Origin of the sequence: Roseivirga spongicola (genome assembly GCF_034376045.1) — a bacterium.
Taxonomy (GTDB): Bacteria; Bacteroidota; Bacteroidia; order Cytophagales; family Cyclobacteriaceae; genus Roseivirga; species Roseivirga spongicola.
The window spans coordinates 692,057-749,727 of sequence record NZ_CP139724.1 but is presented as its reverse complement, the minus strand read 5'-3'; the positions used below and the strand labels follow the sequence as shown (position 1 = coordinate 749,727).

General features: G+C 40.9%; 54 protein-coding genes (2 of these 54 running past the window's edge). 28 read left to right on the top strand and 26 right to left on the bottom strand.

What is annotated here, in order from left to right; translation table 11 throughout:
• Nucleotides 1–310: the 3' end of a phosphoglycerol geranylgeranyltransferase gene (locus T7867_RS03370; RefSeq protein WP_068215764.1), read on the top strand. 455 nt of this gene lie to the left of the window's left edge; the window shows 310 of its 765 coding nt (coding positions 456–765); the start codon falls outside the window, past its left edge; its stop codon occupies nt 308–310.
• Here the strand turns inward: T7867_RS03370 and T7867_RS03365 are convergent.
• The 7 genes from T7867_RS03365 to panC form a co-directional block, all read right to left on the bottom strand.
• Nucleotides 296–1,219, bottom strand: coding sequence for a helix-turn-helix domain-containing protein (locus T7867_RS03365; protein WP_068215761.1), 924 nt, complete (start codon nt 1,217–1,219; stop codon nt 296–298). The two genes, T7867_RS03370 and T7867_RS03365, sit on opposite strands and share 15 nt — an antisense overlap.
• 130 nt (nt 1,220–1,349) lie before the next feature.
• Nucleotides 1,350–2,489 (bottom strand): acyl-CoA dehydrogenase, encoded by a 1,140-nt coding sequence (locus tag T7867_RS03360; protein ID WP_068215760.1) that lies wholly within the window; start codon nt 2,487–2,489, stop codon nt 1,350–1,352.
• Nucleotides 2,490–2,549: 60 nt separating this feature from the next.
• Nucleotides 2,550–3,236: a zinc metallopeptidase gene (locus T7867_RS03355; protein WP_068215758.1), complete on the bottom strand. Its 687-nt coding sequence runs from the start codon at nt 3,234–3,236 to the stop codon at nt 2,550–2,552.
• A gap of 1 nt (nt 3,237) precedes the next feature.
• A complete protein-coding gene (rfaE2, locus tag T7867_RS03350; protein ID WP_068215756.1) occupies nt 3,238–3,717 on the bottom strand; it encodes a D-glycero-beta-D-manno-heptose 1-phosphate adenylyltransferase in 480 nt (159 codons plus the stop codon).
• Nucleotides 3,683–4,705 carry a lysylphosphatidylglycerol synthase transmembrane domain-containing protein gene (locus T7867_RS03345; RefSeq protein WP_068215754.1) on the bottom strand — a complete coding sequence of 341 codons (1,023 nt, stop codon included), beginning with the start codon at nt 4,703–4,705 and terminating at the stop codon, nt 3,683–3,685. Before T7867_RS03345 ends, rfaE2 begins: the two co-directional genes overlap by 35 nt.
• 5 nt (nt 4,706–4,710) lie before the next feature.
• Nucleotides 4,711–5,058 carry an aspartate 1-decarboxylase gene (gene panD, locus T7867_RS03340; protein ID WP_068215749.1) on the bottom strand — a complete coding sequence of 116 codons (348 nt, stop codon included), beginning with the start codon at nt 5,056–5,058 and terminating at the stop codon, nt 4,711–4,713.
• Nucleotides 5,059–5,085: 27 nt separating this feature from the next.
• On the bottom strand, nt 5,086–5,931 hold the full coding sequence (panC, locus tag T7867_RS03335) for a pantoate--beta-alanine ligase (RefSeq protein WP_068215748.1): 846 nt from the start codon (nt 5,929–5,931) through the stop codon (nt 5,086–5,088).
• A gap of 136 nt (nt 5,932–6,067) precedes the next feature.
• On the opposite strand from panC, the gene T7867_RS03330 reads away from it, so the two are divergent.
• The 3 genes from T7867_RS03330 to glmS are packed head-to-tail and all read left to right on the top strand — an operon-like array spanning nt 6,068 to nt 10,046.
• Complete coding sequence (locus T7867_RS03330) at nt 6,068–6,883, top strand: glycogen/starch synthase (RefSeq protein ID WP_068215747.1); 816 nt, start codon at nt 6,068–6,070, stop codon at nt 6,881–6,883.
• Nucleotides 6,876–8,171 (top strand): DUF4270 family protein, encoded by a 1,296-nt coding sequence (locus T7867_RS03325; RefSeq protein WP_157717474.1) that lies wholly within the window; start codon nt 6,876–6,878, stop codon nt 8,169–8,171. The genes T7867_RS03330 and T7867_RS03325 overlap by 8 nt, the downstream gene beginning before the upstream one ends.
• A gap of 39 nt (nt 8,172–8,210) precedes the next feature.
• Complete coding sequence (glmS, locus tag T7867_RS03320) at nt 8,211–10,046, top strand: glutamine--fructose-6-phosphate transaminase (isomerizing) (RefSeq protein ID WP_068215745.1); 1,836 nt, start codon at nt 8,211–8,213, stop codon at nt 10,044–10,046.
• Here the strand turns inward: glmS and T7867_RS03315 are convergent, their stop codons facing one another.
• Nucleotides 10,047–10,703, bottom strand: coding sequence for a 3-hydroxyacyl-CoA dehydrogenase family protein (locus T7867_RS03315; RefSeq protein WP_068215744.1), 657 nt, complete (start codon nt 10,701–10,703; stop codon nt 10,047–10,049). It lies immediately after the preceding gene.
• A 49-nt stretch (nt 10,704–10,752) separates the two neighbouring features.
• On the opposite strand from T7867_RS03315, the gene T7867_RS03310 reads away from it, so the two are divergent.
• Genes T7867_RS03310 through T7867_RS03300 form a run of 3 tightly spaced genes read left to right on the top strand, consistent with a single transcriptional unit; the run spans nt 10,753 to nt 12,911 of the window.
• Nucleotides 10,753–11,136 (top strand): RidA family protein, encoded by a 384-nt coding sequence (locus T7867_RS03310; protein WP_068215743.1) that lies wholly within the window; start codon nt 10,753–10,755, stop codon nt 11,134–11,136.
• A 59-nt stretch (nt 11,137–11,195) separates the two neighbouring features.
• Nucleotides 11,196–12,704 carry a glutamate--tRNA ligase gene (gene gltX / locus T7867_RS03305; RefSeq protein WP_068215742.1) on the top strand — a complete coding sequence of 503 codons (1,509 nt, stop codon included), beginning with the start codon at nt 11,196–11,198 and terminating at the stop codon, nt 12,702–12,704.
• Between the two features lie 3 nt (nt 12,705–12,707).
• Nucleotides 12,708–12,911 (top strand): hypothetical protein, encoded by a 204-nt coding sequence (locus tag T7867_RS03300; protein ID WP_068215741.1) that lies wholly within the window; start codon nt 12,708–12,710, stop codon nt 12,909–12,911.
• Nucleotides 12,912–12,914: 3 nt separating this feature from the next.
• Here the strand turns inward: T7867_RS03300 and T7867_RS03295 are convergent, their stop codons facing one another.
• Together T7867_RS03295 and T7867_RS03290 are read right to left on the bottom strand one after the other, a co-directional pair.
• Nucleotides 12,915–13,100 (bottom strand): hypothetical protein, encoded by a 186-nt coding sequence (locus tag T7867_RS03295; protein WP_068215739.1) that lies wholly within the window; start codon nt 13,098–13,100, stop codon nt 12,915–12,917.
• Nucleotides 13,097–13,678 carry a methyltransferase family protein gene (locus tag T7867_RS03290; protein ID WP_068215737.1) on the bottom strand — a complete coding sequence of 194 codons (582 nt, stop codon included), beginning with the start codon at nt 13,676–13,678 and terminating at the stop codon, nt 13,097–13,099. Before T7867_RS03290 ends, T7867_RS03295 begins: the two co-directional genes overlap by 4 nt.
• Before the next feature lie 374 nt (nt 13,679–14,052).
• Between T7867_RS03290 and T7867_RS03285 the strand changes: the two genes are divergently transcribed.
• From T7867_RS03285 to T7867_RS03245, 9 genes are all read left to right on the top strand, one after another.
• Entirely contained in the window at nt 14,053–14,997 is a 945-nt protein-coding gene (locus T7867_RS03285; protein WP_068215735.1) for a helix-turn-helix transcriptional regulator, read from the top strand.
• 188 nt (nt 14,998–15,185) lie between these two features.
• Nucleotides 15,186–15,797 (top strand): GyrI-like domain-containing protein, encoded by a 612-nt coding sequence (locus T7867_RS03280; RefSeq protein WP_068215733.1) that lies wholly within the window; start codon nt 15,186–15,188, stop codon nt 15,795–15,797.
• Entirely contained in the window at nt 15,794–16,330 is a 537-nt protein-coding gene (locus tag T7867_RS03275; protein ID WP_068215730.1) for a dihydrofolate reductase family protein, read from the top strand. Before T7867_RS03280 ends, T7867_RS03275 begins: the two co-directional genes overlap by 4 nt.
• 241 nt (nt 16,331–16,571) lie before the next feature.
• Entirely contained in the window at nt 16,572–17,915 is a 1,344-nt protein-coding gene (locus T7867_RS03270; protein WP_068215729.1) for an MGH1-like glycoside hydrolase domain-containing protein, read from the top strand.
• A complete protein-coding gene (locus T7867_RS03265) occupies nt 17,915–19,474 on the top strand; it encodes a sodium:solute symporter (RefSeq protein ID WP_068215728.1) in 1,560 nt (519 codons plus the stop codon). Before T7867_RS03270 ends, T7867_RS03265 begins: the two co-directional genes overlap by 1 nt.
• Nucleotides 19,474–20,583: a glycerate kinase gene (locus tag T7867_RS03260; RefSeq protein ID WP_068215726.1), complete on the top strand. Its 1,110-nt coding sequence runs from the start codon at nt 19,474–19,476 to the stop codon at nt 20,581–20,583. Before T7867_RS03265 ends, T7867_RS03260 begins: the two co-directional genes overlap by 1 nt.
• Before the next feature lie 34 nt (nt 20,584–20,617).
• The gene (locus T7867_RS03255) at nt 20,618–21,832 is read left to right on the top strand and encodes an NAD(P)-dependent oxidoreductase (protein WP_068215724.1); all 1,215 of its coding nucleotides are present in this window, start codon (nt 20,618–20,620) and stop codon (nt 21,830–21,832) included.
• The gene (gene deoC / locus T7867_RS03250) at nt 21,822–22,481 is read left to right on the top strand and encodes a deoxyribose-phosphate aldolase (RefSeq protein WP_068215723.1); all 660 of its coding nucleotides are present in this window, start codon (nt 21,822–21,824) and stop codon (nt 22,479–22,481) included. The genes T7867_RS03255 and deoC overlap by 11 nt, the downstream gene beginning before the upstream one ends.
• Entirely contained in the window at nt 22,465–22,740 is a 276-nt protein-coding gene (locus T7867_RS03245) for an acylphosphatase (RefSeq protein ID WP_068215720.1), read from the top strand. The genes deoC and T7867_RS03245 overlap by 17 nt, the downstream gene beginning before the upstream one ends.
• Here T7867_RS03245 and T7867_RS03240 read toward each other — a convergent pair.
• Nucleotides 22,737–23,246 carry a hypothetical protein gene (locus tag T7867_RS03240; RefSeq protein WP_157717473.1) on the bottom strand — a complete coding sequence of 170 codons (510 nt, stop codon included), beginning with the start codon at nt 23,244–23,246 and terminating at the stop codon, nt 22,737–22,739. The genes T7867_RS03245 and T7867_RS03240 overlap by 4 nt on opposite strands.
• A gap of 58 nt (nt 23,247–23,304) precedes the next feature.
• Nucleotides 23,305–25,866 (bottom strand): M14 family metallopeptidase, encoded by a 2,562-nt coding sequence (locus tag T7867_RS03235; RefSeq protein ID WP_068215716.1) that lies wholly within the window; start codon nt 25,864–25,866, stop codon nt 23,305–23,307.
• Between the two features lie 384 nt (nt 25,867–26,250).
• Here T7867_RS03235 and T7867_RS03230 point away from each other — a divergent pair, with 384 nt between their 5' ends.
• From T7867_RS03230 to T7867_RS03200, 7 genes are all read left to right on the top strand, one after another.
• On the top strand, nt 26,251–28,797 hold the full coding sequence (locus T7867_RS03230; RefSeq protein WP_068215714.1) for a TonB-dependent receptor: 2,547 nt from the start codon (nt 26,251–26,253) through the stop codon (nt 28,795–28,797).
• A 20-nt stretch (nt 28,798–28,817) separates the two neighbouring features.
• Nucleotides 28,818–29,981: a hypothetical protein gene (locus T7867_RS03225; RefSeq protein WP_157717472.1), complete on the top strand. Its 1,164-nt coding sequence runs from the start codon at nt 28,818–28,820 to the stop codon at nt 29,979–29,981.
• Nucleotides 29,982–30,112: 131 nt separating this feature from the next.
• Complete coding sequence (locus T7867_RS03220) at nt 30,113–30,895, top strand: alpha/beta fold hydrolase (protein WP_068215711.1); 783 nt, start codon at nt 30,113–30,115, stop codon at nt 30,893–30,895.
• 16 nt (nt 30,896–30,911) lie between these two features.
• Nucleotides 30,912–31,994, top strand: coding sequence for an efflux RND transporter periplasmic adaptor subunit (locus tag T7867_RS03215; protein WP_068215708.1), 1,083 nt, complete (start codon nt 30,912–30,914; stop codon nt 31,992–31,994).
• Nucleotide 31,995: 1 nt separating this feature from the next.
• Nucleotides 31,996–35,067, top strand: a complete 3,072-nt coding sequence (locus T7867_RS03210; protein ID WP_068215701.1) for an efflux RND transporter permease subunit — start codon at nt 31,996–31,998, stop codon at nt 35,065–35,067.
• Nucleotides 35,068–35,069: 2 nt separating this feature from the next.
• Nucleotides 35,070–36,374 carry a TolC family protein gene (locus tag T7867_RS03205; protein WP_068215699.1) on the top strand — a complete coding sequence of 435 codons (1,305 nt, stop codon included), beginning with the start codon at nt 35,070–35,072 and terminating at the stop codon, nt 36,372–36,374.
• A gap of 90 nt (nt 36,375–36,464) precedes the next feature.
• Nucleotides 36,465–37,976 carry an MltF family protein gene (locus T7867_RS03200; RefSeq protein WP_084375529.1) on the top strand — a complete coding sequence of 504 codons (1,512 nt, stop codon included), beginning with the start codon at nt 36,465–36,467 and terminating at the stop codon, nt 37,974–37,976.
• Here the strand turns inward: T7867_RS03200 and crtD are convergent.
• The 5 genes from crtD to T7867_RS03175 form a co-directional block, all read right to left on the bottom strand.
• Entirely contained in the window at nt 37,965–39,428 is a 1,464-nt protein-coding gene (gene crtD, locus T7867_RS03195) for a 1-hydroxycarotenoid 3,4-desaturase CrtD (protein WP_322299832.1), read from the bottom strand. The two genes, T7867_RS03200 and crtD, sit on opposite strands and share 12 nt — an antisense overlap.
• Nucleotides 39,429–39,704: 276 nt before the next feature.
• The gene (locus tag T7867_RS03190; RefSeq protein WP_273514930.1) at nt 39,705–40,958 is read right to left on the bottom strand and encodes an NAD(P)/FAD-dependent oxidoreductase; all 1,254 of its coding nucleotides are present in this window, start codon (nt 40,956–40,958) and stop codon (nt 39,705–39,707) included.
• Entirely contained in the window at nt 40,959–41,960 is a 1,002-nt protein-coding gene (locus T7867_RS03185) for a 4-hydroxyproline epimerase (protein WP_273514932.1), read from the bottom strand. It abuts the gene before it with no gap.
• A 41-nt stretch (nt 41,961–42,001) separates the two neighbouring features.
• Nucleotides 42,002–43,570 carry an aldehyde dehydrogenase (NADP(+)) gene (locus T7867_RS03180; protein WP_068215691.1) on the bottom strand — a complete coding sequence of 523 codons (1,569 nt, stop codon included), beginning with the start codon at nt 43,568–43,570 and terminating at the stop codon, nt 42,002–42,004.
• Between the two features lies 1 nt (nt 43,571).
• The gene (locus tag T7867_RS03175; protein WP_322299831.1) at nt 43,572–44,486 is read right to left on the bottom strand and encodes a dihydrodipicolinate synthase family protein; all 915 of its coding nucleotides are present in this window, start codon (nt 44,484–44,486) and stop codon (nt 43,572–43,574) included.
• A gap of 124 nt (nt 44,487–44,610) precedes the next feature.
• On the opposite strand from T7867_RS03175, the gene T7867_RS03170 reads away from it, so the two are divergent.
• Entirely contained in the window at nt 44,611–45,471 is an 861-nt protein-coding gene (locus tag T7867_RS03170; RefSeq protein WP_068215687.1) for an AraC family transcriptional regulator, read from the top strand.
• Here the strand turns inward: T7867_RS03170 and T7867_RS03165 are convergent.
• The 6 genes from T7867_RS03165 to T7867_RS03140 all read right to left on the bottom strand — a co-directional run bounded on the left by T7867_RS03165 (nt 45,458) and on the right by T7867_RS03140 (nt 50,708).
• A complete protein-coding gene (locus tag T7867_RS03165) occupies nt 45,458–46,780 on the bottom strand; it encodes an FAD-dependent oxidoreductase (protein ID WP_068215685.1) in 1,323 nt (440 codons plus the stop codon). The genes T7867_RS03170 and T7867_RS03165 overlap by 14 nt on opposite strands.
• Nucleotides 46,781–46,910: 130 nt before the next feature.
• Nucleotides 46,911–48,197, bottom strand: coding sequence for a kynureninase (kynU, locus tag T7867_RS03160; RefSeq protein WP_068215683.1), 1,287 nt, complete (start codon nt 48,195–48,197; stop codon nt 46,911–46,913).
• Nucleotides 48,194–48,691, bottom strand: coding sequence for a methylated-DNA--[protein]-cysteine S-methyltransferase (locus T7867_RS03155; RefSeq protein WP_068215682.1), 498 nt, complete (start codon nt 48,689–48,691; stop codon nt 48,194–48,196). Before T7867_RS03155 ends, kynU begins: the two co-directional genes overlap by 4 nt.
• On the bottom strand, nt 48,688–49,707 hold the full coding sequence (locus T7867_RS03150) for an amidohydrolase family protein (protein WP_068215680.1): 1,020 nt from the start codon (nt 49,705–49,707) through the stop codon (nt 48,688–48,690). The genes T7867_RS03155 and T7867_RS03150 overlap by 4 nt, the downstream gene beginning before the upstream one ends.
• Before the next feature lie 25 nt (nt 49,708–49,732).
• Nucleotides 49,733–50,098: a four helix bundle protein gene (locus tag T7867_RS03145; protein ID WP_068215678.1), complete on the bottom strand. Its 366-nt coding sequence runs from the start codon at nt 50,096–50,098 to the stop codon at nt 49,733–49,735.
• 79 nt (nt 50,099–50,177) lie between these two features.
• Nucleotides 50,178–50,708: a 3-hydroxyanthranilate 3,4-dioxygenase gene (locus T7867_RS03140; protein WP_068215676.1), complete on the bottom strand. Its 531-nt coding sequence runs from the start codon at nt 50,706–50,708 to the stop codon at nt 50,178–50,180.
• A gap of 91 nt (nt 50,709–50,799) precedes the next feature.
• On the opposite strand from T7867_RS03140, the gene T7867_RS03135 reads away from it, so the two are divergent.
• Both T7867_RS03135 and T7867_RS03130 read left to right on the top strand, forming a co-directional pair.
• Entirely contained in the window at nt 50,800–51,588 is a 789-nt protein-coding gene (locus T7867_RS03135; RefSeq protein WP_068215674.1) for an SDR family oxidoreductase, read from the top strand.
• A gap of 1 nt (nt 51,589) precedes the next feature.
• A complete protein-coding gene (locus T7867_RS03130; RefSeq protein WP_068215672.1) occupies nt 51,590–53,032 on the top strand; it encodes an aldehyde dehydrogenase in 1,443 nt (480 codons plus the stop codon).
• A 306-nt stretch (nt 53,033–53,338) separates the two neighbouring features.
• Here T7867_RS03130 and T7867_RS03125 read toward each other — a convergent pair whose 3' ends face one another.
• On the bottom strand, nt 53,339–54,115 hold the full coding sequence (locus T7867_RS03125; protein WP_068215670.1) for a sterol desaturase family protein: 777 nt from the start codon (nt 54,113–54,115) through the stop codon (nt 53,339–53,341).
• A gap of 74 nt (nt 54,116–54,189) precedes the next feature.
• On the opposite strand from T7867_RS03125, the gene trxA reads away from it, so the two are divergent.
• Entirely contained in the window at nt 54,190–54,486 is a 297-nt protein-coding gene (gene trxA / locus T7867_RS03120) for a thioredoxin (protein WP_068215668.1), read from the top strand.
• On the opposite strand, the gene T7867_RS03115 is transcribed toward trxA, so the two are convergent.
• A complete protein-coding gene (locus T7867_RS03115) occupies nt 54,487–55,263 on the bottom strand; it encodes an alpha/beta fold hydrolase (protein ID WP_068215665.1) in 777 nt (258 codons plus the stop codon).
• The gene (dxs, locus tag T7867_RS03110; RefSeq protein ID WP_068215663.1) at nt 55,250–57,184 is read right to left on the bottom strand and encodes a 1-deoxy-D-xylulose-5-phosphate synthase; all 1,935 of its coding nucleotides are present in this window, start codon (nt 57,182–57,184) and stop codon (nt 55,250–55,252) included. The genes T7867_RS03115 and dxs overlap by 14 nt, the downstream gene beginning before the upstream one ends.
• 146 nt (nt 57,185–57,330) lie before the next feature.
• On the opposite strand from dxs, the gene T7867_RS03105 reads away from it, so the two are divergent.
• Nucleotides 57,331–57,671: the start of a segregation and condensation protein A gene (locus tag T7867_RS03105; protein ID WP_273277394.1), read on the top strand. 424 nt of this gene lie beyond the right edge of the window; 341 of the gene's 765 nt are visible here — the first part of the coding sequence; the start codon lies at nt 57,331–57,333; its stop codon lies beyond the right edge, outside the window.

Genomic DNA, 57,671 nt, shown 5'->3' with positions numbered 1-57,671 from the left:
CGATAAGCCTAATTTGGCAGCAAGTACTGCTTTGGCTGGTGAGATGCTTGGCATGCAGTTAATTTATCTAGATGCAGGGAGTGGTGCAGAGGAGCCAATTGCTCAGCGCATAATCAGGTCTGTTAAAAGCAATACATCTGTGCCCTTAATAGTAGGTGGTGGCTTAAATACTAAAGAGAAAATTAAACGTGCCTATGAGGCTGGGGCAGATGTTGTGGTTATTGGTAATGGGGTACAAAAAAACCTCGATCTAATGACCGAGGCTTCTGATATTGTTCAAGTTTTTAATGAGACCTTAAACGTTAATTAAGCTCTCTCTTCTTCTCATTTTACCTGCAGGAATACCGAACATCATCTTAAATCTCCTACAGAAATAAGCGGTGTCTTTGTACCCAACTTCTTTACCAATGTCTCGAATGCTTTTCTTGGTAGTTCTAAGTAGGTCTACGGCTGCTTCCATTCTCTGGTACTCAATGTAGTCTTGAGGGTTTATTCCGGTAAGCATTTTGAAATATTGCCCAACGTAGTCTTCAGAAACATTAGCAACTCTTGCTAATACTTTGTTAGAAAGATCTCCACCAATATTCTCTTTGATGTAGTTAAAGATATCGATGAGTCTTGGGTCTTTAAAGTAGGTGCTGTTGGTTACCAATTGCTCTACGAATAGCCTGTTGTCTAAGATGTATCTGATTATCTCAACAACTAAGTATTCAGTGTTTAGCTTGATAATTCTGTTTTTACCAGGCTTCACAGAATTGTCTTCCTCAATAATTAATCTTATGAGGTCGGCAATGAGGCTAGATCCCTTAATGGCAAATGGAGTGATGTTCAGTGAAGAGAAGAAGTTCACTGAATCGAACACCTTAGCCTCAAACATAACTTGGCTGAATCCATCTACATCATAGTCGTTTATTTCAGACTCAGAAGCATTTTGCAAGTACTTCTTTTTGTTCGAAATGAATTCGTCATTGTTAATAGCAGGGGCTGTTGATGACCCAAATGAAATGTTAAGAGATTTACCACCAGGAATAAATAGCATATCTCCTTCAGAAACCTTCTCTTGGTCTGGCCCGAAGTAGATATCGCCATTATTTACAATAATGATGGTGTTTTCAACATCATAAAAGTTGTTGATGGTAATCGATTTGGCAATTTTAATATTACGGCTTTTGATAAACCGGACACCTAAAGATTCAATAATCTTGTTGTAGTCTTCCATGGTCTCTTTAAAAAGTTACAGTCCGATACTAAGGTAACATTGAAAATTTTTTCATCTTGGAATTTTCCAAAAAAAATGACCATTGGCATGAATCAATATACCAATGGTCATAATATTTGAACAATTCTAATTATTTCAATAACTCTCTCGAGATCACGATCTTTTGTATTTCTGAAGTTCCTTCGTAAATCTGAGTAATTTTTGCATCACGCATCAAACGCTCTACATGGTACTCTTTTACATAGCCATAGCCACCATGCACTTGTACTGCCTCTACGGTAACGTCCATGGCTACTTTAGAAGCGTATAGTTTGGCCATTGCACTTTGCTTGCCAAAGTCTTTCTTCTGATCTTTTAGGTAAGCAGCTTGAAGGCAAAGAAGTCTAGCGGCATCAATTTCAGTTGCCATATCGGCCAGCTTAAATTGAATGGCTTGGTGCTGACTAATTGGCTTACCAAATGCTTTTCTTTCTTTAGAATATGCAAGAGCCAATTCATAAGCTCCAGAAGCAATTCCTAGTGCTTGAGAAGCGATTCCAATTCTTCCTCCATTTAAAGTAGACATAGCGAATTTGAAACCGAAGCCGTCTTCACCTATTCTATTTTCTTTCGGAACTTTTACATCGGTAAACATCAAAGAGTGGGTATCAGAACCTCTAATACCAAGCTTGTCTTCTTTTTTACCTACAACAAAGCCATCCATGCCTTTTTCAACAATTAGGCAATTGATTCCTTTATGTCCTTTTTCACGGTCGGTTTGAGCAATTACTAAATAAATAGACGCTGAGTTACCGTTTGTGATCCAGTTTTTAGTTCCATTCAACAAGTAGTGGTCGCCTTTGTCTTCTGCGGTAGTTTTCTGCGAAGTGGCGTCAGAACCTGCTTCTGGCTCTGAAAGACAGAATGCACCAATTTTTTCGCCTGATGCCAATGGTTTAAGGTACTTTTCCTTTTGTTCTTCAGTACCAAATTTTTCTAATCCCCAACAAACTAAGCTGTTGTTTACAGACATACAAACGCTAGCCGATGCATCTATTTTAGAAATTTCTTCCATCGCCAAAACGTAAGAAACGGTATCCATTCCGCCCCCTCCATACTTAGGGTCTACCATCATTCCCATAAAGCCGAGCTCACCCATTTTTTTGATTTGCTCTGCTGGGAATTCCTGTTTGTCATCCCTTTCAATAACACCCGGAAGAAGCTCTGTTTGAGCAAATTCCCTCGCTGCATCTCTTACAGCTATCTGTTCTTCTGTTAATTCGAAATTCATAGAAATAAAATTGCCTAACGTTTGTTAGGCAAAGTTATAATAATGTGGATAAAATTCTAATCAATCATTACCTAAGAATGCTAAAACCCAGTAGAGTAACATGGCTAGAGAGCCAAGAGCAGCTACTAAATAGGTTCTGGCAGCGGCATTTAAAGCATCTTTTGCCATGCCATGCTCTTCACCTGTGGTAATATTTCTTTCTTCTACCCAAGCTAAAGCTCTTTTGGTGGCGTCATATTCTACCGGAAGCGTTACAAAAGCAAATATGGTGAATATGGCATAAGCTGCTATAATTCCAAGGATTGCCCAAGTTTGGGGTATCAATGACAGACCGAAAGAACCAATCAATAGTGCCATAAATAGAAAGTTCATCATTCTACCCCCCGCTTGCTGTAGTGGAACCAAGGCTGATCTCATTTCTAAAGGTCCGTATGCTCTAGCGTGCTGCACTGCGTGTCCGCATTCGTGAGCGGCAACGGCTGCTGCCATTACAGAACGCCCGCTATATACTTCAGGGCTTAGGTTTACAGTCTTGTCAGTTGGGTTATAGTGATCGGTTAACCTGCCTTGCACAGAAACTACATTCACATCATAAATACCATTGTCTTTAAGCATTAGCTCTGCTATTTCTTTTCCGCTTAAACCAATCTGTAATCCAACTTTTGAATACTTATTGAATTTGCTCTTTAATGATTGCTGAACTACTAAGCTCACAATCATTATTCCTATGACTAATACTATATACATATTACTTCTCTTTTATCTTCTCAATTATGTTTGTTGTTGAAAAGCCGTCCACCAAATTAATGGTTTTCACCTCTCCACCATGCTTTAAAACGATGTCTGCCCCCACAATAGTTTCAACGGTATAGTCGCTTCCTTTTATGAGTATATCTGGCAATAAAAACTCAATCAGTTCTTTCGGGGTGTCTTCTCCAAATACGGTTACGCCATCAACAAATGAAAAGGCGGCTAACATCCTCGAACGAGCATATTCTTTGTTGATCGGTCTTTTTGGTCCTTTCAGTTTGCAAACAGACTCATCAGAATTTAGTCCTACAACTAATTTGTCTCCGGCCGCTCTAGCTTTTTCTAGATAATCTATATGTCCAAGATGGAGTATGTCGAAGCAACCATTGGTAAAAACTACTTTTTGCCCTTCTGCCTGCCAGTCTCTGATTTGCGACTTCAGGTCACTCTTCGACTTTATTTTGTTCGGAGTTTCCAATTTTACTTTGCCTTTTATGCTTAATGTTCACCAAGATTAAACTTATGGAACCAATCACCAAAACAGTAATGAATTGTGATGTGTGCATGATGGTTGCAAAAATTATTCCCTCTTGCTGATCTATGCCATAAAGTACTAAAACACCTGCTACTAGGGTATGAAATGCGCCAACACCATTAGGAATTGGGGTGGCCATGCCAAAACTGCCCATTACTAATATGGAAAGGCCTGCCAAAATGCCAAGGTTTTCTGTTAATGGAGAACCAAAGGTGATAACGTAAAGCATAAAAAAGTAAAGAACCCAAATGCCTAGAGTAGAGATCCAAAATCCGAACTGATTCTTTACATGTTTGAGGCTGGTTATGCCAGTCCAGAGCCCGCCTACAAAGTCTCTAACTTTGCCAACCAGTTTTACTCTTTTGCCTAAGCTGGTATAAAAAAGCAGGTAAAGCCCAAAAATCCCTAGTACGAATAGCAATCCTAATATCCACCAATTGTCTATAAGCTTGGTTTTGAGGCTCAATAGGCCATTGTTGAAATAACTTTCCAGCAAATTGAACTGTAGCAAAAAAGTAACTGCAGTAACTATTAGTAGTATAAACAAGTCAATGACTCTTTCAGTAACCACCGTACCTAAGGAAATTGAAACAGGGACTTTATCCGTTTTATTCAGTATTCCGCAGCGAGTCACCTCTCCCAGTCTTGGAAATATAGAGTTGGCCAAGTAGCCAATCATTACAGCGAAATAGCTGTTGGATAAATTAGCAGAGTAATCAGAGCCCTGAAGCAATAGTTTCCACCTCCAAGCTCTGAGAAAGTGGCTGAAAATTGACAGAAATATGCTCAGGCCAATCCACCAAAAATTGAATTGACTTAAAGCAGATTTAAAATCGTCTAATTGAATTTGTCTAAAAAGATACCAAAATATGGCTCCTGTTAAGATGAGTACAAAAGCGTACTTGGCAGCTTCTTTAACGTTTAGCTTCAATCTGACTATTTAATGCTGTTGTTCTGATCTGGGAAGATAATTATTGGCTGATGGTTCTTTGCTTCTTCTCTTTCCATAATGGCATAAGAAACAATGATAATAATGTCGCCAACTTGTACTTTTCTTGCTGCAGGGCCATTAAGACAAACTGTTCCACTGTCTTTTTCACCTTTAATCACATAGGTGTCGAATCGCTCACCGTTATTTACATTTACGATTTGAACCTTTTCGTTCTCAATAATATCTGCAGCCTCCATTAAGGTCTCATCGAGAGTAATGCTACCAACGTAGTGAAGCTCTGCTTGAGTAACTTTTGCCCTGTGTATTTTCGATTTGAATATTTCTAATTGCATTTCCTTTCCCCCAAAACGGGCGCAAAGTTAAGAATTTAATAGCAAGTTATCTATTAACCTTACGCTTCCAATTTCTGCAGCTATGCACATAGCTGTTTTTCTACTGTCTTTTACTTTTAATAAAGGTTTGAAGCTAGATGTGTCTATTACCTCAAAATACTCGAGCTCCAAACGCTCAGATTGGCTGAATAGTTCTTGAACTTGAGCCTTGACTTCCTTGATGTCGCTTTGAGCTAAGAGCATGTTTTGAGATATCTTTAGGGCTTTATAGAGCATGCTTGCCTCTTTTATTTCATCGGCAGAAAGCCTCATGTTACGAGAAGACATAGCTAGGCCGTTGGCCTCCCTCTGGGTTGTTACCATGTGTAACTCTACTGGAAAATTAAGCTCAGTTACTAGTTTTTTGATTACATAGAATTGTTGGAGGTCTTTCTGGCCAAAGAATGCTAGGTCGGGTTGCACTATGTGGAAGAGCTTAGATACTACTAAACCTACACCATTAAAGTGCCCAGGTCTAAATTTACCTTCAAGCTCAGTAGTTATTGGTCCTAGGTCTATCTTAATTTCTGGTTTTCTAGGATATATTTCCGAGTCGTCTGGAACAAAAGCAATGTCGCATCCAGCTTCACTTAGTTTAGCTAAGTCTGATTCTAAAGTTTTTGGGTATTTCTTTAGATCCTCAGGGTTATTGAACTGTGTAGGGTTGACAAAGATGGAAGCTACAGTGAATTGGGATTTCTTTTTTGATTCTTCAACCAAAGAGATGTGCCCCTGATGAAGCGCTCCCATTGTTGGTACTAGACCAATTTTGGTTTGGCTCCTGAGTGGTGAGAGGTGCTCTCGCAATTGATGGATTGTTTTGAAAACTTTCATGAAGTATTAACCAATATTAACTACGAAAAAGAAAAGACTCCTGAGGCTTTTTCGTTCCTTTGGAGGAAAATTGACCAAAAATCCGTAATTTTGTGCTTCTTTTTAGCAAAGAGGTTTCATTAAATTTCCATTAAATATGTCAAAATTAAGGATTCTTTACGTAGCGAGTGAGATTAACCCCTTCCTCCAAACTTCAGCAGTTGCAGATTTTGTGCGCAAATTGCCACAAGCTATGCAAGAGAGAGGTATGGAGATTAGGATTTTGGTTCCTCGCTTCGGTCTCATTAATGAGAGAAAGAACAGGTTGCACGAAGTAGTGAGGCTATCGGGAATTAACATTGCCGTAGGAGAGGAAGAAAAGCCATTAGTTATTAAAGTGGCGTCTATTCCGAATGCTAAGCTTCAGGTGTATTTCATCGACAATGAGGATTATTTCCATAGAAAGTCTGTGTTCTTCGATAAGAACGACAACTTCTACAAGGATAACGATGAGAGAGCCATTTTCTTCTGTAAGGGCGTTCTGGAAACCGTGAAGAAATTAGGCTGGGCTCCTGATATCGTTCACTGTAATGATTGGATGACAAGTCTGATTCCATTGTATTTAAAAACTACCTACAAAAACGATCCCCTATTCCAAGAAACGAAATCAGTATTCACTATCTATAATAATTCTTTTGCACATCAGTTTGATGAAGGGTTATTGGATAAAGTGAAAATGATGGACATTTCTGATAGCATGCTCGAAAACTTAAAGTCTGCAGATTTTGCTGGTTTTATTAAAACCGGTGCAGAATATGCCGATGCGGTAATTAAAGCAGAAGAAGAAGAGGTTAGCGAAAGCTTAAACCAACTTCTAGAGGAAATCGAAAAGCAGAAAACAGTTAATACAATAGAAAAGGACGATAACTTTTTAGATTCGTACTATAACTTATATAATGAACTTGTTGGCTAAGATTAAAAATTGCGGGATTCTGATGTTGGGTCTCGCAATTTTCAATTCTTGTGAGGAGAAAGGAGAATTTGGAATCGCAACTGATGATGTGGCTCCAGTAGAGTTTTCAACTGTTGATGTTCCTGTTGGGGCTTCCATGGTTTTAATGGACTCGATAATCACCTCCGATATTTCAATCGCACTATTCGGACAATTAAATAATTCACCATTTGGTAATCCTGTTTCAGCTACTGGTTATATAGGGTTAGCAGCTAATGTTCTAAATCAGCCAGATATATCTGACGATGCTGTTTTGGACTCTGTTCAGATCAATTTCAAAATTGGGTATTTGATAGACACTGCCTTAGCAAATAGGGCTTTGAGTTTAGAGCTATACCCGATAGCCGAAGAGTTTTATGATACTACTTATATTAACACAAATAGTCTTGCTATTGGAGATGAATTGTTAGCCAGTGGTCAGTTTCAGATAGATGCGTTTGACTCTGTATATGTTATGGATGTGACAGCGGATTGGGCAACTGAATTTTTTGAAGGGGTTAGAACAGATGATAGTAAGTTTATCTCTCAAGATGAGTTTGAAGCTTTCTTCCCTGGTTTTGCTATTAAGGCTAATGCCGTAATGGATAATAATATTTACGGGATCCAGACAGGTTCTACTTTTGAATTAGCCTTCTATTACAGTGAGCCTAATGCAGATAATACAGAGACCTTAAATAAGGAGTTCTCCATGAGTGCCTCAGGGATGCCGAATTTTTATAATGTGACTGTAGATAGGTCGGGTAGTTCTTTTGAGTCTGTCGTTGAGACGAGTACAGAGTATGAGACATCCTTGTTAGGTGTCCACGCTGGTGAAGGTTTAGTGCCCAAAGTAGATTTCTCTGGCTTAGAGGAGTTTAGCAATAACTTTCCTGAAGTGATCGTTAACCTTGCCGAAATAACAATTGGCCCTATAGAAGATTTTCCTGATGGAGAATACCCTCCTTTTAGTTTGTCGTTTTATATGACTGATGAAAGAAATACCCGTATTCCTGATAGGTTGACCTTTAGATCAATTCAGGAAGATGGAGCCAATCCGCTGAGTAGTTCATCACCTGTGCGGTTATTTTATGATCCGGATAAAAAGACCTATTCAGGGTCTATTACCTCGTTTGTAAAAGCCTATCAGTCAGGCGTGATTTCTAGAAATGACTTCTTCGTTTACCCTTCTCTTATGAATTCGTCCTTAAATGGGTTTACATTTAGTAGAGATAATTTGAAGCTGAAGATTTTCTATTCTGAGGTTAACTAAGCCTCTTATTTTTATTACTTTTCCACAAATAAATTAAGCATGTGCGGGATTGTAGGATATATAGGTCATAGACAGGCCTATTCTGTAGTTGTTAAAGGACTTCAAAGATTAGAATATAGGGGTTACGACAGTGCTGGTGTGGCACTTTTAGACGGAGACCTCAATGTATATAAGAAGCAGGGTAAGGTTGCCACTCTGCATGATTTTGCTAAAGATCAAGATATAGATGCTAATGTGGGAATAGGCCATACGCGTTGGGCAACCCATGGTGTTCCTAGTGATAGAAATGCTCACCCTCACGTATCTAATAGTGGTCGTTTAGTTATGATTCATAATGGAATCATTGAGAATTATGCCGCTATAAAAACAGAGCTTTCTAAGAAAGGATACACCTTCAATAGCGATACAGATTCTGAAGTGTTTATCAACTTCATTGAGGATATATTCCAAAACACTCAAGTGGATTTAGCCGAGGCGGTGCGATTGGCTCTAACTAAGGTGGTTGGAGCTTATGCGATTGTTATTTTGGACAAAGATAATCCCGACTTAGTTATTGCTGCTCGGAAAGGTAGTCCTCTAGTAGTTGGCCTTGGTAAGGATGAGTTTTTCTTAGCGTCAGATGCAACTCCAATTATAGAGTACACCAATGAAGTAGTTTATTTAGATGATCAGGAAATTGCGATCATCGAGAATAAGAAGCTTACCATTAAGAATATTGAAGATGTTGAAATGAAGCCTTATATCCAGAAAGTGGATATGGAGCTAGAAGCTATTGAGAAAGGTGGCTATGAGCACTTCATGTTGAAAGAGATATTTGAACAGCCACGTTCTATTGGAGATTGTCTTCGAGGTAGGCTCAATGCGCAAGAAGGTCATTTACACCTAGGGGGAATTCATGATTACATCAATAAAATTAAGAATGCCGATAGGATCTTAATTATTGCGTGTGGTACATCGTGGCATGCAGGATTGGTTGCAGAATATATTTTCGAAGAATTCTGTAGAATCCCTGTAGAAGTGGAGTATGCTTCAGAATTTAGATATAGAAACCCCGTAGTAGGAGAGAAAGATGTTGTAATAGCCATTTCTCAGTCAGGAGAAACAGCCGACACGCTTGCTGCCATTGAATTGGCAAAGAGTAAGGGAGCAACTATTCTTGGTGTTTGTAATGTTGTTGGAAGCTCTATTCCTAGGGCAACGCATGCAGGTAGCTATACGCATGCTGGCCCTGAAATTGGTGTAGCCAGTACAAAGGCATTCACGGCTCAAATTTCCGTGCTTACCATGATGGCATTAATGATTGCCAATAAAAAAGGCACTCTGAAAGAGAGCGTTTACAGAAACCTATTGATTGAGCTTGAAGCTGTGCCAGATAAAGTGGCTAAATGCTTAGACCTCAATGCTCAGATTGAATTAATTGCCGAGAAGTATAAGGATGCTAGCAACTGCCTGTATCTAGGGAGAGGTTATAACTTCCCTGTAGCCCTAGAAGGCGCCTTGAAGCTAAAGGAGATCTCCTATATTCATGCTGAAGGTTACCCTGCGGCTGAGATGAAGCATGGTCCTATTGCATTGATAGATGAAAACATGCCGGTAGTGTTTATTGCTACTAAGGATGGCTCTTACGAAAAGATTGTTTCAAACATTCAAGAGGTGAAAGCTCGAAAAGGTCAAGTAATAGCAGTAGTAACCGAAGGTGATACTGAAATTGCGGCTATGGCAGATCATATTATTGAAGTGCCAGCCGCTCATGAAGCGTTGATGCCATTAATTTCAGTTATTCCGTTGCAATTGTTGTCTTATCATATTGCAGTAATGAGAGGTTGTAACGTAGACCAGCCAAGAAACTTGGCTAAGTCTGTTACGGTGGAGTAATCAGTTTAATAAAAGATATTCACGTTTGAGGAGCGGGCAGATTTTGTACCGCTCTTCTTTTGTGTCTTCATATATGGCTTCAAGGGTCTCATAAACATTATCTAAGCCAATTTTTTCAGCCCATTCAAAAGGCCCAAACGGATAGTTAGTGCCTAACTTCATTCCCTGATCAATATCTTCTCTAGTGGCCGTGCCTTCTTGAACGGTATAGTATGCCTCATTAATTATCATGAAGATAATGCGGGGTGTAACCATGCCTACCCTATCTTGTACAACCTCAAAATCTGTTTCTAGTTGCTGGCACATGGTTTCAAGTGCTCCATTATTCTTTAAAGCAGAAACTTCAAGAATTTCTCTTTCTATGAATGTTGGTAGTCCGTTAAACCCGTAAAGATTACAGTTTACTTCGGGCTGATAAAAAGCCATCTCTGCCAGACTGATTTTGGGCGCATTTAAGAATACATTTAAACCTTCTTCCGATAAATAAGCTTCAATATCTTCTGGTTGGTCCGCAATATTGAAATCAAAAACCACATCAATATCTTTAAAACCATCGATCTGGCTTGAGCTCAACAGGTGTTGAAGGGAATGACTATGGGCGAATTTTATTTCGAGGGCTTTGAATTCGGCATCGTTGCCTACCACTAGAATGTTCATAAATGACTAATTTGTGACAAAACTATAGAATCTCTAAAACTTATCTAGTATGTCTAAGAAGATCATTGTAAGCGATCAGGCTCCAGCTCCAATTGGGCCATATAGCCAAGCAGTAAAAGCTGGCAACATGTTGTTTGTTTCGGGTCAAATTCCTTTCGACCAAGTGACTGGGGAAATGATCAATGAGAATATAACAGAAGAAACGCACCAAGTAATGAAGAACTTAGAGGCAATTCTTTCTGAGGCAGGAATGACTTTTAGTAATGTAGTAAAGTGTAGCATTTTCATTAAAGATATGGGGCAGTTTTCTACTATTAATGAAGCCTATGCCCAGTATTTTAAGTCTGAGCCACCGGCAAGAGAAACCGTTGAAGTGGCTCGATTGCCTAAAGATGTTAACGTAGAGATTTCGTGCATAGCGGTCGATCTTTAGCTACTGAACTAATTCTTGATTCAAGACTTTATATATTTGCGGCCTAATTACAAAAGACCATGAGTGTAAGAGTACGTTTTGCCCCGAGTCCTACAGGGGCTTTACATATTGGAGGAGTCCGAACGGCTTTGTATAACTACCTTTTTGCAAAGAAAAACAATGGAACTTTTATTCTTCGAATAGAAGATACTGATCAGAATAGATTTGTTGAAGGTGCTGAAAGCTACATTGAGGAGGCTCTCAGCTGGGCTGGAATTGTGCCTGATGAAGGAGTAAGCTTTGGGGGTGAATTTGGACCTTATCGACAGTCAGAAAGAAAGGATATTTATAAGAAATATGCTCAGCAGCTTTTGGATGAAGGAAAGGCGTATTATGCCTTCGATACTCCTGAAGAGTTAGACGCCATGCGCGATAGACTGAAGGAGGCAAGAGTAGCTAACCCTCAGTACAATGCTGTTACGCGCATGCAGATGAGTAATTCCTTGACACTTTCTCCTGAAGAAACTCAAGCAAAACTTGATGCTGGTGAGCCATACGTGATTAGAATTAAGTTGCCTCGTAATGAAGATGTCAGATTCAAAGATGTAGTTCGTGGTTGGGTTGTAGTAAACACTGCAACCTTAGACGATAAGATTCTGATGAAATCTGACGGCATGCCAACCTATCACATGGCTAATATTGTTGATGATCACTTAATGGAGATCACTCATGTAATACGAGGTGAAGAGTGGTTGCCTTCAGCTCCGTTGCATATAATGCTCTATCAATTCCTAGGTTGGGAAGCTCCTGAGTTTGCTCATTTGCCATTGCTTTTGAAACCAGATGGTAACGGAAAACTGAGTAAGAGAGCCGCAGATCAATTGGGATTCCCTATTTTTCCGTTGAACTGGACTGACCCTCAATCTGGAGAGCTGTCTGTTGGTTTTAGAGAAACAGGCTATCTTCCCGATGCTTTCATTAACTTTTTGGCTTTACTTGGGTGGAACCCTGGAGGAGAAAAAGAATTATTCTCTATTGACGACCTCATCGATGCTTTCAGCTTAGAGAAGATTAATAAGGCAGGTGCAAAATTTGATATTGAAAAGGCCAAGTGGTTTAACCAGCAATATTTAAAGTTCATGTCAGATGATGATTTGACAGACCAATTTATAGCTTTACTAGACTTTGAAATAGATAGGGATAGGGCTCAGCGTATAGCTCTTTCTTTGAAAGAGAGAGTCACTTTTGTTCAAGAAATGCCAGCGGCTGGAAACTTCTATTTTGAGCAACCAAATGAATACGATAGCAAAATTGCTCGTAAGAAGTGGAACGAAGAGGCAGCAAGTAAGTTGATGGAATTTGCAACAGAACTTAGACAACAGAGTTCTTACAACAAGGATTCTGCTAAGCAACTACTGGTAGAGGTTCTAGAGAGAGATCAATTGCCGTTAGGAAAGGTTATGCCTGCCTTGAGATTGGCTTTGACGGGCCAAGGCGGAGGTCCTGACTTAATGGATATTGTTGAAATTCTTGGGGCAGAAGAGGTTTACAACCGAATTGATAAGGCCTCAGAAACTTTGAAATCATAATTTATGGCTAAGAAAAAAACTGATGAGAAGCCAAAGGTGGCTAAAGAACTAGATGGTCTGGAGTTGAATATAGACTCCTTTGGTGAGATCCAAAAGTCATTGCCTATCGACAAAATCAATGAGTTTCTGAATAAGAAAGTTGATGATAAGAAGCTTAGAGACAGAGACGATTTAGATGAAATAAAAGGAACTGATGAAGAGGAGTGATTTTTACTCCTTTTCGTTCATCTCCAAAACAACCTTCCATATTGTGCCTAAAAGCATTAGCGCCAATCCGATGATGTAACAGCCAGTTCTCTGGTTCACGGTAATGAAATCTGTGAATCGACTCAAGATTCCGATAAGCACTAAAGTAAGACCGAGCATAGCCGCCCATGTGGCAATTTTAATTTTCATGCTGAGCGCTTAAGTTTAATAGGTGGAAATAGTGCAGGAACATTCTTTTTGTACTCCAAATAAGCTTCTCCGTACATTTTTATAAGTTTTTGCTCTTCCCATCTTATGCCGAATGGAAGATAAATGCAGAGCGCTAAAAGTATGACAAGGCTTGAGAGTTGAGGGTTGAAAAGCACATAACCAATGACCAGCAATAAGGTACCTGTATAAAGCGGATGCCTTACGTAAGCTTGAATTCCTTCTGTTTTTAAGTCTTCATTCAGGTTCTTCTTGAAACCTAGAAAGGCACTTAAGCTGTAATTTCTGAATGCTCTTTTTATAATGAACAATCCCGCTGCAGCAAACATTAGCCCTGTGTAGGTTGAAAATGGTGATGGAGCGAAAAGCAAAACGTTATAGATCAAAGCTCCTAAAAGCATTAGGCCCAGAAAGAAAATGAAACTGATGAGGTTATAGAGAATTCTGTAAGCACGTGGTCCAATCGGTAAAGCGTTTTTAGCCTTTTCAGTCGCCAAGGCACTATGAATGCCATAAAATAAAAGCCAACCCAGAAACAAGATCAGATGATCTAACCACATGCCGCAATGATAAGGATTATTTACCAACCATCATTCGATGTTTTCATAGGAATATCATTATAAACTGAAGTCAATGATGAGGCATAGCTTACTACTAGCGCGGACTATTTCCCCCTTTTTCGAAAAGGGGGCTTGGGGGATTAGGTCTTTCAATTATCATAACTGATATAATCTGTTGCCTGATGGATTTCTGTAATTATCACAAGACTGATGAAAAAGTTGAAACCGATGCTGGCAGTAGGTCAAGTCTTCCCCCATGGGAAATCTAAAAGTATCGGGATAGATGGAAGCTCAAAAATGATCTGGACAAGGAATTCTATAATTTCAAGGTTTTATATTCGCTTCCCCGACTAACTTTTTAACTTCCCCATTCAATGAACCGAATAGACCGCCTAACCGCCATGCTTATTCAGCTGCAGACCAAGAAGCTGATTACCGCTCAGGAAATTGCCGACCGATTTGAGATCAGCTTGCGGACAGTCTATCGCGATGTGCGAGCTTTGGAAGAAGCTGGTGTACCCATTGGTGCAGAAGCTGGCAAAGGCTACTTCATCATGGATGGCTATCATTTGCCTCCGGTAATGTTTAGCGAAGAAGAAGCCAATGCACTGGTTTTAGGTGCTAAGCTGATTGAAGGTCAGACGGATGCCTCTATCAAAGAGCATTTTTCTGAGGCTATGTTTAAGATTAAGTCAGTTCTGAAGACAGCCCAAAAAGAGGGGCTTGAAAAACTAGAAGAGCAGATTAAGGTGAGTCATCCTCCAATACCTGTAGATGATGAGTTTCCGAACAACTTTATGGCCACCATTCAGAAGGCCTTGATAGAGCAGAAGGTGTTGCGGTTCAAATATTATTCTAATTACAATGGCAATATGACCGAGCGACAAGTAGAACCTATGGGCTTGGTATATTATGGTAATAGCTGGCATTTATTGGCTTACTGTCTTTTGCGACAAGAGCCACGAGATTTCCGAGTAGACAGACTTGTGAAGCTGGAAATTAGGGATGAGCAATTTGAGCCTAGAGAACCCTACGAAGAATTTATCAAGCGCCTGACTTATGGAGGTGAATTAGAAGAAGTGATTGTTCAGATTAAAGGAGAGGCGGCTCGATACATCGTAAACCAGAAGTACTACCAAGGTTTTGTTAGCGAAGAGAAAAAGGGAGATGCCTTGATAATGAAATTTCTGACCCCTCATTTGGGCTACTTTTCACGCTGGCTGGCCATGCTAGGGGACTCAGTAAAAATCGTCTCACCAGACAAGCTCTTTACCATTATGCAGAAGAGAGCTGAAGAGTTGAGGAGGAATTATGAGTGATCACTGCTCTGCGCACTTTGCGTTATCTGCGGTTAAATATGAAACCGCTAAGTTCGCTGAGAGCGCAAAGAGAGAATCATCACGTGCCTATATTTTCATTTTGATCTTGCTAAAAATTCGTTCTCCCAAAACCTACTGACATAGGGTTGTCACTAGTGGCTGTTTACTTGCTCATAAATTCAACAGCTATGATTATAACCTTTCAGAAACTCGATCTACAAAAAGCCTATCCAGAATATTATACCGCAGCAGAAAGACCCAAAGTCGTCAATCTAGAACCTTATTACTACCTCACTATTTCAGGCAAATGTGCTCCTGAGAATCCCATTTTTGAAGATGCTATCGGTCGCCTGTATGCCTTGGCTTATAAAATTAAGTTCACTAGCAAAGCCAATGAAATGGACTTTGTTGTGCCCAAACTAGAAGCCTTTTGGTGGGTAGAAGGAGAAACTCCATTTGAGAAAAGCCCGAGAGAAGAATGGTGCTGGCAACTCATGATCCGCATGCCCGATTTTATTGGGAGACAGGAAGTAGCAACGGCCATTCTAGAGTTGAAAGCCAAGAACAAGCTGCCCGATAACCACGGATTGAATTTCGAGGAAATTCATGAGGGCTTAAGCGTCCAGTTGCTGCATATTGGTTCTTACGAAGAAGAATGGCCAAGTATCCAGAAAATGCTTCAGTTTGCCCAAAGAGAAGGTTTTGAGGTAGTTGGTAAGCATCATGAAATCTATCTCAACGACCCAATGAGAACGGAAAAGAGTAAATTGAAGACTATACTAAGATATTCAATCAGATGAGGAAACTAGTTGCTTACATTGCCATTAGCCTTGATGGTAAAATTGCCGATGCTGAAGGTGGAGTGGGTTGGTTGGACACCATCAACCACCCTAAAGATGAAGATTATGGTTATTCAGCCTTTATTGAAACCATTGATACTACAGTGATGGGGAATGCCACTTATCAGCAGGTGTTGGGTTTCGATATGCCTTTCCCATACAAGGAACAGAAGAACTATGTTTTAACCAGAAATCGAAACTTGAAGGAAGATGAGTATGCCACTTTTATTACTTCAGATCATGCTAAACGGTTGAAGGAAATCAAACAAGAGCAAGGGAAAGATATTTGGTTGATTGGTGGTGGAGAAGTAAACACGCTCTGTCTTAAAGCCAGCCTTCTCGATGAAATGATTGTTCATTTCATGCCCTTTATTGTAGGCAAAGGCATTCCCATTTTCTCAGATGCTCAGCTGATGCAGAACCTTGAGCTTACCAGCTCAAAAGTCTATAGCTCTGGTGTAATGGAGCTGAGGTATAAGGTTAACTACCGGTAACCGTCATTGCCAGGAGCAAACTTCGCGATAGCGGAAGGTTGTGACGAAGCAATCTCCCAAAGGTTGTTGTTGCCCTACGACAAGGAGATTGCTTCGTCATAAAACCTGTGTCCCGCCCCGAAGTATCGGGGTCTCGGGACACAGGTTTCATTCCTCGCAATTGCGTTATGCATCATATAACCTCTCGAACCTGATTTTTGATTTTCGAGCCTATGGGTTAATTTATGAGCGAAAATAGTTTATGAATAACCTCAAGAAGATCACCAGTCAGTTCTCACGACTGAGAAAAGAAGCAGTTCAAATTTTAAACGACAACACCTGGGAAGGCCGATATTCCGTCCCTAGTATCAATTTGTATCCTTATCAATGGAACTGGGATTCAGGTTTTGTGGCTTTGGGGTTTGCTCATTTCGACTTAAAAAGAGCCTTTTTAGAATTTGAGTCCCTCTTTGAAGGTCAGTGGGAAAACGGAATGCTGCCACATATTGTCTTCCATTCCAAAAAAAGAGAAGGATATTTCCCCGGTCCGAAATATTGGGAGTCTAGTACTATTGAAAGAGCTAACAAGAAGGTGGAGACTTCGGGAATTACCCAGCCTCCGGTGCACGCTTTTATGCTGGAGCGCATCTATCAGATGAACCCGAATAATCAGGAGGTGAAGGATTTCATTAAGTCCTTTTTCCCAAAGTTGATGAAACTCCATAAATACTATTACGAACATAGAGATCCTGAAAATGAAGGACTGATCTACATTTATCACCCTTGGGCTTCTGGCAGGGATAATTCTCCGTTGTGGGATGATCTGGTAAAGACTATTCCAATCACCAAAGATGATATTCCTCCTTACAAACGATATGACAACCTGAAGGCAGACCCTTCGGAACGTCCATCAGATCGTGATTATGATATTTATGTTTACCTGATGGAGCTTGGTAAAAAGCACAAATACAAGGGAATAGAAATTGCCAAAGAGTCGCCATTTGTGGTTCAGGATACACTCTATAACGCAGTACTTATCAAGTCGAATGAGGCACTAATTAACCTCGGAAGGGAGTTTGGCTTCGATGTTACGGAGATTGAAGCGTTCAATGCATTGAGTAAGAAATCATTCGATGAGAAACTCTGGTTGGATGAACTCGGGATGTATGCTCCTTATGACCTTCGAAATAAAAAGCATATTAAAATGAAGGAAATAGGGAGTTTTGTTTCCCTATATGCCGGAATTCCTAATCAGGAAAGAGCCGATCAGCTGATTGACTACATCGATTTTCTGGGGGAGAGAGAAGATGGTTATAGAATTATGCCAAGCTTCGATCCCGATCATTGGATTTTCAACCCTAAAAAGTACTGGAAAGGTCCGATTTGGCCACAGATGAATTGGTTGTTGTATCAGGGCTGTAAGAATTACGGTCATCATGGAACGGCCAATATCTTGAAATGGGATTTCTTAGAATTAGTTAATAATTTAGGTTTTCACGAATATTTTGACCCGCGTAGGGCTGTGGCAGATACACTAGAGAAGGGGTATGGTGGCGATAGGTTCTCTTGGACAGCCGCGGTGGTTTTAGACCTAATGGCTGACTAATGAATGTACTCGACTATGCGATTGTAATTCTTTACATTGGCGGATTTCTTTATCTGGGATACCGCTTCAAAAATCAAGCAGACAAAAACGATTATTACTTAGGAGGAAGAAGCTTTGGCTGGTTTCCACTAGCTATGAGCACGGCCGCCACACAGCTTTCCGCTGTGAGTTTTATTTCGGCCCCTGCCTTTGTTGGACTGAAGGAAGGTGGCGGAATGATTTGGCTCACTTACGAGTTTGCTGTTCCGTTAGCCATGATTTTTCTGATGGTAGTCTTAGTGCCCACCTTCTACAAGTCGGGCATTGTTAGTGTTTACGAGTTTCTGGAAAAGCGTTTTGGACCGAGTACCAGAGTCCTGCTCAGCATAGTCTTTCAAATTAGCCGAGCCTTCGGGACAGGTGTGATGATTTACACCGTGGCCATTATTCTTGAAAGTGTCATGGAAATTCCCATGTGGCAAAGTATCGTGCTGATAGGAATTGTAACCATGATTTACTCTTATCAAGGTGGAATGAAGGCCGTGGTTTATGGGGATATGATTCAAATGATCATTCTATTTATAGGAATCATTATCTGTTTCAGTTTTGGTTTGAAGGAATTAGGGGGCTGGGGTGAATTCCTAGATAAAGTAGATTCTGAAAGAATTACAGCCGTAGATTTTTCTTCGCTAGGCTTTAATGGAGATGAGTTTGGTTTTTGGCCAATGCTCATTGGAGGGTTCTTTCTGTATGTGTCTTATTATGGTACAGATCAAAGTCAGGTACAGCGATTGCTTTCTGCGAGTAGCATGAAAACCATGCGGCAGACATTGCTTTGTAATGGGTTGATGCGCTTTCCAATCACCTTTGCCTATTGTATTATGGGGCTAGTGCTGGGCACTCTCGCCTTATCGCGAACTGATTTCATCAGCCAGATTCCGGCAGACCAGCCCGACAGAATGATCCCTATTTTCATTCGTGATTTTCTCCCAAATGGAGTTGTAGGTCTGTTGATTGTAGCTATTTTCTCAGCAGCGATGTCAAGCCTTAGTTCAGCTATTAATTCACTTTCGGCAGCCTCTGTTGAAGACCTTTTTGCACGAGGAAAGAAAGTGGAGGAAAAAGCTTACATGAGACTTTCGCATTTAACTGCGCTGTTTTGGGGAGTGGTTTGTGTGGTCATAGCGTTCTTTGTAGGAGACATTGCCGATACGGTGATAGAAGCCATAAACAAAGTGGGCTCTGTATCATTCGGGCCAATTCTGGCCACTTTTGTAATGGCCATTTTGATGAAAAGGATCAGCACTAAAGGAGCGAATATCGGCCTCTTGGTTGGTGTGGGTGTGAATGTTTACCTATGGCTCTTTGTACCGGAAATATTCTGGTTCTGGTGGAATGCCATTGGAGCAGTAGTCACTTTTGTAATAGCTTATTTGGTTAGCATGGTTGCTCCAGTAGTGAGCGGTCATCCTATGGTCAAGGTGGAACCTATTCGTTTCAATCAAAAACCAGTTTATTATCTGGTGGCCTTTTTCGTCTTGATTGTAGTTGTTTCGGTAATTTTGCCAAGCTTATTCTGATGCGCATCCTAATCTCCCCCGACAAATTTAAAAATTCGCTTACCGCCTATGAGGTTTGTGATGCTATAGAAAGAGGGATAAAAAAGGTTAAGCCAAAGGCTGAAGTCATAAAACTCCCTTTGGCAGATGGTGGTGAAGGCACTTTGGATATTCTTGAGCAGCAGTTAGGAGCGATTAGAGTAGAGAAGGAAGTTTCTAATCCTCTTTTCAAGCCGGTTAATGCTTATTACTTGCTGAAAGAGGAGAAGGCCTATATAGAAATGGCCAAAGCTTCGGGGCTACCCTTGTTGAGTGCTGTTGAGAAGTCAGCTACAAAGACTTCAACTTATGGTACGGGTGAGTTGATTCTTGATGCCATAGATCGGGGAGCCAATGATATTTATGTGATGATAGGGGGCAGCGCCACTAATGATGGTGGTTGCGGTATGGCTGAAGCTTTAGGAGCTAAATTTTACTCCAAGTCAGGTACAGAATTGAGTGCAATTAGGGGAGGAGATTTGTCTAAAGTTCACTCCATTGATCTCTCTCTTTTAGAGAGGTTTTCGGAAGTCAAATTCACTGTTCTTTCAGATGTTCAAAACCCATTGACAGGAAAAAATGGAGCTTCTCACGTTTTTGGAAGTCAAAAGGGAGCTACACAAGCTGATATCGAGTTTCTTGATGACGGACTAAAAAACTTGGCAAAAATTCTTGATAACGGTAATGAAGATAAGCCTGGAGCCGGTTCTGCTGGAGGTCTAGGGTATGGCTTAATGAGTTTTTTAAATGCTGAGCTTAAGTCTGGTATTGGGCAAGTTTTTGAATTTTTGGAGTATGACCGAAAACTTCTAAATGTAGATTTGATCATTACTGGAGAAGGTAAATTGGATGGTCAAACACTTGGAGGAAAGGTAATTTTCGGAGTGGCTAACAAGGCAAAAGAAAATAAAATACCAATTGGTATAATATGCGGAATAGCCGAAGAAATTGATAAGGTCAAAGCCAATTTAGATATACAGCTGGTCTATCAAGTCTTCGAGAAAGCCAAGGGTTTTCGTGACTCAATGCAGCATGCGAGTATTTATGTAGAGGAGCTTGCAAAAGAACTTATACAAAGCTTGAATAAGTAGTTGGTAGACATGGACAGAATCCTAATTTTGTACTATGTCGAATATTACCATTGGTATCATCAAAGAGGGCAAAATTCCTGTAGATAGGAGAGTGCCTTTAACTCCAGATCAAGTCAAATCGATTTTAGATTTAAATCCGTCTTTAGAGATTAAATGTCAACGAAGCGATATTCGTTGCTTTAAGGATGAAGAATATGAGCAAGCAGGAGCCACATTGGTAGATGATGTTTCCGATTGTGAAATTATTCTAGGTGTTAAAGAAGTGCCAATGAATATGTTGGCCGATGGTAAAACGCATTTCTTCTTTTCACACACCATTAAAAAGCAAGAGTATAACAGAGAGCTTCTTCAGACAATCATGAAGAAGAAAATCAGACTGATCGATTGGGAGTGCCTGACTAATAAAAAGGGAAAGCGCCTCATTGCGTTCGGAAGGTATGCCGGCATTGTTGGTGCTTATAACGGCATATTGACTTATGGCAAACGCTATAACCTTTTCCACCTTAGGCCAGCTCATACTTGCTTCGATCTAGACGATTTGAAGACTGAATATAGCAAAGTTGCCCTTCCAAAAATTAAGATAATTCTTACTGGTGGAGGAAGAGTTTCTAAAGGTGCTATGGAAGTGCTCGATGGAATGGGAATTAGAAAGGTAAGTCCTGCGGAGTTTCTAAATGAATACTTCAACGAGCCTGTATATACTCAACTTAATACAAGAGATTATAATAGCAGAATTGCAGGTGGAATCTTTAATAGAGATGAGTTTTATGCTGACCCTACTAAGTATGAATCTAGCTTCTTAGAGTATGCGAAAAAGGCTGATCTGCTAATTGCTGGTGCTTTCTGGGATCCTAGGGCTCCTGTGTTATTCAATAAAGAAGACATCTCTCGCAATGATTTTAAGATTCACGTGGTGGCAGATATTACTTGCGATATTGAAGGCTCTATTCCTTCCACCAAGCAGCCAAGTACTATTGAAGATCCTGTTTATGACTACAACCCAAGCAATGATAGGGTCGAAGAAGCCTACACCGATGAAGGTAATATTACAGTAATGGCTGTAGATAATTTGCCTTGTGAGTTGCCAAGAAATGCATCTGAAGATTTTGGGAAGGAGTTTGTTTCACATATTCTGCCTAACCTTTTGGGAGAAGATAAAGACGCTATTATTGAAAGAGCCACTATTACTCAAAATGGTGAGCTAACCGATAAATTTTCCTACCTACAAGATTACGTAGATGGACATTAATCAATACATAGAACATACTGCCCTCAAACCTACTTTGGTCGGTAAAGATGTAGACCTACTCATAGCGGAGGCAAAAGAACATAGATTCTTGGGGGTTTGTGTTCCTCCCTTTTGGGTGAAGAAAACTGCACGAGAATTAGCCGATACGGATATTCAATTGGTTACGGTGATTGGTTTTCCCTTGGGCTACAATCAGACTGAGGTAAAAGAGTTAGAAATTAAGCAAGCCATTGAGCAAGGAGCGAATGAGCTAGATATTGTCATGAATATCTCAGCTTTTAAAGATGGAATGCCTTGGGTGAAGATTGAGTTAGCCAAATGTGCTCATATCATTCATGAGGCTGGTTGCTTAATGAAAGTGATTATTGAAACGGCCTATCTGACCGATGAAGAAATAATAAAAGCAACCAAGTTGTGCTCTGAGGCCGGAACTGATTTTGTAAAAACTTCTACAGGGTTTGCAGGTGCCGGAGCGAAAGTAGAGCACATCAAACTAATGAGAGAAAATGCTCCATCTAATGTGGGAATAAAGGCTTCTGGTGGAATAAAAACTTTAGCAGACGCTCAAGCTATGATTAATGCAGGGGCCGATAGACTCGGAACTTCATCTGGAGTAGAAATTATGCAGCAATATGCCGATAGCATTTGAAATAACTATTAAGGGGAAAGTTCAGGGCGTTTTCTATAGAGCGTCTACACGAGATAAGGCCACTGAATTGGGGATTTCAGGTTGGTGTATGAACCTAGATAATGGAGATGTGTTAATTCACGCAGAAGGAGAGCGGGTAGACCTAAATGCTCTATTACTATGGTGTAAAGTTGGACCGCCAAAGGCTAAAGTAGACCAAGTTTTGCATCGAGAAACTGAATTGAAAAACTATTCTGGCTTTAGAATAAGGAGGGCCTAAGCGCTTTTAGTTTTGAAGGTCTGAATACCACGGTGTTTGTACACCTTGAGTTCAAAATGATCAAATATGGCAACCTTCATTCTGTTTTGAGCCAATTCAATTCGCTTTTCAGCAGAGTGAAATACAGTAAGTTCCAAAACGGCTAGAATAAAGTTCTTTCTCAGGCACATGTCTTTAATATATCCTTCAAAAGCATATTTCCAGTCAGCTACATATTTTTCGTAGTGACTAGTGCCGTCAAAAAGCAGTTCTAACTGGTTGTCTCCAATCTGATATCTATAGATTCCTGCAAGTATATCGTAGAGCTCATCAAAAAATGATAAGTTTTCGGCCTCATACTTTTCCACTTGCACACTGATATCATCCTTCAGTCTCAATGGATTGAAGTAATTGAAGTAGCCGAGCTTAACGATGTCAACTAATTGAGCCTGAAGCTCTAGTCTCAGATCGTTCTGGGCCTGCTTGAGAATGTAGTTCTTATCTAATAGAAAAAGTCGGTTCTCCACCGTGAAGTAATTTTGACAAAAATAGCTAAAAATATCAGGTCTCGGAACGTAAATCCAATTATCTGGCAGAGTATCCATTAATGATTCTTCCGAAGAAAATGGCATTCATCATTAGTTTGTTAGTGCCATACCAGAATGCTCTAAAGTTTGGATTGTCTACTAAAGAAACTACTCTGCCTCTGCCAATACTACTAACTCTTACGGATGATGCTCCTTTCATTGCTTCCAAGTTGGCATCGCTAATCCATCCAGAAATTAGGGGTTCTTCAGCATAAACAGCTGCATTAGCAAACTTACTTTCAGAAGGTTCAATTAATATAGTGCCTCTTTTGAATACAGGTAGTTCCTCTCTATAATAACCAAAGGCCATAGGGTGAGAAAGCTGTAATTCAGACATGTAAACTCCTCCAGGTATGTATTGCGATCTCGCATAATTGTTAATCTGGTCGTAAGTTATGTCTTCGGTTCCTGGATATTCTACTTCAACCGCCTTAAGGTCAGAAAGCTTGTTTCTAGCCATCCATTCTACGGCAGAGCCTATACCCACAAGTGTGCCTCCATTACTTATCCACCTTTTAAGATTATCTGTTTCTCTTTCGGATAGATCTAAGCCACCAGTAATAATTATGGTGTTGTACCTGTCTATTGCATTAGAACCGACCCTGCTTTCTGGAAGTTTAGTGACAAGCATATTCATTCTAGTGTCTAGTAGATGCCATACTTCTCCTGCATCATATGAGTTATCGGCTTCAACAATAAGAGCTACCTCTGGTTTTTCAAGGTTTATGAAAGTGTTGCTACCTAAGCTTACTCCGCCTGTAAGGCCAGTGTTCATTGCGTGGATTTGAAGGGCATCGTTTTCAGCAATTTGCTGTAGTTCATAAAAGAGCTCAGTTTCGGATAATGCCTGATTTGCTACAGGAACAAGAATGGAACCTCTATCGAATTCTTTTTCATCTGAGCCAATAAACTTACTAGTAGCTACCTTGATTCTAATCCCTTTTTCTAACAGTCGGTTCGCTGCTCTTGGGGCATAGTACCCATGCCACTCGAACACGTAAGCGTAATTGCTTTGGCCACCAACAACTTGCCCTTTCGGGAACTGTAAATTGTCTACTTTTCCGCCCAACTGGTTGCGACTATAATCCCTACTGCTCATTTCGGCATACTCAAGGTTGAATGCTGCTGGGTAGGTCCAACCCGAGATGTCGTAGAAAAGACTGTCTTGAAACTCAGTTCTCTTTTCGAACATAGCTTTGATTAGCTTGTAGTTTCGCTGTTTCAAGGGCACTATGTAAGCATTGTCTTGATTGTAAGACTCATCATTGAGTTTTATTTCTCTTGAAGGTCTGTAGAAGTCAATTTCTTGGGCATCGAGTATCTCTGCCAAATGAAATGCCCTGGCAGGGTCTTTTTCAGCCTTAAATATGTATGCCTTTACATTGTCGTTGTCTGCTTCGCGAAGCACTCTTTTGTAAAAATCGCGTTGGTAGTCTAGCAATTCTACTCTCATTTCCACGGCAGCCTTCCAGGTAGAAAGAGCAGTATTAAACTGGTTTTTTATGGTGAAAGGAAATTCCAAAATACCGTTGTCACTTTCTTGTGCATGACCACGAGAGCTGGCTTGTTCAAATAAGATACCTATTCCTCCATTTATATCTGGGAAGGTAGAGCCCTTGCCATAGTAAAAGTCGTCATACCCTTCTTCTGTGAAGTACAAAGAACCTATACTGTCTAGAGCAGCGGCATGGTAATTTCCAATTTTTTGAGTGAGTTCTTGGTTTAATTCTGGGGTTAATGGGTGAGTTCTTTGAGGAACACCTGGTTGAAAGAAAAAGGTGGAGTTTGTACCCATTTCGTGATGGTCGGTGAGTATGTTGGGCTTCCACTGATGGTACTTAGCTACTCTATTTCTAGATTCTGGTTGTTGTAATGGAAGCCAATCTCTGTTCAGGTCGAACCAATAGTGATTGGTTCTTCCACCTGGCCATGCTTCGCTATACTCTCTATCCATAGGGTCTGGGTTAACGCGCTTGCTTTTATGCATGTTTGCCCATGTTGCAAAACGATTTAATCCATCAGGATTAAATGAAGGGTCTAGTAGTATAACGGAATTTCTGAGCATATTTTCTACTTCAGAACCTTGGGCTGCAGCCATGTAATAAGCAACCAATAAAGAGGCGTTTGAGCCACTCGGCTCATTGCCGTGTATGCTAAAACCCATATAGGTGACTACAGGCATTTTTTTAATGTCGAACTTATCGGCCTCATTTGGGTAAGTGAGCCAAGCATGGTCACTTCTGATCTTATCAATGCCTAATTGGTTGGTAGGGTGCGTAATAGTGAGTAACACCTGCGGTCTACCTTCATGAGTTCTTCCAATTTCTTCTAGGGTGATTCTGTCAGAAATTTTGGCCAATTCCCTCATGTAAAGTACCAGCTTGTCATGCGTTATGTGCCACTCTCCAACCTTATGTCCAATAACAGACTCTGGAGTTGGAATGGCAGGGTTAAATGATATGTTTTGAGGGAGATAATAGTCTAGGTTTTTCTGGCCAAATGCCTGAAATCCTGTGCATATATAGAATACACATAGTAGTCCTGCCAACTTAGTTTTCATAGTAATCAAGTTCTCAAAAGGCAATATACTGATAACCTTCACTTAATGAAATAAAGGTCTTCTTAGTTAAGTAAAGTTGAATTGACAAGTTGTAAGTATGGGCACTTTGCCAGAAAGTGGCTAAATTGAGCGATAAGCTCGATTAGGGAGCAGAATAGGCGGGGTTGGAGGTCCTAGAGTACAATTATTTTGCATCCTATTTTGGTAGATGCGGAAAAAGCAAGTGGCGGTTGGTTAAGTTATGTTAAGGATAGGTTAATGTAAGGTCCGATTCGTAGCGAAATCATAACATTTGTCAAACAGTCATGACCTCGTAAGCCTGTAGATTTGTTCCCAAATTCTTAACGACACTAAAAGAAGAATCTTTATTAACTAATTATAACTATGAGGAAACAATTACTAGTCTTAATGACATTTGTGTTGTCCTTTGCTACGGCATTTGCTCAGGGCGGTGTTGTACAAGGGAGATTGCTCGATGCAGAAACCGGAGAAGGTGTTTTCGGTGCTTCTGTATTGGTGGTTGGAACTACCAAAGGTGCGGTATCTGATGTTGATGGTCGATTTAGAATCGCCAATGTATCAGGAAACGTTACATTCAGAATTTCTTACATCGGTTACGATCAGATTACTATCGAAAGAAGTGTTTCTGGCGATGTAGATTTAGGAGATATTCAAATGCAACCAAATGTGATTGCTCTCGATCAGATCGAAGTAATTGCTTCCGTTGCAGAAGAAAGAAAAACTCCAGTTGCTATTTCTACAATTAAGTCTGTACAAATTGTAGAGAGAGCGAGTAATCAGGAATTCCCAGAATTGTTGAAGTCTACTCCTGGTGTTTATGCTACTAAAGCTGGTGGTGGATACGGTGACTCTAGAATTAACCTTAGAGGTTTTAATTCAGAGAACGTAGCTGTATTGATCAACGGTGTGCCTGTAAATGATATGGAGAATGGTAGAGTTTACTGGTCTAACTGGGCAGGTTTAACTGATGTTACTCAGTCTATGCAGGTTCAGAGAGGTCTTGGTGCTTCTAAAGTAGCCGTTCCATCAATTGGTGGTACAATCAACATTTTGACAAAAACTACTGATGCTGAAAAAGGTGGTAACGTTGCGGTTTATACTGGTAACAATGGTTACTCTAAAGCTTCTTTTGCTCTTTCAACTGGTCTTTCAGAAGACGGATGGGCTGTTAGCCTTTCAGGTGCTAAAATCACTGGTGATGGTTATGTAGATGGAACTTGGTTCGAAGGTTATAACTACTTCTTCAACGTAACTAAGCAAATCAACGATAATCACATCTTGTCATTAACTGGTTTCGGTGCTCCTCAAAAGCACGGTCAGAGACAGTCAAGAGCTTCTATTCAGTATTGGAGAGATGCTCCAGAGCCAAAAAGATTCAACCCTGATTACGGTATCTTAAATGGCGAAATTCTTTCTGTAGAAGATAACTTCTATCACAAGCCTCAGTTCTCATTGAACCACTACTGGACTATCAATGACAAGTCTGAGCTTTCTACTGCAGTTTATGCTTCTACTGGTACTGGTGGAGGTGGAGGAAACTTAGGTTTCTCTAACGCTACTGCTCCTAGAATTGCAGGAACTTATAGCCCAATTGACTTTGAAGCACTAATTGCTGAAAATGAGATGAATGCTGACGGTAGTGCTTCTGTAGCATTAAGAGCTTCTAGAAACGATCATGAGTGGTTTGGTGCTTTGAGTACTTACTCAAACGAATTGAATAACAACCTAACGCTATTAGTTGGTCTTGACCTTAGATCTTACAAAGGTTTCCACTTCAGAGAAATCACTAACCTACTTGGTGCAGAGTATTACTTAGATGATTCTGATGTTAACCAGCCGGTTAAAGCTGTTAGAGTAGGTGATAAGTATGACTACTACAACATTGGTTATGTAAACTGGATTGGTGGTTTCGGTCAGTTAGAGTATACTAAAGATAAGCTTTCTGCTTTTGCTTCTGCTGCAATCTCAAATACTGGTTACAAGAGAGAAGACTTATTTAACTACTTAGATTCAGATCCTAACCAAATTACTGACTGGCAAAACTTCTTGGGTTACCAGATTAAGGGTGGTGTAAACTACAACTTAACTGCTAATCACAATGTGTTTGCTAACATCGGTTACTTCGAGAAAGCTCCAATCTTCGATAACGTTTTCTTGAACTTCGTAAACGACATCAACCCAGATGCTGAGAACGAAAAAATTGGTTCAATTGAGCTAGGTTATGGTTACAGAAGCAGAACTTTCAATGCTAACGTAAACATTTACAGAACTCAGTGGAAAGACAGAGCTTTCATCAGAACTATTCCTAACAACACTGGTGACGATATAGTAGCTAACTTGAAAGGTGTTAACGCACTGCACCAAGGTATAGAAGTAGACTTCGTTTATAAGCCAAATACTAAATTGAACATTCAAGGTATGGCTTCTCTAGGTGACTGGGAATGGCAAAATGACTTGACTAACGTTCAAATCTTCAATGGTCAAGTTGCTGTAGGAAATCCATTCGACCTTAGAATTGCTGGTTTGAAAGTTGGTGACGCTGCTCAAACTACTGCAGCTATCACTGTTGAGTACTTCATTGTTCCTGACGTGAAAATCTCAGTAGATGCTAACTACTTCGCTGACCTTTACGCGAACTTTGATCCACTTTCTAGATCTACTACTGACTTAGGTGGGGCAACTGGTCCTCAACCTTGGAAAGTTCCAGATTACTCTACTGTAGATTTAAGAATGAAGTACGACTTCAAATTCGGAAACTTTGACGCAACTCTTTTCGGTAACGTAAACAACGTATTTGATACTGAGTACATTGCCGATGCTAATGACGGTTCTGGTAGCAATGCTGCTTCTGCTTCTGTTTGGTATGCACTAGGTAGAACTTGGACTGGCGGTGTAAGAATTAACTTCTAATTGATAAGACTTACTAGAAAATGAAATACTTAAATAAACTTAATCTTGTCGCTTTATTGATGGCTGTTGCTATCGTGTCTTGCGACCCGTTAGAAGAAACTTTCGAAGAATTAGATAACTCAACTGATTCATCGATTTCTGCAGACCTTGAGTTTACAATGTCTGATGATGATTACGAATTGTTAGAAGATGTTCCTGGTGGTGCGGGTATTGCTCAGTACAAGAACTTTGATAATCCTAACGAGCCTAAGGAGTTCCTTCCAATTGTTCTTTCAATGAAGTACCCTCACTTGGGTAATGGTTCTTCTGCATTAGTTACTTACAATTTCTACAACGGAAGTTCTCCAGACTTAAGAGGTGATTACTGGGAGTACACAGTAACTTCAGATGAGTACGATCAATTGGGTTTCCGTTTTGGTAACTTTAGCAATCTTTCTGCTGATATTCCTAAGTATGCTGAATTTAAGCAACCAGATGCTTGGGATGGTGACTACATGGATATTGAGCACAAGTTCTATAATGGTTCTGGTGTAGAAACTATCACGTCTAGAGCAGTGTACACTGTTTCTGACGGATGGCAGTACACTTTCATTCTTCCTGCAGATTCTTATGGAGATTTCTTCGGTGAGAGTGGAACGGACTTTTCTAACAGTGGTGAGGGTCTAGATAAAGTGCCAGTTTACTTGAATAACTTTAGAGTAAACTTTGTTGAGGCTGGTACTCGTTTGGTAGTTCAGTATAACTACGATGACGGTGAAGATGGTGATGTTCCTGCTGTAGGTCTTTACATCTTTAATGGTACTGAGTGGTTACTTTATAACGATCATTACCAAGTTACTCCTGATGTTCTTCAATTAGGTTATGAAGCTGGTGAGTGGGTGCCCGATAATACTATCAAGTATACTTTATCTAATGCTGATTACGCAACTATCGGAGCTGAGTATACTGGTACTCCAAGAGGAGATAATTTGGTTAGCTTCGGTAACTTCAACAGAACTGGTGGAAGTACATCATGGAGCTCTGAACAAGTTATTGATGCTTTAGCTTTCTTGTTAGATAGCGGTGGGTTTGTGACTGAAGAAGGTCAGAAATACCAGATCACAATCGTAATCTACAATGGTTCTACTACTACTGAAGTTTGGAACCTTATTAGAGAGAATGGCGAGTGGGTAGAGAAACAATAACCCATTAGAAATATATATAATGAAAGTCCTGAGGCAACTCAGGACTTTTTTTGTGTCTGCTTAACACTAAGAGTTCTATAAACGGTCGAACTAATTAGGCTGAGGGACGTTACTTTTGAATTAGGATTCAAATGCTGTATTACAAAACATATCAACATGCCGAGTCTACTGAATGGGTAACTTTTGTTCATGGAGCTGGAGGTAGCTCATCCATTTGGTTTAAGCAGATTAAATCGTTCAAAGAGCGATATAATGTGTTATTGATTGACCTTAGAGGTCACGGTAAGTCTCAAGAAATGTTTCAGCGGTACTTTACCAATGAATATAATTTTGAGAACATCTCTAAAGATATTATTGAGGTGCTAGATCATCTCAAAATCCAGAAATCGCACTTTGTAGGTATTTCACTGGGTACTATTCTCATAAGAACCATCTGTGAAATTGCTCCAGAAAGAGTCAACTCTCTTATTCTAGGGGGGGCAGTAACCCGACTTAATGTAAGGTCTAAATTTTTGGTGGCAGTGGGCAATGCAACTAAGAGGTTCCTCCCTTTTATGTGGCTTTACAAATTATTTGCTTGGATTATTATGCCACGCAAGCGGAACCAAGAGTCTAGGATACTTTTTGCTAGTCAGGCAAAAAAACTATGTCAGCACGAGTTCATCAGATGGTTTAACCTCACCTATAAGTTGAATCCGCTGTTGAAGTATTTCAACGAGAAAGAAATAAAGATGCCAACCTTATACCTTATGGGAGACGAAGATTACATGTTTTTACCACAGGTAATGGATTTGGCAAAGAAACATAAGAATTCATTTTTAAATATAATACCCGATTGTGGGCATGTGTGTAATGTAGAGCAACCTGATGCTTTCAACCGCTTGGCCATGAATTTTATAGACTCAAATTCTTAATCTACTAATTGTTCAAATGAGTAAATTTTCTCGAATTGCCGTTATCCTTGTGATAATCATTATAGTCGTTGCTTGGGCCGTTTACCCAAGATTAGACGATTTCACAGGTTCTGGTAGCAATGACGCGATTGCTGCAACGGCTTCTAGAGGTCCTTCTGCACTGCCAGTAAATGTAAGTGTGGTTCAACCTAAATACATAGAAAACAAGATTAAAGTAACTGGTTCAATTCTCCCAAATGAATCTATAGAGCTAAAAAGTGAGGTTTCTGGCTTAGTGACTAAGGTTCATTTTAAGGAAGGTCAGCAGGTGAAGAAAGGAGAACTCCTTATTTCGCTGAAAGATGATGAACTGAAAGCACAACTAGAAAAGCTTAAGTATAGCAATCAGTTGGCTAAAGAAACTGAAGGTAGGCAGAAGCAGCTGTTAGATAGAGGTGCTATCAGTCAAGAAGAGTATGATATCTCTCTGACCAACCTTAATACCACCAGTGCCGATATAAGATTGCTGGAAGCTCAGCTAGATAAGATGTCAATCAAAGCACCTTTTAATGGAACGCTTGGCTTGAGACAAATTAGTGAAGGTGCCTACATTACTAACGGTACTGTAATTACTAGCCTTTATAGCTTGAACCCTATGAAAGTAGACTTTGCTATTCCAGGTAAATATGCTGGTAATGTAAAGGTAGGTAACAGAATTAGCTTCGGAACAGACGCTTCTTTAGATACTTTCGAAGGCGAAGTTTACGCTATTGAGCCAAAGATTGATGAAACTACCAGAACGCTTAGACTAAGAGCACTAGCTGACAATAAGTCGAACCAGTTAATGCCAGGTCAGTTCGCCAAAATCGAATTGGTGATGGAGAGCATAGAAGACGCGCTTATGGTGCCAGCCGTTTCGGTTATCCCTGAATTAAACGGGCACAAGGTTTATATATCTAAAGGAGGAAAGGCTGCTTCGGTTCCTGTAGAGATAGGAATTAGAACGGATGAAGAAGTGCAGATACTTAAAGGAGTGGAACCACAAGATTCTGTGATTATTTCGGGCCTTCTGCAAATAAGACCGGGTTCTGCAGTTCAGATAAACTCAGTAAGAGACTAGTATGGCCAGTTTATCAACCATTAGTATTAAAAGACCAGTGCTTGCACTGGTAATGAATATTGTCATAGTCATATTCGGAATCATTGGCTTCTTGTATCTGGGAGTTAGGGAATTTCCGAGTGTAGACCCACCTGTAATCTCTGTTTCAACCTCTTACACTGGAGCTAATGCAGAGATTATTGAATCTCAGATTACCGAACCTTTAGAAGAGGCCCTTAACAGTATTGCAGGTATTAAAACCCTGACTTCTACTAGTAGAGATGGTGGTAGCTCAATTAGTGCAGAGTTCGATTTAGGTGTAGACCTTGAGGCCGCTGCCAATGATGTTAGAGACAAAGTAGCCGGAGTAGTTAGAAGACTGCCTCCTGACGTAGAGCCACCAAACGTATCTAAAGCCGATGCAGATTCGAGCCCTATTATTTTCCTCAATATTTCGAGTAGTGAGAGAGACCTTCTGGAGCTAACGCTTATAGCTGAAAACATCTTCAAGGAAAGAGTTCAGACTATCCAAGGAGTGAGTTCGGTACAGGTCTGGGGCTCTAAAAGGTATTCCATGAGGCTTAAAATGGATCCAGAGAAATTGGCTGCCTATGAGCTTACCCCAATAGATGTATTGAATGCGGTTAATAGTGATAATGTTGAACTGCCTTCAGGAAGAGTGGAAGGTGCTGAAACCGAACTTACTGTAAGAACAGTTGGCCGAATCAACACTCCTCAAGAATATAACGACCTGATTGTAAAAGAAGAGGGCGATATTATTGTTCGCTTTAGAGATATTGGAGAGGCAGTTCTGGCACCGGAAAATGAAAGAACTATTCTGAAGAGAGACGGAGTGCCTATGGTGGGTATTGCTGTTATCACTCAGCCAGGATCTAACAATATTGAAATTGCCGATGCCTTTTATGAAAGAATTGAGCAAGTAAAGAAAGACTTACCTGCAGATATTAATGTTGCTATAGGCTTCGATAATACAGATTATATCAGAGAGTCTATCACAGAAGTGCAACAGACCATTATAGTTGCCTTTGCGCTCGTAGTAGTAATCATTTTCTTGTTTCTAAGAGACTGGAGAACCACTGTAATTCCTATTGCTACTATTCCAATTTCACTAATTGGAGCATTTTTTATTATGTACGTTTCTGGCTTTTCCATAAACGTACTTACCCTGCTCGGAATAGTGTTAGCCATTGGTCTTGTAGTAGACGATACCATTGTAGTGCTAGAAAATATCTACTCTAAAATTGAGGGTGGTTTACACCCAGAAGAGGCTGGCGTTAAAGGAGCAAATGAAATTTTCTTTGCGGTAATATCTACTACGGTAGCCTTGGTGGCAGTATTTATGCCAGTTATTTTCCTTCAAGGTTTAACGGGAAGGCTATTCCGTGAATTTGGTATTGTAGTGGCTGGGGCGGTTGTAATATCGTCTTTTGTAGCGCTTACCCTTACTCCTATGATGAGTACACGGATATTAAAGAAGCGCGAAAAGCACAACGCATTTTATAATTTTACAGAGCCCTTCTTTGTTTGGTTGAATAATGTGTATGCCAAGTCTTTAGACTCATTTATGAAAGTGAGGTGGATGGCTTTTGTGGTTATTCTATTGGCAGGAGGAATGATTGCGTTTTTCTTAACGGGTAACCGAATTCCTGAAGAAATTGCTCCATTAGAAGATAGATCCAGTGTTCGTGGTTTTGCAACAGGGCCAGAAGGAGCCACTTTTGAGTACATGGACAGATATGTGGATAGCCTTATCACTGCTGTAGATAAAGAAGTGCCAGAGACACAGGCCATTATTACGGTTACTTCTCCTGGTTTTGGTAATAGTGCAGTCAATTCTGCTAGATTTTTCCTGATTCTTAAAGACCCAGACCAAAGAAAGAGAACTCAACAACAAATTGTAGATGACTTTACACCGGCAGTGAATCGATACACCGAGGCGAGAGCATTCTTGTCTCAGCCCGCAACTATTGGAGGAAGAAGAAGTTCTGGCTTCCCCGTACAGTATGTAATTCAGGCGCCTAACATTGAAAAGCTGAAGGAAGTTTTACCTGAGTTTATGCTCAGAGCACAGGACTCTCCTGAATTTACATTTGTTAATCTAGATCTTAAGTTCAATAAGCCAGAGATTAAGATTGAAATTGATAGGGAGAAGGCTAGGTCTTTAGGACTATCGGTTAGAGACATTGCCCAAACCTTACAGCTAGGCTTGTCGGGTCAACGTTTTGGCTTTTTCATTTTAGATGGAAAGCAATACCAAATTATCGGTCAGGTAGATAGAGAGAATAGAAACGATCCATTAGATCTGAAAACGCTTTATGTAAGAAACAATCAGGGCGAACTAATTCAGCTAGATAATTTGGTAACCCTTACTGAAAGCAGCTCTCCACCGCAACTCTACCGATTCAATAGATTTGCTTCAGCTACGGTTTCGGCCAACTTGGCTCCAAAAGTTACTACTGGTCAAGGAATTGAAGCAATGGATAGAATTGCTGATGAAGTACTAGACGAAACCTTTCAGACAGACTTAGCGGGCGAATCTAGAGAATTTAAAGAAAGTACTAACAGTCTTTACTTTGCGTTCGGTTTTGCTTTGGTGCTTATCTACTTAGTACTATCGGCTCAGTTCGAAAGCTTTGTAGATCCGCTTATCATTCTGTTTACCGTACCGTTGGCACTTGCAGGTGCATTATTGGTGCTTTGGAGATATGAAGAAACTTTGAACGTATTCAGCCAGATCGGAATCATTATGCTAGTAGGTTTGGTGTCTAAAAACGGTATCCTCATTGTAGAGTTTGCCAATCAAAGAAAGGCACAAGGGCTTAGTGTAATGGAAGCTATTGTAGATTCATCTAGGTCTAGATTCAGGCCAATTCTGATGACTTCTTTTTCAACTATTCTGGGAATTTTACCTATTGCCTTAGCACTTGGAGCAGGTGCCGAAAGCCGAGTATCAATGGGGGTAGCCATTATCGGTGGTCTAGTATTCTCAACTATTTTAACTCTTTATGTCATTCCGGCCATGTACTCTTACTTTACAAGTAAGAAGAGCCGTTTGGCCAGAACATCAGCTTAAGCATGAAAAGAATTGTTTCAAGTTTATTTTTTATTCTCCTTTCTGGAGGCGTAATGGCCCAACAAAGTCTTACGCTTCAGGAGGCCGTTGCTACTGGTCTAGAAAAGAATCTGAATATTCAAATAGTTTCAAAAACGGTAGATCAGACAACTAACGACTATGATAAAAGTATTGGTGAATTTTTGCCTAACGTGAGTGTTACGGCCAGTAAAAGCTTCTCTAATACTAATGTTACTCAGCAGTTTGTGAATGACGATGCGCCAAGAGAAATAAATGGTGCAAAGTCTAATACTTTAGATGTGAGCCCTACGCTCCGATGGACCATCTTCGATGGGCTTGGTATGTTCTATACTAGAGACAGGTTGGCAGAGCAAATGGGATTGGCAGAGGACGATTTGAAGGTTCAGATTGAAAATACTATTGCTCAAATTTCTACTGCCTACTACATTATTGTTTTGGAGCAAGAAAGGCTAAGGGTATTGGAAGACGCGCTAGAACTGTCGGCTACAAGAGTTGAATTAGCCAAGACTCGCTATGAAGTTGGTAAAACATCTAAGTTAGATTATTTACAAGCTCAAGTAGATTACAATACAGATCAATCGAATATTCTTCAACAAAGGGAGGTAGTATACAATGCTTTTGTTGACCTGAACAGACTAATGGGGGCCGACTTAGAGAATAGATACTCCGTTCAGTCGACATTCGAAGTAGAGAGGAGCCTTGAATTGAACGGTCTTCTTGAGAGTGTGAACCTCAACAATCCGAGTTTGTTGAGAGCGCGGAGGAATCGTGAAATCGCATATCTTCAAACCAAAGAGGTAAAAGCCGAGCTACTTCCAGAGATATCTCTAAACTTCGGTTATAACTTCAACGATCGGAACTCAGATGCTGGCTTTCTTATAAGCAACACCTCAAAAGGTATTAATTATGGTGTCTCAGCTTCATGGACAATCCTCAATGGATTCGATGTGAAAAGAAGGCAGCAAAATGCTCGTATAGCAGTAGAAACCCGCGAATTAGAAGTGCAAGACCTGAAGCAGCAATTAGAAGCAGATATTAGAAAGGCCTTCATCAATTATGAAAATAGCCTTGCTTTGAGTGAGCTGGAAGAACGCAATTTTGAAATTGCCGAAGAAAACTACGAGATAGCTCAAGACCGATACAATATTGGCAATGCCACTGCTCTAGAAATTCGCGAAGCTCAAGTCAATTTCGTTCAGGCCGAACTAAGAAAGTTGCAAGCTGCATTCAACGTTCAAGTGCAAGAAGTAGAGCTCAAAAGGTTGGCAGGAGAGAACCTCCGTTAGTCTAAGTGCTTGAATTTTAAGACCTAGTTTACTATCTTCTCAAAACCTCCAATTGAACTTTCGTGGCTCAATTGGGTTTTGTAGAAAGATATGAAATCTACTAAACGTAAATTCATTTCGTTGACAGCCAGTGTTTTGCTGGTTGCACTCTTTTGGTCATGTAACAACTCTTCAGATCAAAGCACCGCCCAGAACACTCCCAAAAAGGAGAGCAAGGCTATTAAATTCGATCTGGATAAAATCAAAGAACGAGGAAGCCTCATTGCAGTTGTAGATAATAGCACCACGGGCTATTTCATTTACAGAGGTAGGCCAATGGGCTATGAATACGAATTACTTTCTCGCTTAACCAAGAGTCTTGGTGTAGACCTCAAAGTGGTACTTACCGCCAATATAGAGCAAGCCTTTGAAATGCTCAATTCTGGGGAAGCCGATATTATGGCTTACCACCTCACTATTACTAAAGAGCGTAGCAAGCGAGTAGCCTTTTCAGAACCTCATAATACGGTTAGGCAAGTGTTGGTGCAGCGAAAGCCAGACAATTGGAGACAGCTTAAAATTCACCAAATAGATGCCTCTCTTATCAGGAACCCTATAGACTTAGGGGGCGAAAAGGTGTATACAAGAAAGGGCTCTTCTTTCGCATCGAGGTTGAAGAATTTATCTGATGAGATTGGAGAGGATATTGATGTGGTAGAATTGGAAGGCGATGTAGATACTGAGAATCTAATTAGGCAGGTAGTAAATGGTGAGATAGACTATACCATTGCCGATGAAGATGTAGCCATGATTAATGCTACCTATTCTCCAATATTAGATGTTGCCACAGACATTAGTTTCCCTCAACAAATTGCTTGGGGTATGAGAAAAAATGCTCCCAACCTGAAGAAGGCAGTAGACAATTGGATTACTCAAATGAAGCGGAAGCCAGATTTTTATGTGATCTATAATAAGTATTTTAAGAGTAGTAAAACTCAGAGAATTAGAGCTAAGAGTGATTACTCTTCAATAAGCCAGGGTAGAATTTCACCTTATGATGATTTAATAATGGAAGGAGCCGAAGAACTAGGAATTGACTGGTTGTTGTTGGCCTCAATTATTTTTCAAGAATCTAAGTTCGATCCGAAGGTAGAGTCTTGGGCAGGGGCGAAAGGTCTCATGCAGTTAACCAATAATGTTATAGACGAGTACTCAGTTGACGATGTCTACAATCCAGAACAGAATATTTGGGCGGGCGTTAAGCATTTGCAATGGCTTCTCAATTATTGGGAAGATGATCTTGAGAATATTGAAGACAGGATGAAGTTTACGCTTGGAGCATACAATGTTGGTCAAGGCCATGTAAGAGATGCCATGCGTTTGGCAGAGAAATATAACAAAGATGCAAAAGACTGGAGTGTTGTGGCTGAGTACCTACTTCTAAAATCAAAGCCTGAATATTACAATGACCCCGTTGTAGAATTTGGCTATTGTCGCGGTTCAGAACCTGTTAATTACGTGAAACAAATTATGAACCGATACGAGCAATATAAGCTCTTCTTTTCTAATGATGAGGTGGAAGCCGACTCAACCAAGATTGTGGAAGCGAGCCTAATTCATTAATTCATCTACTAGTTTTGCTGAAGACAGGCAAAGAGGAATTCCGCCTCCTGGGTGAACACTCCCCCCACAGAAGTACAAATCTTTGATACGCTTTGAGAAGTTTGGGTGGCGCAAGAATGCAGAGAATTTGTTATTCGAGCTATTGCCATAAAGTGCACCCGCCACACTACTAGTTTTGGCCTCAATAAGCCTCGGATCCAGAATGTCTTCTACCTCAATCAGTGGCTCAATATCTTCTCCAAGCTCTTTTGATAGCTTTTTGATGATCGCTTTTTTAGCATATTGAATCAGGTAGTCCCAGTCTTGCCCCTGATTATTGGGTACATTAATCATAGTAAACCAGTTCTGGCAGCCCTCAGGAGCATCCGAAGCATTATGAACCGAAGTAATATTTACATAGACAGTCGGGTCTTTATAAATACTGCCTTTCTTAAATATGTGCTGAAACTCTGTCTTATAGTCTTCCGAAAAGAAGATGTTATGAAGCCCTAGTTGCTTAAACTCTTTCTTGATTCCCCAATAAAAAATAAGTGCAGAACTAGATTTAGGCTGATTTAGCAGCCTTTTAGGTTGATGCTGGTCTTTTAATAGGTTTTTGTAAGCTGCAACCATATCCATATTGCACACCACCTTATCGGCTTTATGAAAACCCATATTAGTGTCGATGCCTTTAGCTGCTCCTTTGTGAACCACTATTTTTTGAACCTTGGTGTCGAAGTAGAAATTTACACCTAAGTCTAGCGCCAAGCTATATAAGGAGTTGGTTATGGCGTGCATTCCGCCTTTTGGGAAGTACGCCCCTATGCCAAATTCTAAATGAGGGATGATATTCAATGTGGCCGGAGTCTGATAAGGATCTGATCCGTTGTAGGTAGCATACCTGTTGAAAAGCTGAGCGGTTTTTGGGTTGTCGAATCGCTTTTGATTGGCTTGGTTCATTGTTCTATTGAAATCAAAGCGATTTAGTTTTCCGTAGGCTGAAAGAGCATCTGGGCTGAGCCAAGTTGAAACCTTGTTCAAACTCTTTTCTAAGAATAACGGTGCCAAATGTTTATAAAGCAGAGCACTATTATCTAAAGCCGCTAAGATGTTTTTGCGAGATTCTCCAAGCTGTTCTTCAAACTCGGAGGCTAGCTTTTCCTTATCATACCAAGCTGTAAGCCGACTACCATCGGCATAGAAATATCGGCAAGTTTCATCTAGCTGAACGTATTCAAAATAATCCTTAGGATTTAATCCAGAGAGCTCAAAAAGTTCATCTACTAAATGTGGAAGGGTAAATAGAGAAGGGCCAGCATCGAATCGATACTCCCCTAAAGAAATTTCTGAAAGTTTACCTCCTGGGTAGCTATTTGCTTCAAATACGGAAACGGTGTACCCTCTGTTGGCCAACCGAATGGCAGAAGCTATTCCTGCTATGCCGGAGCCAATCACAATTGCTGATTTAGCCATTTATCAGTAGTTATTGTAAGTCTTTGGTTGAGGAAACCGTTAAACTCAATGTCAACTGATTATGTTGGAAGATAGTAATTGCAAATGAAATGAGCTACTTGTATTTCCTTATTCGGCTTTTTAATACTTCAACCTGCCTGAAAGCCGATGCCATTTGGCCTCTGTCGAATTAATGACTTCCAACTTTTCTAAGCTTATTGTATACCTATGGTTCTGCTTCTAGACTTAATCACTAGGTTTAACAATTGTCTATTGCGTTCTATGTAATAGCTATGCTTAGTTATACCTTTCTACTTTAAGCAATTCAGATCTTACAGAAGCCTTTTCTCCAAGAACTTCTTCCGCGAGCATTTTGCCTGTAATAGGTCCTAAAGTCCAGCCTAACATGGCGTGGCCAGTTCCTACCTGCAGGTTTGAAAGTGATGAAACTCTGCCAATATAAGGCAGGCCGTCTGGCGTACACGGCCTTAGGCCTGCCCATGGTCTGATTGATGAAAAGTCATAATCTGCCAAGCTTGGCATAGCTACTTTTAAAGACTCGATAATTCCATCTATACGAGGCTGGTTAATGGTGTGGTTAATACCGGCCAGCTCCATGGTGCCAGCAATTCTAAGACCGTGCAACATTGGTGTAGTTGCAATTCGTGCTTCAACCAAAATTGAAGGTAGCTTCGGGTTGATCGGTAGATTTTCCATCATAAAGCTATACCCTTTGCCTCCTTGCAGTGGCATAAATATGCCGAGCCGCTTCATGAGAAGTGGAGACCAAGCACCCGCAGTAATAATAAACTCGTCTGCTATTAATTCGGCCACTTTAGTTTTAGCTGCTTTGACTTTGCTATTTTCAATTTTAAAATCAGTTAGTGTGCTGTGGTATTGAATGTCTACACCTCTTTCAATAAGTAGCTCTCTGAATTTTGCCATGAATACGTTTGGAGTCATCCATGAGTCGCAACCAAAAAATACTGAGCCCGCCATGTTGTACTGCACATTTGGGTCTAGTTTTTCTGTCTCTTCTCGAGTTAAGGTGGAGGCTTCTAAGCCATAGGACTCAGCAATTTTTACCATTTCTTCTTCATGGTGTAGGGTTTGAGGTGTTTGGCAAACCATTAGTAGTCCAGACTTATTATACCCGGCTTCTATTCGCTCAGTTTCTAATATTTCTTCATAGAGTTTTTGACTTTTCACGGTTAGATCATACAGAACTGGTATTGCTTCTTTTACCCGTTTGTCTGTAGAGGCTTTGTGAAAAAGTCTCACCCAGCGAATAAGGTCCAAGTCTAGCTTCGGCTTAATGTAGAAAGGACTTCTTTTGTTTAGCATCCATTTGAGCCCTTGGCTGATGATTCCAGGAGAGGCCAATGGAACCAAATGACTGGGTGAAACATAACCGGCATTACCATAAGAGCAGTTATTGTTGCCATCGGTTTGTTCTAGAATAGTAACCTCACAGCCCGATTTATTCAGGAAGTAGGCAGTGCTATACCCAACAATGCCAGCCCCAATAATGATTACTTTTTTCGCTTTCATTTAGATTACCTGAAATCCATATGCATATGGGTCGTCCTCATCATCTATTAATATGGTATTGTAGCCTGTTATTTTGGCCCATCCCTCAATGCTAGGCACAATCGCATCAATTGCTCCTAACTTTACTTGTTGTTCTATTCTTCCTATAAACTGGCTGCCAATAATGCTCTCGTGAACAAATTGGTCTCCAGGCTGTAGTTTGCCTTTAGCCGCCCATTGAGCCATTCTAGCTGAGGTGCCGGTACCACATGGAGACCTGTCTATTGCTTTGTCTCCATAGAAAACTGCATTTCTAGCAGTAGAATTGTCTCTTGTGGGCTTACCTGTCCATAAAATGTGAGAAAGCCCGCGAATGGTTTCGTTTTCTGGGTGTTGGAAAGTGTGAGATGCATTTATTCTTTCCCTCAGTACCCTACTCCAATTAACTAGGTCGTTGGCCGAGTAATTGGCCATGTCTTGGTAATTCTCTTGCGGATCTACAATTGCATAAAAATTACCACCATAGGCTACATCGACAGTGAGTTGTCCTAAATCTGGACAATCTACTTTTATCTCCTCTGCAGCCAAGTAAGCAGGTACGTTGGTTAGCCTTACACTACTTACTTTTTTTCCTTTCTGCTCAAAGTCTATGAGTACTAATCCTGCTGGTGTTTCCAGCCTCAGCTTTCCAGGTGTTTTAGGCTTAACGAGCCCTTCTTCAATCATGATAGTTACAGTACCAATAGTACCATGCCCACACATAGGTAAACAACCGGAGGTTTCGATGAATAGCACTCCTATATCATTGATGGGGTCACTGGGAGGATAAAGTATGCTGCCGGACATCATATCATGTCCTCGCGGCTCGAACATTAGCCCCTTCCTTATCCAGTCGTATTCCTCTAAAAAGTGCTGTCTCTTTTCGCTCATGTTAGCCCCCATAAGTAAGGGGCCTCCACCAGTCACTAGCCTAACAGGGTTTCCACAGGTATGGGCGTCTATACAAAAGAATCTCTTATTCATCTTCTAGTTCATTGAGGAGTAGCTAGCAGCCAATGTTTTCATCATTCTATCGCTTTATTGGTGAGCTCACCGTTTATCAACCTGCTGATTCCTTTTGGATTAGAGTCCTTAAGTTCTTCAGGTAGAACGCTGTTTGGCCACGATTGAAAGGCCACTGGTCTGGTAAACCGAGTTATGGCATCGTAGCCCACTGATGTGTATCGGCCATTACTGCTAGACGGGTACGGTCCACCATGGTGCATAGCTGGGCAAACTTCAACCCCAGTCGGCATGCCGTTGTAAATAATTCTGCCCACCTTTTCTCTTAGACTATTAATTACTTCCTCATAATTCACGAGGTCTGAATCAGTAGCAAGAATGGACCCTGTAAGTTGTCCGTCTAGGGCATCTACAACTTGAGGTAACTCGGATTGGTCAGCGCATTCTACAACAATAATGAATGGGCCGAATACTTCGTGATGCAATTCTGGGTTTGCCATAAAATCAGCTCCAGAAACGCTTACCGTAGCAGCTGCACCAGCTTCTATTTTTTCAGAAGAAGAAGTTACTGTTTGATGATTTCTTACTTCATTACCTGTTCTTTCATAAGATTTTCCAATGCTTTCGTTTAACATCACTCCTTTTGGAGTGGAAGAAAGCGCTGTGGCTAGTTCGGCTTTGAAAGCATCTAATGCGTCTGATTTAATGGCTAGTAAAAGACCAGGACTAGTACAGAATTGCCCAACGCCTAAAGTTACCGAGCTGGCCAAGGTTTGCGCTAAAACGGCTGCCTCTTGCGTGAGTTTTTCTGGGAATGCAATGACAGGGTTAGTGCTGCCCATTTCCGCATAGACAGGAATTGGGTTTTTACGTGCGGCCGCGCTATCCATGAGGGCTCTACCTCCCCTAAACGATCCTGTAAAACCAACCGCTTTAATTCTTTCATCTTTCACCAATTGTTGGCCAACAGAGATTCCCCCATTCACCATAGAGAAAACACCATCTGGCATACCAGTTTCTTCGGCAGCCTTTAATATTGCCCGGCTTACCAATTCATTAGTACCCAAATGAGATTCGTGTCCTTTTACAATCACAGGGTTGCCTGCGGCTAGAGCAGAAGCGGTGTCGCCTCCTGCGGTAGAAAATGCCAATGGGAAATTACTAGCACCAAAAACAGCGATCGGGCCAATTGGCATTTCCATCTTTCTTAGGTCAGGTTTAGGAATGGGTTGCCTATCGGGAATGGCGGTGTCAATTCTGGCGTTTACCCACGAACCCTCCTCAATAATGTCGGCAAAGGCATTTAGCTGATTGCATGTTCTGCCTCGTTCACCTTGAATTCTGCCTTCTGGAAGAGCAGTTTCGGCCATTGCACGCTCTACTAGCACATGGTCTAAATCCATTATGTTCTTGGCAATTGCTCTTAAGAAATTAGCTCTTTCGGTAGAGCTTTTCTTTCGATAAGCTTTGAACGCTTTCACAGCTAAGTCTACGGCCTCATTAACTTCTTTTTCCGTAGCTTCTACAAATACCTCTTTAAATGCTTCTCCAGAGGCAGGGTTATACGATGTTAAGTTTTTGCTGCCAGTAGAGGCTGGGCTTTTTCCTATAAAGTTTTGTCCTGTAATCATCTTATAAATTCAAGTAGACTGGAAGGGATGGTCTATTTTCAACACCTTCTTTTATAATACTTAAAACGCTGTCTCTTTCCACTCCTTGTAGAGGAAGCCTTGGAGGGCGCACAGTTTCAGTTCCAATGCCTGTAGCCACTTCGGCTAGTTTGATATTCTGAACCAATTTAGGATTAATGTCTAGCTCTAGAAGCGGTAAAAACCATCTGTAGATTTCTATTGCCTCGGCAATTCTTCCAGCCTTTTGTAATCTGTAGATCGCTACGGTTTCTGTAGGGAAAGCGCAAACAAGTCCTGCAACCCAGCCATCAGCTCCCATTAAAAGGCTTTCTAAGGCCAAGGTGTCTACACCAGAAAGTATTTTAAATCGATTCCCAAAACGGGTTTTCATTCTGGTGACATTAGAAATATCTCTGGTAGATTCCTTTACTGCCTGAATGTTTTCACATTCAGATAGAGATTCGAACATGTCTAACGTGACTTCAATTTTATAGTCTACAGGGTTATTGTAGATCATAATTGGAAGGTCTGTTGAGTTGGCTACCGCTTTAAAATAAGTTACGGTTTCAAGGTCATCGGCTTTATAGCGCATAGGAGGGAGCATCATTAAGCCATCGGCACCATTGGCTTTGGCCTTTTCTGCTGCCTTAATAGCTCCTTTGGTAGTTTGCTCAGCAATATTCATCACCACTGGCACTTTGCCTTTAGCTAGCTCTGCTGTGTATTTCACTAACTCATCTTTCTCATCTTCCATCAATGAGCAGGCTTCTCCTAATGTTCCTCCCAGAATTATCCCATCAACTCCAGCATTGAGCTGAGCTTCTATGTTTTTGGCAAACATTTCATTATCCAGTCGGTCATCTGTGGTAAACTTGGTGGTAACTGCAGGGTAAACTCCTTCCCAATTCACTTTCATGGCTTAAAATTTTCTCAAAACTACGCCAGTTCTCAAAGGCTTGCTTCGTAGAAATTGATCATTAATAGTGAAATATTTGCATTTTTGTCAGTTCAGTTGAATATAAAGTGTTTAGATTTCATTGATGAAGGCGCTACCTTTTAAAATACCTAAGGTTGAAGACAGCTCATTCCATCTACAGATTGATGATGAGCCTTACTTTTACGATAAACTGCATCAGCACCCAGAGTTGCAATTAACATGGATTGTAAAGGGGGAAGGAACTCTGATTTACGGAGATTATCTCGGAGAGTTTAAGCCTAATGAAGTCTTTTTGATGGGGAGTAATGTGCCTCATGTTTTTAGGAGCAGAGCTGAGTATTATGAGAAAGATAGTTTGAGGATTTTGGCTAAGTCTATCTTCTTCAAGCCTGATTTAATTAGAAAAGGACAGGCTATTTTGCCTGAATTGAGTCAGTTAGAAGGTCTACTTTTGGCTGCTTACCGTGGACTCAAGATAAACCCTGAAGAAAGTCAAAAACTGATTCATCAAATAGATGAAGTCTTTCGAGCAAATCCACTTTCTAGACTTGGGCAAACTCTTTGTTTGATTGATGAATTGGGGAAAACGGAGCTTCAGCCACTAAGCCAATTACCACAAAAGTCTATTACAGAAAACCAAGGGAGAAGGCTGGACGATGTTTTCAAGTTCACCCTAGAAAACTATCATCGACCGATTCAATTAGAAGAAGTGGCTGATGTGGTTCACATGAACAAGGCAGCTTTTTGCCGTTACTTTAAGCAGCACACCCGAAAAACCTACCTGAATTTCCTTAATGAAATCAGGCTGCAAAAGGCTACTGAACTACTTCGGACTACTGAACTTTCCGTTGCTCAAATTGCCTATGAAGTGGGCTTTAATAACCTATCTAATTTTAATAGGACTTTTAAATTGGTGAAGGGCAGTACTCCTTTAATTGAAAGAAGAAAGATTACAACTGATTAACAATCGACTCAAAATCCAGATTCTCCCAAGCCACTTCTATGCCTGGGTACTCCATTACTTTGTTCATAATTTGCTGTTGCTTTCGCCCTATTTCTAGTGCTTCGGAATAGCGCAAATCACTGAACGTTACCATTGGGTAGAGTGGAAGCCATTGCTCAGGAAAGAGTTCATTCAGTCTTTTTTCAATCTTCTTTTGAAGTATGAATTTAGGGTCGGCCACCTTATCACGCATCTCTATAAAATTGTACAATGCTAAATCTGCAATAGCTTCTGCATCGGGTTTGCGTAATTCTTGATACTTTTTTAGAAGCTCCGTACTAAGCTCGCCATGTTCTCCCAAAAGCTGGTCGAGCACATGGCAGTCTTCAAAACCAGCATTCATGCCTTGGCCATAAAACGGCACAATAGCATGGGCTGCATCACCAATTAAAGTGCAGTTTCCTCGAGTCCAAGGGTAACAACGGACAGTCACTAATCCCGAAGTTGGGTTGTTGTTGAAGTCATGTAGCAATTCTGGCATTAATGGCACCGCATCGGCAAATTCTTTATTGAAGAATGCCAGTACTGCTTCATCGTTCGGAAGCGACTCAAAAGACGTTTCTCCTTCAAATGGAAGAAAAAGTGTCACTGTAAAACTCTTATCCAGATTAGGTAATGCAATCAGCATAAACTTTCCTCTGGGCCAAATGTGAAGCGCGTTGGGGTCTATGGCAAACTCACCGTTTTCGGTAGGGGGGATATGAAGTTCTTTATAGCCAGCAGTTATGTAATGCTGCTCATAGTTGAACCTTTCGCCGCGCATAAATGAGTTGCGCAAAGCACTAAACGCACCATCGGCACCAAAAATAAAGTCAGATGAAACCGCTTTTTCCCCTTCTGGCGAGTGGAAATGCGCTTCCGTAGTTCTATAGTTTACATCGTTACATTTGTGGTTGAAGTGAATGGTTACACCAGCTTTTTCAGCTTCATCGAGCAAAAGTTCATTCAGGCCACCTCTGGAAACTGAGTTGATAAACTGACCTTCTTTCCCATAAGGATGAAAATCCAAGCTGCCCTCTAGGTCATGGATCATACGGCCAGGCATAGGAATACAGCGTTCCTTAACCTCTTCATTAAGCCCAAGAGCGTTTAATGCCTTAATACCTCTGTGACTCAAAGCTAAGTTGATAGATCTGCCAGCCGAGATGTCAGACTTTCTTAAGTCCGGACGGCCTTCAAATGCTTCTACTTTATAGCCTCTTTTAGCTAAAAAAATAGATAGTAATGAACCAACAAGTCCGGCTCCGAGTACAGTTACTTTTCTACTCATAGGTCAAAAAATCATAGTTGAATCCTTCCTTTCTCCCTTTAGGGTTGAGGTAGAAAAGGAAGGTTCTCAATAGCTTCATCTCTTCTAATCGAGTGTAAATGAAACATTAAAATCATATGCTATTTCTCTATTAGGCATCAGCATATTTCTCTATCGCTTCTTTCAATAGTCTGCCAAAATGGTAAACATCTTCAAAAGAGTTATACAAAGGAGCGGGGGCAATACGAATTACATTTGGTTCACGCCAGTCGCCAATTACTCCTTGTTCCACCAAATAGTCGAACATCAACTTCCCATTCCTGTGAAAGAAAATACAGAGTTGGGCACCTCTTTCTTCTGGATTTCTCGGGGTAATTATCTCAAATAGTTTGTCTTCACCACTCAATTGGTCTATGATGAACTCCAAATAACCCGTCAGTTTTAAACTCTTCTCGCGCAAAGCTTCCATTCCTACTTCATCGAAAATTTGAAGCGAAGCCAAGTGAGCGGCCGTACCAATAACATTTACGTTACTCAACTGCCAACCATCGGCTCCAGGCATCGGCTTAAAGCCCTTTTTCATTTGGAAGCGTTCACCTTCATCGTGTCCCCACCAACCTGCAAAACGCGGTAAATCGGTGTCATGGGCGAACCTTTCATGTACAAAGATGCCACTTACGTTGCCTGGACCAGAGTTCAGGTATTTGTAAGAACACCAAGTAGCGAAGTCTACATTCCAATCGTGGAGTTGGAGTGGAACGTTCCCTGCAGCATGAGCTAAGTCATAGCCAACAAATGCTCCAGCTTTGTGACCCGCTTCTGTGATCGTTTTCATGTCGAAAAGCTGACCGGTATAATATTGCAGTCCTCCAAAAAGCACTAATGCCAACTCATTGCTGTGCTCATCTATAGCAGAAAGAATGTCTTCAATATGTAGTTTGTTTTCTCCTTCTCTTGGTTTTAGCTCAATAAGCGCTTCATCGGGGTTAAGTCCGTGAAAGTGTAATTGACTTTCGAACATATATTGATCTGAAGGGAAAGCTCCTGCCTCACAGATGATTTTGAAACGCTCCTTGGTTGGTCTGTAAAATGAGACCATGAGCAAATGCAGATTCACCGAAAGGTTATTCATAGAAACCACTTCAATAGGCTTGGCACCTACAATTTTTGCGAGCGATTCTTTACTTGCTTCGTGAAACTTTAACCAAGGTCTTTCTTTAGGAACAAAATGGCCTTCTACACCATAGGTTTCCCATTTCTTCATTTCTTCTTCAACAAAGCTTCTAGTTCTTTTAGGTTGAAGCCCAAGTGAGTTACCAGTGAAATAATAGGCGTCTTGCCCGTTGATTTGAGGGAAGTGAAATTCCGATCTCCATTTTCTTAATGGATCTTCCTGATCTGCTTTTTGTGCAAAGGTGAGTGAGTTCTCGTATGTCATCCGAATAGTTTCAGTTGATTAAAACCGGGAAGTGAGTGCTCATGTTTTAGCAACCACTCTTTTCTTTCAAGGCCTCCCGCATAGCCTGTTAAACTGCCATCTGACCCAATAATTCTATGGCAGGGAATAATGATAGCAATTGGGTTTTTGCCATTGGCTGTTCCTACAGCTCTGTTCTTTTTCAAATCGCCTAACTTTATCGCTTGCTTGGCATAGGTAGAGGTTCTTCCAAAAGGAATTTGCAACAACTCTTGCCATACCTCTTTTTGGAACTCCGTACCGTTGGGATCGAGCGGTAGGTCAAATTCTTTTCTTTTTCCTTCGAAATACTCCTTCAGTTGAAACTTACAATTCCGAACCACCACCGGTACTTTACCATCTGTAGAACGTTCCTCTTCATCAGTAAACGCTACCAATTTGATGGCCAGTTCATCGCCCACAATCTTGAGCTTTCCAATGGGAGTATCTAAGAAAGAAATGGCAGTGTGCTTCATTGCTCAAATTGCTTTTTGTCTAAGTTGAGCCATTCTAAAGCGGCATTGCAGAAAATGTCTTCAACTACTTCTTCCGAAAGATTCATTTCTTCAATGTAAGCGCCTATTTCCAAGTCACCTAACGGAAAGGGATAGTCGGAACCCAGAGTGATCCGTTTAGAGCCCTGCACTTTTAAAACGTATTCTAGTAAGTCCGCATCGTGCGTAATAGAGTCTACCCAAAACTTGCCCAAGTACTCTCTCGGGTTAACGGGGTTGTCAATAGCCACCAAGTCTGGTCGGCAATTGAAGCCATGTTCAATTCTACCTAAGGTTGGTAAAAACGAACCTCCGGCATGCGAAAAATTGATGCGTAAATCGGGGAGTCTTTCTAATACTCCTCCAAAGATTAGCGAGCAAGCAGCCCTCGATGTTTCTGCTGGCATACCTACCAGCCATGGCAGCCAATAGCGCTCAATACTATGGAAGCCCATCATGTTCCACGGGTGAATCATCACACTCATGCCCAATTCTTGGCAGGCCTGAAAAATAGGGAAGAAACGTGGCGAGCTTAAATTTTTATCATTTATGTTAGAGCCAATCTGAATGCCTGGTAGACCGAGTTCTTCCTTGCATCTCTTCAATTCTTGGATGGCCAAATCTTCATCTTGCATAGGAATGGTGGCCAGTCCGATATAGTTTTTGGAGTACTTATGGCAAATTTCCGCCATGTGGTCATTCAGGAAGCGAGAGATTTCTAGCCCATCGTCTGGTTTGGCGTCATAAGAAAATAGTACTGGGATAGTCGAGATCACCTGAACCTGTGTACCATGCTGGGCGTATTCCTCCATCCTGATTTCCGGGTCCCAACAATTCGCCTGAATTTCCCTGAAGAACTTTGCCCCCTTCATCATCATAGCTGCGCCCTCCTTATGGTGATGCAGATGAATGAAATCACCATATCCGAACTTATCCGCCCATTTAGGCAAATGCTCTGGAATGATGTGGGTATGCATGTCTATCTTGAGTCTTGTCATTGGTCAAAAGTCATTGGTTGTTTTGCTAACTGTGATTCGGTGATTTTCCAATCGTTTTAATATAGGCATTCAGTGAAATGTGAACTTCCTCAAGTTCTTTGATCAATTGCTCAAAATTTTCAGGTGAAATGATATTTCTTCTACGGCATTTGTTAATCCAACTTTTTGTTTCCAGCAACGAACCTCTTGAATAGAAACAGAATTGTCGATTTTCTTTGTAGAAGTACCGCCCAAAGCCTTCCGCAATGTTTGCACTAATGGAGTCAGCACTTCTGGCTAGTTGTTTACCTAATGTGTCTTTCTCAAAATGATTCATGTCTAATACTAGATTCCAGATTTTGTCAGACAACTCATCCGCTCGTTTATAAACTCGTAATTCTTCCAATTTCATAATGTGTGGTTTTATTTGTTGAAATACAATTTCCTTATTCTTTTCGATTGACCAATGACCAATGACTAATGCCTTTTGACTATTCCACAAACCTAGGATCCGTCTCCATTACATGGCCGCAGTTTTTGCAGGTGCGGAGTTCTTCAGAGCCATAGAATTCTTTGAATCTTGGAAGGAAATCTTTTTCAATATTTGTTAGCGGAAAGTAAGTGTCGTGAAGCTTGGTGTTGCAGTTGTCGCAGAACCACATCAGTCCATCGGTGTGCTCAGGTTTTCTGACTCTTTCAATAACTAAGCCTAAGGAGCCTTCTGAGCGAATAGGAGAGTGTGGCACTTTAGGCGGATGTAAGTACATGTCGCCAGGGCCAAGAGGAATGTCAACGGCTTTACCATCTTCCTGAATACGAACTGTTATGTTACCTTCAAGCTGGTAGAAAAGCTCTTCGGTTTCGTTGTAATGGTAATCCTTGCGAGCGTTTGGGCCGGCAACAATCATCACAATGTAGTCGGTGCCTTCAGGATATAGGTTTTTGTTACCGACAGGTGGTTTCAGTTTGTCGCGATTCTCTTCAATCCATTGGGTCAGGTTAAATGGTCTTCTGATTGACATTGTTTCTCTCCATTTGATGTGCCCGAATTTACCCAAAAATCGGCTCATGCCTAAATTCGATTTTCATAACTTTGAATGAACCCCAATGTCTATGGATTTAAATTTAAAAGGAAAGTCGGCCTTAGTTTGCGGAAGTACGCAAGGGATAGGAAAGGCCATTGCAGAAGAGTTAGCCAATCTTGGCTGTAGTGTAACCCTTTGTGCCAGAAACGAGCAAAAGCTGGAGGAAGTTAAACAAGGTTTGTTCAAAGCCTCAGGGCAGAACCATCAAATCCTTGTTGCTGATTTTGCCAAGCCCACCGAGCTGAAATCTACAATCGATGCTCATTTAGCTGATGGTAATCAGTATCACATACTAATCAATAATACTGGTGGTCCGCCTGCGGGACAGGCGATTGATGCTGACGTAGAGGCGTTCAGAATTGCTTTCAATCAGCATTTGGTGTGTAACCAGATTTTGGCTCAAGCATGTGTGCCTGCTATGAAAGAAGCTAGCTATGGAAGAATCGTTAACGTGATTTCTACCTCAGTGAAAATGCCAATCCCAGGTTTGGGGGTTTCAAACACCATTCGTGGGGCTGTGGCTAATTGGTCGAAAACTTTAGCCAATGAGCTTGGCCAATTCGGTATAACGGTGAATAATGTATTACCAGGTGCTACTTCGACCCAGCGCTTAGCTTCAATTATTGAGAACAAGGCAAAGAAAAGTGAAAGAACGGTTGAGGAGGTTGAGGATGAAATGAAATCTGAGATTCCTGCCAGACGTTTTGCTGATGCGTCTGAGGTAGCAGCAGCGGCTGCCTTCTTGGCTTCTCCAGCAGCAGGCTATATTAATGGAATCAATGTTCCTGTAGATGGTGGAAGAACGGGGTGCTTGTAATATGGAAAGAATACTCAACTACATAGCTGGTGAATTAATTGAACCTCAGTCGGGTGAATACTTAGAAAATATTGAGCCAGCTACCGGAAAGGTATATGGCGAGATTCCGGACTCTGCTCAAAAGGATGTTGAAGCTGCTGTTCAGTCAGCTGATAAGGCCTTTCCAGCCTGGTCAAATACCTCTAGGGAAGAGCGTTCACGGATCATGCTGAAAATTGCTGATTTGATCGATGAGAATCTTGACATGCTGGCCATGGCTGAGGCCAAAGACAATGGAAAGCCGGTAAAGCTGGCTAAGTCGGTAGATATTCCTCGTGCTTCAGCTAACATGCGGTTTTTTGCTACTGCTATTCTTCATGAATCTACTGAGGCTCACCAAACCGATGGTGATGCCATCAATATGACTTTAAGGTCACCAATAGGAGTTATAGGATGTATTTCACCTTGGAACCTTCCTTTGTACCTGTTCACTTGGAAGATTGCGCCTGCTCTTGCTGTGGGAAATACGGTGGTAGCCAAACCTTCTGAAATCACTCCAATGACAGCCTTTCTGTTTTCGAAACTCTGTATTGAAGCGGGTTTGCCAAAAGGGGTTTTGAATATTGTTCACGGCTTGGGGCCTAAAGTGGGCCAAGCGATTGTTGAGCATAAAGAAACCAAGGCAATCTCCTTTACGGGAGGCACACAAACGGGTAAGCGAATTGCTGCAACTGCGGCTCCAATGTTCAAGAAAATATCTTTGGAGCTAGGCGGAAAAAATCCGAACATTATTTTTGCCGATTGTGATTTTGAAAAAGCTTTGAAGACTTCATTGCACTCAAGCTTCGCCAACCAGGGTCAGATTTGTCTCTGTGGATCAAGGATCTTTATTGAAAGGCCAATTTATGAGAAGTTTAGAGACGCCTTCGTAGCAAAGGCTTCAAAACTGAAAGTGGGTTCTCCTTATGAGCCTGAAAGTCAGGTAGGAGCGCTTGTTTCTGAGTCTCATTTTGGGAAGGTTAGATCTTACATTGATTTAGCAAAAAAAGAAGGAGGAAAATTACTTTGTGGAGGCGATGTGGTAGAGCTAGAAGGCGACTATTCAGGAGGTTATTATTTACAGCCTGCGGTATTTGAAAATTTGCCCTTCAATTGTCGAACTAATCAGGAAGAAATCTTTGGTCCTGTAGTTACGCTTACACCATTTGATACTGAAGAAGAGGTGCTAAATATGGCTAATTCTACTCCCTATGGGCTTTCTGCCTCTGTGTGGACCAACAATCTCAATAGAGCTTACGGCTTTTCTTCGAAAATTAAGAGTGGGATTGTTTGGGTGAATTGTTGGCTCTTTAGAGACCTCAGGACTCCGTTTGGAGGTGTGAAAAATAGCGGTGTCGGAAGAGAAGGTGGATGGGATGCGTTAAATTTTTTCGCGGAAAAGCAAAATATCTGTATCAGGCTATAGTAGTGTTATGAAATGCATAAAAATGTATTCGAAACACTTAATGAATTATTGATGGTATAGGAATTAAGTTTTTCGAATTATTGATATATTAAATTTTATTTAACAGAAAATACTACTAACTTTGATTTCACAAGAGGTTAATCCTCTGATAGATAAGACAAATCGCGAAAGCAATAAAGATAAGTCTGGGTGTAGGAACCGAAAGGTTCACTATGAGTAGTTAGTTACCCAGGTGTTTAGGTGAAAGGGAGTCGCTCCAACGGGAGTGACTCTTTTATTTTACGCCCCTCTTAGTTGATCCATTCTTTAGTTTGTGTGCTTCTCAAAGTTCCCTTCATATTTAGCACTTTCTGTTTTCATCCATTTATCCCAAAAAGTAAAGTATAGGCCAAAGTTATATCTGTATTGAGTATGGTGCAGGCTATGATGCGTGGCGCCAATAAGCCATTTCCCTAGCCAATGTTTATAAAAGCCCTTTGGGTATATTTCTACATTAGAATGGTTGATAGCACTCGTCAGTGTCATAAAGGTGAGCAGGGTGACAATAGTCCAATAGTGCATCGGTAAGAATAAAACGATTACTGGTATGATCAGAGACTGTAAAACCCCTTCTCCAGGGTGGAAAGAAAAGCTTGTCCATGGAGAGGTTATGTGGCTGTCGTGATGTGTTTTATGAATTAGTCGGTAAACTTTTGGTTTGTGCATCCATCTATGCAGCCAATAATAGTAAGTCTCATGAATAAATGTGGCTATAAGAAAGCTTATTGGTATCCACCACCAACCATATTGGTCTATGTATTCATAAATTGCTGTATGGCCTAGTTGCCAGAGAACGACCATTCCCGCACCTGCTAAAGCGAACAAGATTGAGGTAAAAGTAGACCAGAATATTTCCTTTTTCAATTGCTCTTTGGAGGCGCTGGTTTGAAAGATCTTTCTGCTTCGGGTAGATTTCGGATCAATTATATAGAAAACCAAATAGAAAATACCGGCAACAAAGGTGTACCTAAATACGACTATGAGAAACATCAATCCTGTGAGGATCAGGAAGTTTTCTGGTTCAGTAAAGTCATATTGATACATACGAGGTGTTCAAATTTGAAAATAGGAACAAATAAAATCTGTCTGCTGTTTTTAGGTGGATTAAATTTGTCGCTATGAAAGGAAAATTTGATGCTTTAGTAAGCCAAGATCAGCCAGTGTTAGTAGACTTTTATGCTGACTGGTGTGGGCCATGTCAAATGATGGCTCCGGTTCTTAAAGAGGTAGCTCAAGAGCTTGGAGACAAAGTGAAGGTAATTAAGATTGATGTTGATAAGAATCAGCCGATAGCTCAGCGGTTTGGTGTTAGAAGTATTCCGACCCTTATTTTATTCCAAGGAGGAGAGATAAAATGGAAAAAGGCTGGAGTGGTGACGAAAAGAGAGTTGACACAGGCACTCAGTCAAGCTTAATTAATGTGATGCTTTGTGTAAGTAAGTGCTTACAATTTCGATGAAGTTAGGTTGGTCTTCAAACATACCCATGTGTCCTATGCCAGGTAAAATATGTCCGTCTACTTTTTCGCGTGCGTAAATATGCTCTTCTGATATTTCTGGGCTTATTCTAGAGTCTTCAGTGCCTCCAATAAAAAGGCAATGGCCTTCAATGTTTCTCCAAACTTCAAATCGGTCTTTCCTGTCCTTCATGGCTAAGGTGTAGGCAATAATAGTTTCGGCCTGAGTGTTTACTCCCATTTCCGTAACCATTTTAATGGCTGCTTGGCAATGGTCAACATTCTCTTTAGCAAAGAGACTAGGAGCAAAGGTTTCTATCCACTTTTCGTGCCCATGTCGCTCTATAAACTTCACTACCTTATCTCTATTGATCTTGCCCTCTTCTGGGTCAGCGTACGCATTAGAGTGGGCGAGTCCTATTCCGTTGATGAGGTCGGGGTATAATTCAGCCAGTGCAAGAGCCACATATCCACCTAAGGAATGTCCAATAAATGCCGCCCTGTCAATGCCTTGTTCTTTAGCCCAGTCGGCAACGGATTTAGCGATAAGCTCAATGCTGACTTGTTCTTTAGGCAGGGGAGAGCCACCAAAACCGGGTAAATCTATTGAAAAGACCCTATAATCTTTGGCTAACTCGGACACTATGTTGTTCCACATCTCTAGCGTCTCACAGAAGCCGTGAATTAGGACAATGGCTGTACCTTTTCCTTGAACTTTGAAATTAATTGCTGGCATACGGGGTGGTAGCTTTAACCCCTAACATTTGTTTTACTGTTTCAGCAATACCTGATGGATCGAATCCGCACTCGGCATGAAGCTCGAGCTGAGTTCCATGCTCAACTATTCTATCTGGAATACCTAGTATTTTCACTTGGGCCGAATAGTTGTTAGCTGCCATAAACTCTAGTACGGCACTACCAAATCCACCCACAATGCAGCCATCCTCAACAGTGATTACCTTCTTATAATTTCTGAAAATATCGTGAAGTAGTTCTTCGTCCAAAGGTTTTACAAAGCGCATATCGTAATGAGCTGGGTTGGCACCAGTGCCCTTCAGCATTTCCTTCGCTTCAATGGCATAATTACCAATATGGCCTAAGGTAAGAATGGCTAAATCTTCACCTTCAGAAATCTTTCTTCCAGTTCCGATAGTCATTTTCTCCATCTCAGTTTTCCACTCTGGCATAACACCTGTTCCTCTTGGGTAACGAATGGTGAATGCTTGTCCTTCTCTAGGAAGTTGAGCAGTATACATCATGTTTCTAAGCTCTGCTTCATTCATTGGAGCAGCAAGAATCATGTTAGGAATACAACGCATGTAGGCGATGTCATAAGCTCCGTGGTGAGTAGGCCCATCGGCTCCTGCAAAACCGGCCCTGTCTAGACAGAAATTCACTGGTAAATCCTGAATACACACATCGTGGATCACTTGATCGTACGCCCTTTGCATAAAGGTGCTGTATATGTTGCAGAAAGGCATCAAGCCTTGTGTAGCTAAACCTGCCGAAAAAGTAACTGCGTGTTGCTCTGCAATACCCACATCGAAAGCTCTTTCTGGCATGGCTTTCATCATAATGTTCATTGAAGAACCTGATGGCATGGCAGGAGTAACTCCCATGATTTTGTCATTCTTTTCGGCTAATTCAACCAAGGTATGACCGAAGACATCTTGGTATTTTGGTGGCTGAGGCTTGTCATGAACTTTCTTGAAAACCTCTCCAGTTACTTTGTCGAACTTGCCTGGAGCATGCCATTTAGTGGCATTCCCTTCTTCGGCTGGTTTGTAGCCCTTGCCCTTTACTGTTACACAGTGAAGGATTTTTGGGCCAGGAATGTTCTTAAGGTCGTTCAGAACATGGGTTAGGTGATGAACATCGTGACCATCTACCGGACCGAAATATCTTAGATTGAGTGATTCGAATAGATTGCTTTGCTTCAAGAGCATTGCTTTCATTGAATGCTCTACTTTTGAAATAATCTCTTGAGCACTCTTACCAAATTTTGAGAATTTACTGAGAAGCTTCCATACATCGTCTTTTACCTTATTGTAGGTTCCAGAAGTAGTTACATCTGTCAGATAATCTTTCAGTGCACCTACATTTGGGTCGATAGACATGCAGTTGTCATTCAGTATAATGAGCAGGTTGGCATTTGTAGAGCCAGCGTGGTTCATTCCTTCAAAGGCCAGACCGCCCGTCATGGCACCATCACCAATAACGGCAATGTGTTGGCGATCGTCCTTCTTATATTGGTTGGCAATTGCCATTCCTAACGCACCAGAAATAGAAGTTGAAGAGTGGCCTACGCCAAAGGTGTCATACTCGCTTTCCTTTCTTTTCGGGAAGCCAGAAAGTCCTTTGTACAGTCTATTAGTGTGGAAGTTATCCCTTCTGCCTGTTAAAATTTTGTGTCCATAAGCCTGGTGCCCTACATCCCAAACCAACTGATCTGTTGGGGTGTTGAAGATGTAGTGAATGGCTACAGTCATTTCTACCACGCCAAGACTAGCCCCAAAGTGGCCGCCATAAACGGAGACATTATCTACAATATACTGTCTCAGCTCATCGCAAATTTGAACTAACTGAGTTTGATCTAGCTTCTTTAAATCGGCAGGAGAATCAATTTTTGAAAGGAGTGGTCCCGGCTTAATCAACATTCTTTAATTTGGATGTCTAATGAACAAACATGCGCGTTAAATGTTTGCCATAGATTTTCAATAAGGCGTAAAATTAAAAATAATTTTGGCACTAAAGGCGCAGTTCTTTCAATCTCTATATATTTGATTCAAAAGATTTTGTATCCGTGAGTTTCGAAATTAAGCTCCCTCTTTTTGAAGGCCCCTTCGATCTGCTGTTGTTCTTCATACAGCGAGACGAGCTAGATATTCACGATATACCTATTCATACCATCACCAAAGACTTTTTAGATTACCTGCATCATTTAGAGCAAATGAATGTAGAGGTAGCCAGTGAGTTTATTCTTGTGGCAGCAACGCTAATGAGAATTAAGGCGAAAATGTTGTTGCCACGCCCAGTTTTGGACGAAGAGGGAAATGAGGTTGACCCTAGGGAAGAGTTGGTGAAACATCTTTTGGAGTACAAAAAATATAAATCGGTTGTGGATGAGTTGAGCAATATGGAGTT

Excerpts from the sequence above, each read along its gene's own strand:
- T7867_RS03365 (WP_068215761.1), bottom strand. The coding sequence starts at position 1,219 with ATGGAAGACTACAACAAGATTATTGAATCTTTAGGTGTCCGGTTTATC.
- T7867_RS03360 (WP_068215760.1), bottom strand. The coding sequence starts at position 2,489 with ATGAATTTCGAATTAACAGAAGAACAGATAGCTGTAAGAGATGCAGCG.
- T7867_RS03355 (WP_068215758.1), bottom strand. The coding sequence starts at position 3,236 with ATGTATATAGTATTAGTCATAGGAATAATGATTGTGAGCTTAGTAGTT.
- panD (WP_068215749.1), bottom strand. The coding sequence starts at position 5,058 with ATGCAATTAGAAATATTCAAATCGAAAATACACAGGGCAAAAGTTACT.
- panC (WP_068215748.1), bottom strand. The coding sequence starts at position 5,931 with ATGAAAGTTTTCAAAACAATCCATCAATTGCGAGAGCACCTCTCACCA.
- T7867_RS03330 (WP_068215747.1), top strand. The coding sequence starts at position 6,068 with ATGTCAAAATTAAGGATTCTTTACGTAGCGAGTGAGATTAACCCCTTC.
- glmS (WP_068215745.1), top strand. The coding sequence starts at position 8,211 with ATGTGCGGGATTGTAGGATATATAGGTCATAGACAGGCCTATTCTGTA.
- T7867_RS03315 (WP_068215744.1), bottom strand. The coding sequence starts at position 10,703 with ATGAACATTCTAGTGGTAGGCAACGATGCCGAATTCAAAGCCCTCGAA.
- T7867_RS03310 (WP_068215743.1), top strand. The coding sequence starts at position 10,753 with ATGTCTAAGAAGATCATTGTAAGCGATCAGGCTCCAGCTCCAATTGGG.
- gltX (WP_068215742.1), top strand. The coding sequence starts at position 11,196 with ATGAGTGTAAGAGTACGTTTTGCCCCGAGTCCTACAGGGGCTTTACAT.
- T7867_RS03300 (WP_068215741.1), top strand. The coding sequence starts at position 12,708 with ATGGCTAAGAAAAAAACTGATGAGAAGCCAAAGGTGGCTAAAGAACTA.
- T7867_RS03295 (WP_068215739.1), bottom strand. The coding sequence starts at position 13,100 with ATGAAAATTAAAATTGCCACATGGGCGGCTATGCTCGGTCTTACTTTA.
- T7867_RS03290 (WP_068215737.1), bottom strand. The coding sequence starts at position 13,678 with ATGTGGTTAGATCATCTGATCTTGTTTCTGGGTTGGCTTTTATTTTAT.
- T7867_RS03285 (WP_068215735.1), top strand. The coding sequence starts at position 14,053 with ATGAACCGAATAGACCGCCTAACCGCCATGCTTATTCAGCTGCAGACC.
- T7867_RS03280 (WP_068215733.1), top strand. The coding sequence starts at position 15,186 with ATGATTATAACCTTTCAGAAACTCGATCTACAAAAAGCCTATCCAGAA.
- T7867_RS03275 (WP_068215730.1), top strand. The coding sequence starts at position 15,794 with ATGAGGAAACTAGTTGCTTACATTGCCATTAGCCTTGATGGTAAAATT.
- T7867_RS03270 (WP_068215729.1), top strand. The coding sequence starts at position 16,572 with ATGAATAACCTCAAGAAGATCACCAGTCAGTTCTCACGACTGAGAAAA.
- T7867_RS03265 (WP_068215728.1), top strand. The coding sequence starts at position 17,915 with ATGAATGTACTCGACTATGCGATTGTAATTCTTTACATTGGCGGATTT.
- T7867_RS03260 (WP_068215726.1), top strand. The coding sequence starts at position 19,474 with ATGCGCATCCTAATCTCCCCCGACAAATTTAAAAATTCGCTTACCGCC.
- T7867_RS03255 (WP_068215724.1), top strand. The coding sequence starts at position 20,618 with ATGTCGAATATTACCATTGGTATCATCAAAGAGGGCAAAATTCCTGTA.
- deoC (WP_068215723.1), top strand. The coding sequence starts at position 21,822 with ATGGACATTAATCAATACATAGAACATACTGCCCTCAAACCTACTTTG.
- T7867_RS03245 (WP_068215720.1), top strand. The coding sequence starts at position 22,465 with ATGCCGATAGCATTTGAAATAACTATTAAGGGGAAAGTTCAGGGCGTT.
- T7867_RS03235 (WP_068215716.1), bottom strand. The coding sequence starts at position 25,866 with ATGAAAACTAAGTTGGCAGGACTACTATGTGTATTCTATATATGCACA.
- T7867_RS03230 (WP_068215714.1), top strand. The coding sequence starts at position 26,251 with ATGAGGAAACAATTACTAGTCTTAATGACATTTGTGTTGTCCTTTGCT.
- T7867_RS03225 (WP_157717472.1), top strand. The coding sequence starts at position 28,818 with ATGAAATACTTAAATAAACTTAATCTTGTCGCTTTATTGATGGCTGTT.
- T7867_RS03220 (WP_068215711.1), top strand. The coding sequence starts at position 30,113 with ATGCTGTATTACAAAACATATCAACATGCCGAGTCTACTGAATGGGTA.
- T7867_RS03215 (WP_068215708.1), top strand. The coding sequence starts at position 30,912 with ATGAGTAAATTTTCTCGAATTGCCGTTATCCTTGTGATAATCATTATA.
- T7867_RS03210 (WP_068215701.1), top strand. The coding sequence starts at position 31,996 with ATGGCCAGTTTATCAACCATTAGTATTAAAAGACCAGTGCTTGCACTG.
- T7867_RS03205 (WP_068215699.1), top strand. The coding sequence starts at position 35,070 with ATGAAAAGAATTGTTTCAAGTTTATTTTTTATTCTCCTTTCTGGAGGC.
- T7867_RS03200 (WP_084375529.1), top strand. The coding sequence starts at position 36,465 with ATGAAATCTACTAAACGTAAATTCATTTCGTTGACAGCCAGTGTTTTG.
- crtD (WP_322299832.1), bottom strand. The coding sequence starts at position 39,428 with ATGGCTAAATCAGCAATTGTGATTGGCTCCGGCATAGCAGGAATAGCT.
- T7867_RS03190 (WP_273514930.1), bottom strand. The coding sequence starts at position 40,958 with ATGAAAGCGAAAAAAGTAATCATTATTGGGGCTGGCATTGTTGGGTAT.
- T7867_RS03185 (WP_273514932.1), bottom strand. The coding sequence starts at position 41,960 with ATGAATAAGAGATTCTTTTGTATAGACGCCCATACCTGTGGAAACCCT.
- T7867_RS03180 (WP_068215691.1), bottom strand. The coding sequence starts at position 43,570 with ATGATTACAGGACAAAACTTTATAGGAAAAAGCCCAGCCTCTACTGGC.
- T7867_RS03175 (WP_322299831.1), bottom strand. The coding sequence starts at position 44,486 with ATGAAAGTGAATTGGGAAGGAGTTTACCCTGCAGTTACCACCAAGTTT.
- T7867_RS03170 (WP_068215687.1), top strand. The coding sequence starts at position 44,611 with ATGAAGGCGCTACCTTTTAAAATACCTAAGGTTGAAGACAGCTCATTC.
- T7867_RS03165 (WP_068215685.1), bottom strand. The coding sequence starts at position 46,780 with ATGAGTAGAAAAGTAACTGTACTCGGAGCCGGACTTGTTGGTTCATTA.
- kynU (WP_068215683.1), bottom strand. The coding sequence starts at position 48,197 with ATGACATACGAGAACTCACTCACCTTTGCACAAAAAGCAGATCAGGAA.
- T7867_RS03155 (WP_068215682.1), bottom strand. The coding sequence starts at position 48,691 with ATGAAGCACACTGCCATTTCTTTCTTAGATACTCCCATTGGAAAGCTC.
- T7867_RS03150 (WP_068215680.1), bottom strand. The coding sequence starts at position 49,707 with ATGACAAGACTCAAGATAGACATGCATACCCACATCATTCCAGAGCAT.
- T7867_RS03145 (WP_068215678.1), bottom strand. The coding sequence starts at position 50,098 with ATGAAATTGGAAGAATTACGAGTTTATAAACGAGCGGATGAGTTGTCT.
- T7867_RS03140 (WP_068215676.1), bottom strand. The coding sequence starts at position 50,708 with ATGTCAATCAGAAGACCATTTAACCTGACCCAATGGATTGAAGAGAAT.
- T7867_RS03135 (WP_068215674.1), top strand. The coding sequence starts at position 50,800 with ATGGATTTAAATTTAAAAGGAAAGTCGGCCTTAGTTTGCGGAAGTACG.
- T7867_RS03130 (WP_068215672.1), top strand. The coding sequence starts at position 51,590 with ATGGAAAGAATACTCAACTACATAGCTGGTGAATTAATTGAACCTCAG.
- T7867_RS03125 (WP_068215670.1), bottom strand. The coding sequence starts at position 54,115 with ATGTATCAATATGACTTTACTGAACCAGAAAACTTCCTGATCCTCACA.
- trxA (WP_068215668.1), top strand. The coding sequence starts at position 54,190 with ATGAAAGGAAAATTTGATGCTTTAGTAAGCCAAGATCAGCCAGTGTTA.
- T7867_RS03115 (WP_068215665.1), bottom strand. The coding sequence starts at position 55,263 with ATGCCAGCAATTAATTTCAAAGTTCAAGGAAAAGGTACAGCCATTGTC.
- dxs (WP_068215663.1), bottom strand. The coding sequence starts at position 57,184 with ATGTTGATTAAGCCGGGACCACTCCTTTCAAAAATTGATTCTCCTGCC.